35 protein-coding genes, 1 tRNA gene and 2 pseudogenes are annotated in these 42,037 nt (G+C 63.5%); 14 read left to right on the top strand and 24 right to left on the bottom strand.

Annotated elements, in window-relative coordinates:
• Positions 1–153: 153 nt before the first annotated feature.
• The 5 genes from FJ980_RS15030 to FJ980_RS15050 form a co-directional block, all read right to left on the bottom strand.
• Positions 154–933 carry an SDR family oxidoreductase gene (locus tag FJ980_RS15030; RefSeq protein WP_140543913.1) on the bottom strand — a complete coding sequence of 260 codons (780 nt, stop codon included), beginning with the start codon at positions 931–933 and terminating at the stop codon, positions 154–156.
• Positions 926–1,816, bottom strand: a complete 891-nt coding sequence (locus FJ980_RS15035) for an aldose 1-epimerase (protein ID WP_140543915.1) — start codon at positions 1,814–1,816, stop codon at positions 926–928. The genes FJ980_RS15030 and FJ980_RS15035 overlap by 8 nt, the downstream gene beginning before the upstream one ends.
• A gap of 13 nt (positions 1,817–1,829) precedes the next feature.
• Positions 1,830–2,780, bottom strand: a complete 951-nt coding sequence (gene araH, locus FJ980_RS15040) for an L-arabinose ABC transporter permease AraH (protein ID WP_140543917.1) — start codon at positions 2,778–2,780, stop codon at positions 1,830–1,832.
• A gap of 9 nt (positions 2,781–2,789) precedes the next feature.
• Positions 2,790–4,301: an L-arabinose ABC transporter ATP-binding protein AraG gene (araG, locus tag FJ980_RS15045; protein ID WP_140543919.1), complete on the bottom strand. Its 1,512-nt coding sequence runs from the start codon at positions 4,299–4,301 to the stop codon at positions 2,790–2,792.
• Positions 4,302–4,385: 84 nt separating this feature from the next.
• Positions 4,386–5,375 carry an arabinose ABC transporter substrate-binding protein gene (locus FJ980_RS15050; RefSeq protein WP_140543921.1) on the bottom strand — a complete coding sequence of 330 codons (990 nt, stop codon included), beginning with the start codon at positions 5,373–5,375 and terminating at the stop codon, positions 4,386–4,388.
• A gap of 253 nt (positions 5,376–5,628) precedes the next feature.
• Between FJ980_RS15050 and FJ980_RS15055 the strand changes: the two genes are divergently transcribed.
• Positions 5,629–6,318 carry a FadR/GntR family transcriptional regulator gene (locus FJ980_RS15055; RefSeq protein ID WP_246673313.1) on the top strand — a complete coding sequence of 230 codons (690 nt, stop codon included), beginning with the start codon at positions 5,629–5,631 and terminating at the stop codon, positions 6,316–6,318.
• A 10-nt stretch (positions 6,319–6,328) separates the two neighbouring features.
• Positions 6,329–7,477: a galactonate dehydratase gene (gene dgoD / locus FJ980_RS15060; protein WP_140543925.1), complete on the top strand. Its 1,149-nt coding sequence runs from the start codon at positions 6,329–6,331 to the stop codon at positions 7,475–7,477.
• A 114-nt stretch (positions 7,478–7,591) separates the two neighbouring features.
• On the opposite strand, the gene selD is transcribed toward dgoD, so the two are convergent.
• Complete coding sequence (selD, locus tag FJ980_RS15065) at positions 7,592–8,641, bottom strand: selenide, water dikinase SelD (RefSeq protein ID WP_140543977.1); 1,050 nt, start codon at positions 8,639–8,641, stop codon at positions 7,592–7,594.
• A 214-nt stretch (positions 8,642–8,855) separates the two neighbouring features.
• Here selD and fdnG point away from each other — a divergent pair, with 214 nt between their 5' ends.
• The 9 genes and pseudogenes from fdnG (at position 8,856) to FJ980_RS15105 (ending at position 19,462) form a co-directional block, all read left to right on the top strand.
• Entirely contained in the window at positions 8,856–11,942 is a 3,087-nt protein-coding gene (fdnG, locus tag FJ980_RS15070; RefSeq protein ID WP_140543927.1) for a formate dehydrogenase-N subunit alpha, read from the top strand.
• 12 nt (positions 11,943–11,954) lie between these two features.
• A complete protein-coding gene (gene fdxH, locus FJ980_RS15075; RefSeq protein WP_140543929.1) occupies positions 11,955–12,905 on the top strand; it encodes a formate dehydrogenase subunit beta in 951 nt (316 codons plus the stop codon).
• Positions 12,892–13,596, top strand: a complete 705-nt coding sequence (locus FJ980_RS15080; protein ID WP_140543931.1) for a formate dehydrogenase subunit gamma — start codon at positions 12,892–12,894, stop codon at positions 13,594–13,596. Before fdxH ends, FJ980_RS15080 begins: the two co-directional genes overlap by 14 nt.
• 102 nt (positions 13,597–13,698) lie before the next feature.
• Positions 13,699–14,616, top strand: a complete 918-nt coding sequence (fdhE, locus tag FJ980_RS15085) for a formate dehydrogenase accessory protein FdhE (RefSeq protein WP_140543979.1) — start codon at positions 13,699–13,701, stop codon at positions 14,614–14,616.
• Between the two features lie 7 nt (positions 14,617–14,623).
• A complete protein-coding gene (gene selA / locus FJ980_RS15090) occupies positions 14,624–16,045 on the top strand; it encodes an L-seryl-tRNA(Sec) selenium transferase (protein WP_140543933.1) in 1,422 nt (473 codons plus the stop codon).
• Positions 16,032–16,820, top strand: a complete 789-nt coding sequence (locus tag FJ980_RS15095; protein ID WP_181181212.1) for a tetratricopeptide repeat protein — start codon at positions 16,032–16,034, stop codon at positions 16,818–16,820. The genes selA and FJ980_RS15095 overlap by 14 nt, the downstream gene beginning before the upstream one ends.
• Positions 16,817–18,643: pseudogene (selB, locus tag FJ980_RS15100) on the top strand (selenocysteine-specific translation elongation factor); the annotation flags it as partial. The gene FJ980_RS15095 and the pseudogene selB, both read left to right, overlap by 4 nt.
• A gap of 126 nt (positions 18,644–18,769) precedes the next feature.
• Positions 18,770–18,865 (top strand) — tRNA-Sec (locus FJ980_RS34690).
• Between the two features lie 297 nt (positions 18,866–19,162).
• Positions 19,163–19,462 carry a hypothetical protein gene (locus FJ980_RS15105; RefSeq protein WP_140543937.1) on the top strand — a complete coding sequence of 100 codons (300 nt, stop codon included), beginning with the start codon at positions 19,163–19,165 and terminating at the stop codon, positions 19,460–19,462.
• A 659-nt stretch (positions 19,463–20,121) separates the two neighbouring features.
• Here FJ980_RS15105 and FJ980_RS15110 read toward each other — a convergent pair.
• From FJ980_RS15110 to FJ980_RS15195, 18 genes are all read right to left on the bottom strand, one after another.
• Positions 20,122–20,934: an NAD(P)-dependent oxidoreductase gene (locus FJ980_RS15110; protein WP_140543939.1), complete on the bottom strand. Its 813-nt coding sequence runs from the start codon at positions 20,932–20,934 to the stop codon at positions 20,122–20,124.
• 3 nt (positions 20,935–20,937) lie between these two features.
• Complete coding sequence (locus FJ980_RS15115; protein WP_140543941.1) at positions 20,938–22,140, bottom strand: pyridoxal phosphate-dependent aminotransferase; 1,203 nt, start codon at positions 22,138–22,140, stop codon at positions 20,938–20,940.
• On the bottom strand, positions 22,140–23,756 hold the full coding sequence (locus FJ980_RS15120) for a hydantoinase B/oxoprolinase family protein (protein ID WP_140543943.1): 1,617 nt from the start codon (positions 23,754–23,756) through the stop codon (positions 22,140–22,142). Before FJ980_RS15120 ends, FJ980_RS15115 begins: the two co-directional genes overlap by 1 nt.
• Positions 23,753–25,849, bottom strand: a complete 2,097-nt coding sequence (locus FJ980_RS15125) for a hydantoinase/oxoprolinase family protein (RefSeq protein ID WP_140543945.1) — start codon at positions 25,847–25,849, stop codon at positions 23,753–23,755. Before FJ980_RS15125 ends, FJ980_RS15120 begins: the two co-directional genes overlap by 4 nt.
• A complete protein-coding gene (locus FJ980_RS15130; RefSeq protein WP_140543947.1) occupies positions 25,846–27,516 on the bottom strand; it encodes a thiamine pyrophosphate-binding protein in 1,671 nt (556 codons plus the stop codon). Before FJ980_RS15130 ends, FJ980_RS15125 begins: the two co-directional genes overlap by 4 nt.
• 109 nt (positions 27,517–27,625) lie before the next feature.
• Positions 27,626–29,032 (bottom strand): FAD-binding oxidoreductase, encoded by a 1,407-nt coding sequence (locus tag FJ980_RS15135; protein ID WP_140543949.1) that lies wholly within the window; start codon positions 29,030–29,032, stop codon positions 27,626–27,628.
• A 57-nt stretch (positions 29,033–29,089) separates the two neighbouring features.
• Positions 29,090–29,854 carry an amino acid ABC transporter ATP-binding protein gene (locus FJ980_RS15140; protein WP_140543951.1) on the bottom strand — a complete coding sequence of 255 codons (765 nt, stop codon included), beginning with the start codon at positions 29,852–29,854 and terminating at the stop codon, positions 29,090–29,092.
• 10 nt (positions 29,855–29,864) lie between these two features.
• Positions 29,865–30,944 carry an ABC transporter permease subunit gene (locus FJ980_RS15145; protein ID WP_140543953.1) on the bottom strand — a complete coding sequence of 360 codons (1,080 nt, stop codon included), beginning with the start codon at positions 30,942–30,944 and terminating at the stop codon, positions 29,865–29,867.
• Positions 30,945–30,949: 5 nt separating this feature from the next.
• Positions 30,950–32,113 (bottom strand): ABC transporter permease subunit, encoded by a 1,164-nt coding sequence (locus FJ980_RS15150; RefSeq protein ID WP_140543955.1) that lies wholly within the window; start codon positions 32,111–32,113, stop codon positions 30,950–30,952.
• 84 nt (positions 32,114–32,197) lie between these two features.
• Positions 32,198–33,232: an amino acid ABC transporter substrate-binding protein gene (locus FJ980_RS15155; protein WP_140543957.1), complete on the bottom strand. Its 1,035-nt coding sequence runs from the start codon at positions 33,230–33,232 to the stop codon at positions 32,198–32,200.
• A gap of 88 nt (positions 33,233–33,320) precedes the next feature.
• Positions 33,321–34,268: a LysR substrate-binding domain-containing protein gene (locus FJ980_RS15160; RefSeq protein WP_140543959.1), complete on the bottom strand. Its 948-nt coding sequence runs from the start codon at positions 34,266–34,268 to the stop codon at positions 33,321–33,323.
• Between the two features lie 72 nt (positions 34,269–34,340).
• Complete coding sequence (locus FJ980_RS15165) at positions 34,341–35,090, bottom strand: SDR family oxidoreductase (RefSeq protein WP_140543961.1); 750 nt, start codon at positions 35,088–35,090, stop codon at positions 34,341–34,343.
• Positions 35,091–35,100: 10 nt separating this feature from the next.
• Entirely contained in the window at positions 35,101–35,811 is a 711-nt protein-coding gene (locus FJ980_RS15170; RefSeq protein WP_140543963.1) for an SDR family oxidoreductase, read from the bottom strand.
• A 279-nt stretch (positions 35,812–36,090) separates the two neighbouring features.
• Positions 36,091–36,879: a FadR/GntR family transcriptional regulator gene (locus tag FJ980_RS15175; protein ID WP_181181214.1), complete on the bottom strand. Its 789-nt coding sequence runs from the start codon at positions 36,877–36,879 to the stop codon at positions 36,091–36,093.
• A 56-nt stretch (positions 36,880–36,935) separates the two neighbouring features.
• A complete protein-coding gene (locus FJ980_RS15180) occupies positions 36,936–37,283 on the bottom strand; it encodes a RidA family protein (protein WP_140543967.1) in 348 nt (115 codons plus the stop codon).
• A gap of 10 nt (positions 37,284–37,293) precedes the next feature.
• Positions 37,294–38,100 carry an SDR family oxidoreductase gene (locus tag FJ980_RS15185; protein ID WP_140543969.1) on the bottom strand — a complete coding sequence of 269 codons (807 nt, stop codon included), beginning with the start codon at positions 38,098–38,100 and terminating at the stop codon, positions 37,294–37,296.
• Complete coding sequence (locus FJ980_RS15190) at positions 38,093–38,905, bottom strand: shikimate dehydrogenase (RefSeq protein ID WP_140543971.1); 813 nt, start codon at positions 38,903–38,905, stop codon at positions 38,093–38,095. The genes FJ980_RS15185 and FJ980_RS15190 overlap by 8 nt, the downstream gene beginning before the upstream one ends.
• Before the next feature lie 4 nt (positions 38,906–38,909).
• Positions 38,910–39,893 (bottom strand): 2-hydroxy-3-oxopropionate reductase, encoded by a 984-nt coding sequence (locus tag FJ980_RS15195; protein ID WP_348640655.1) that lies wholly within the window; start codon positions 39,891–39,893, stop codon positions 38,910–38,912.
• Between the two features lie 17 nt (positions 39,894–39,910).
• On the opposite strand from FJ980_RS15195, the gene FJ980_RS15200 reads away from it, so the two are divergent.
• From FJ980_RS15200 to FJ980_RS15210, 3 genes and pseudogenes are all read left to right on the top strand, one after another.
• Positions 39,911–40,675 (top strand): aldolase/citrate lyase family protein, encoded by a 765-nt coding sequence (locus tag FJ980_RS15200; protein ID WP_140543973.1) that lies wholly within the window; start codon positions 39,911–39,913, stop codon positions 40,673–40,675.
• Between the two features lie 14 nt (positions 40,676–40,689).
• Entirely contained in the window at positions 40,690–41,907 is a 1,218-nt protein-coding gene (locus FJ980_RS15205; protein ID WP_140543975.1) for an FAD-dependent oxidoreductase, read from the top strand.
• A 55-nt stretch (positions 41,908–41,962) separates the two neighbouring features.
• Positions 41,963–42,037: pseudogene (locus FJ980_RS15210) on the top strand (electron transfer flavoprotein subunit beta/FixA family protein); the annotation flags it as partial.

Below are 42,037 nucleotides of genomic sequence, written 5' to 3' on the forward strand. Positions count from 1 at the left end.
GCGAAGCCTTCGCCAAATCGAGCCTGAAAAACTTCGGCGACAGCCGGGCAATCGGCGCAAAGCTCGGCTTCAGCGTGAAGTGGTGAGCGGAGTGTGGTGATGAATACGGCCCGTATCCTCGCATAAGTGGGGCTGGCTGGCCGCCGGCCAGCCTTACACCGCGTGTTGAAGCTGGCTGAGCCCGCCATCGACGACAAGGCATGCGGCATTCATGAAGGGGCATTCGTCGGAAATCATAAACACCGCCGCAAGGGCGATTTCGCGGACCGACGCGATGCCACCGCCGGGATGCAACGCCATTGTTTTGGCCCGTGCTGCGGCCGGATCGGGAAAGCTGTTCCAGTAGTCGATCACCTTTCGCGTCTCCACATAGCCAGGCGCCAGTGCATTCACCCTTATACCGCGAGCGGCGTATTCGAGAGCCAGCGATCTCGTTAGGCCGAGCAGCGCATGTTTGGCGACCGGGTAGGGGAAGGTGTGCGGGATGATCGTGAAGCTGTGGGTCGAAGCGATGTTGAGGATGGTGCCGCCACCGTTTTCAATCATTCCCGGAAGTGCCGCCTTGCTGCAGTTCCAGGCACCTTTGACATTGACATCGAAATTGCGGTTCCACTCTTCTTCGGTCGCCTCCAGCGGTGTTGAAAACACGTTCATTCCTGCATTGTTGATCAGCGCGTTGATAGGGCCGATTTCCCTGTCGGCCCTCGTGACGGCATCGGCGATAGCGGCCCCGTCACTGACATCCGCGGTGGTATGTCCGATATGACCTTGCGGCGCGGACAGGCCGGCGACGGTCCGGTCGAGCAGGTCCCCATCGCGGTCGACCAAGAACAGCCTTGCCCCTTCGGCAAGGCACGCCTCGGCTATGGCCAGTCCGATGCCTTGCGCGGCGCCCGTCAGGAAGATGCGTTTGCCGAACAGCCGATCAACCATGGTTGTTACTCCAGTCGAAGACAGTCATTGCGAATTCCGCGCTGAAAATGCCGCCGGGAGCAAGCATTACAAGTCCCATTGGGTCGGTCTCCAAATGCTTCAGCGCATTAGGGGCGTGGCTCATCGGCTCCAGACAGAAGAAGCTGCGGTCGCTGTCCGGCGCATAGAGCATGTAGCGGCGGAGTGCTGGGCTGGCTTCGATTTCAAGTCCCAGCCTTTGTTCCGGCCAAGCGATCCGCGCCTGTCCGCTCCAGCCTTCGAAACAATTGTTCAGCCAACGGTCGGGCAGTCGGCGCGGCGTTGAGAAATCGACATCGTCCGCCAGCGCAACCCGCTCCGCCGGCAGATGCCCTGCGCGTTCGGTCCACCAGTCGCTGGCAGGCGCGAAAAGGGTGGTCAGCGGCGTTCGTGGAAAGAAGGGATGAAAGCCGAGGCCGAAGGGAAGGGCGATTTCGCCGGTGTTGGTGACCGAGATCTGGAGCGCTAGGCGCGCGCACGAAAGGCTGAACGACTGTCGCGCGTGATAAGCATGGGGCGAACCGAAACCCTCCGGCTTGTCAAAGCACAGCTCGACATGATCGGCTCGGCGCTCGGTCACCTTCCAGGCATCGAGCCATCCATCTCCATGGATGAATAGAGGATCGGGCGCATTGGGCGCCAATCGGAACGTTCGGCCGCCGCAGGAGAAAGCGTTGCCTTCAACGCGATTGCCGATCGGCACCAAAGGAAAGCAGGCGCAATCCGCAACGTCGAATTCGGCCTCGCCTTTGTAGGGACGCAGGAATGGCACCCCTTCGGCCGTATGCCCGTCGACGACAGCGCCTCCCTGCGGGCTGATCCGGACGCTCAACCGATCGTTCTCGATGAGTATCCAGGGTGACATGCGATCGCCCGGCTCAGCGCCTTCCGAATGCCGACGAGCGGAGATTGTCGAGCAGCACCGCGAGCAACAGGATCACTCCGCGCACGATGTATTGGTAGAAAGCCGCGATGTTGAGTAGGTTCATCACGTTCTCGGCGATACCCATGATCAGCACGCCAACGATGACGCCCGACATGGCGGCGCGACCGCCGGCCAGCGAGACGCCGCCGAGGACGCAAGCCGAGATAACGGAGAGCTCCAAGCCAACCGCCGCGTTGGGCTGGCCTGAGGTGATGCGTGAGGCCAAAAGGATGCCCGCGATACCGCAGACGAAGCCTTGCAGCGCGAAGATCCAGATGCGCGTCCTGTCGACATTGACGCCGGCCAGCCGCGAGGCTTCCGGATTGCCGCCGATGGCCAGTGTATTCTTGCCGAAGACGGTTCGGTTGAGCACGAAGCCGAAGATCCCGAACAGTATGGCCAGCACCCAGATCGGCGTCGGTATGCCGAGCAGTTTCGACAGTGCCAGCTGGTAGAAATCCGGGCTGTTGATGCCAACGGCGCGGCCGTCGGACGAAATCAACGCGAGGCCGCGCACGATCTGCATTGTGGCCAGCGTCGTGATCAGCGCGTTGATGCGGAATTTGGCGATGACGACGCCGTTGATGAAGCCGACAAAGGTGCCGCAGGCGATTGCAGCGAGAAGCCCGAGCAGGATCGAGCCCGACGCGTTCGATGCCATCACCGCGACCATGCCGGCAAAGGCGACGATGGAGCCGACCGACAGGTCGAAGTCGCGCGCCGCGAGGCAGAACATCATCGTGCAGGCGACGATGCCGACGGTGACCACGGACTGAAGCAGGCCAAGCATGTTGCGGTCGGTGAGGAAGTTCGGCACGAGCAGCGACACCAGCGCGAAGGCGACGATGAAGATGACGACGAGGCCTTGTTCGCCGAGCAGGATCTTCTTCAGTCGACTGGTCATTAGAAGTCCTCAGGATGCGATCGCGTCGGGGGTTTTCTTGTCGGGGAGCGCCGCGGCCAGGATCGCCTTTTCGGCGAATTGGTCGCGCGCGAGCTCGGCGCTGATGCGCCCGCCGCACATCACCAGGATGCGGTCGCAAATGCCCATCACTTCCGGCAGCTCGGAGGAGACGATGACGATCGCCATGCCCTCCTCGGCCAGTTGGTAGAGCAGCTCGTAGATCTCCGATTTGGCGCCGATATCGATGCCGCGCGTCGGCTCGTCGACGATCAGCACGCGTATGTCCTGTTCGGACAGCCAGCGGCCGAGGATGACCTTCTGCTGGTTGCCGCCGGACAAGTTGACGATATCCTGCTTGCGCGACGGCGTGCGCACCTTGAGCTTCTTGATGAAGGTTTCGGCCGTCGTGATCTCGCTCGTCCGGTTCAGGACGCCGAAGCGCGTGTGATGGCGCCTGGACGAGATGTTGATGTTCTCCTCGATCGAGCGGCCCTGGATGATGCCGTCATGCTTGCGGTCCTCCGAGCATAGCACGATGCCGGCCCTGATCGCGTCATGCGGGCTGGCGGCGGCAACCGTCTTGCCGTCGACCATGATCGTGCCGCCCGAACGCGGATCGGCGCCGAAAACAAGCCGCATCAGTTCGGATCGGCCGGCGCCGATGAGGCCGAAGAAGCCGACGATCTCGCCGGCGCGGGCTTCGAAGCTTGCCGGCGTCCGCAGCCTGGTGCCGCTCAGGCCATCGACCTTCAGCCGGATCCCGCCGGTCTTGCGCGGACGAAAACCCCAGATGTCGGAAATCTCGCGGCCGACCATTTCGGCCACGATCTGGTCGCGTGTCATACCCCTGAGCGTAGCGTGGTGTGCCGCGAGCCTGCCGTCGCGCAACACGGTCAGGCTGTCGCAGAGCCGGAACACTTCATCGAGCCGGTGCGACACATAGATGATCACCTTGCCTTCGCCACGCAGCCGGTCGATCAGGGCGAACAGGATTTCGCTTTCACGTGACGACAAGGAAGAGGTTGGCTCGTCCAGCGCGATGACGCGCGCATCAAGCATGATCGCCTTGGCGATCTCGACCATCTGGCGTTCGCCGATCGACAGCGTCTTGACCTTGCGGCGCATGTCGATGTCGATGCCGGCCGATTTCAGCTTGGCGCCGACATCGTCGAGCATCCTGCCGCGCGCGATGACGCCGGCGCTGGCGGGAAAGCGCCCGAGGCTGAGATTCTCGGCGACGGTGAGTTCCGGAACAAGCTGCAGTTCCTGATGGATGACGATGACGCCATTGTCGAAGGCGTCGCGGGTCGAGGTATAAGCCTGGACCTTGCCGTCGATGGTTATTTCGCCGGTATCGGCATGCTGGTCGCCGGACAGGATCTTGATCAGAGTTGATTTGCCAGCGCCGTTCTCGCCCATCAGCCCGTGCACGGCGCCTCTTTCGACGCCGAACGTCACGTCGGACAAAGCCGTGACGCCCGGGTAGGTCTTGGTGATGTTCGAGAATTCGAGAAATGACACGGGCCCCGATCCTTCTGCGCACCCTTGCCGAGTCATGTCAAACAGGCGGCGGCATCAAGCCGCCGCCTGTTTGTACAGGGAGGATTATTCGATGCCGAGCTCCTTGCGCACCTTCTGGTAGTCGTCGCGCTTTGCCAGCGCGCCGGAGGTCAGCGTAAGCTTCGCCGGCTCCTTGTTGTTGGCGATCCAATCATACATGTCGAGCGCGGTCTCGTAGCCGTGGCGCTTGGGCGAGATGATCACCGTGCCGACGAAGCCGGTGGCGGCGGGCTTCTTGAATTCGTTGATCGCCGATTCCGCGCCGCCGATGCCGACGCCGATCATGCCGTCGGCGGGAATGCCGACACTTTCGGAAGCGCGAACGGCGCCCAGCACGGCCTCGTCGTTGAGGCCGAAGGCAATCCACTTCTTGATGTCGGCATGGGCATTGAGCACCACAGTCGCGGCGTTGAGGGCCGCTTCCGTGTCGGTCTTGGCTTGCGGGGCGTCGAAGATGTTCTGGGTCTTGAAGCCGGCGGCTTTCAGCACCGAAATCGCGCCTTCAACACGGTCGACGGCTGTCGGCAGCTGATCGTATGAAACGCGGATCGCGCCGACCTCGTCCATCTTCCAGCCGCGCGCCTTCATCTCGTCGACGATGGCCTGACCAACCGCCTCGCCGATCTTGGTGGCCGAAATGCCCATATGCGGCACGTCTTCCAGCGGCTTGCCGTCGGCGCCGACGAGGCGGTCGTCCACCGTCATCAGCTTGAGATTGTTGGCGGCGGCCTTGGCGACGATGCCTGGGCCGAGTTTCACGTCCGGCGTGCAGACGACGAAGCCCTGAGCGCCCTGTGCACCGAGATTGTCGATCGCCGACATCAGCTTCTCGCCGTCTTCGGCGCCGATCTTGACGAGGGTGAAACCCTTTTCCTTGGCGGCCTGGTCGGCGAATTTCCATTCGTCCTGGAACCACGGCTCCTCCGGCTGTTTGACGATGAAGCCGATCTTGGTGTCCTGAGCATAGGCAGCGATGGTCGTGACGGACAGCACGGCAAGCGCGCCCGCGACGAGCGCGGTCTTCAAAAGTCGCATGATTACCTCCCAGCGATGGCCGGGCGCTTGAGCCCGGGTGCTGGAGTTTCTAGTTGTTTTTATCATACTCGTCAATTGATCTGGTATGATAATTAAGATACATGCTCTGACCAGGGATCGCTGGTGCAATTGACCCGCATCCGGTAAGGCCGGTTGTGCGAAACCGACAGGTTCGCCGCCTTGGAGGAGGGCTGAGGTGACCGAAACTTCGAAGAAGGCACAAGGCGAGACCGCTACCCGCCGGCCGCGCGTGATGCCCGATGTAACGAAGGCGCTCGCCTCGGACATTTTTTCCGGACGCTATCCGGCAGGCTCCTCCCTGCCGACCGAAAATGATCTCGGCATCGAATACGGCGTCAGCCGCACCGTCATCCGCGAGGCTCTCAAAGTGCTGGCCGCCAAGGGACTGGTGCTGTCGCGGCCACGCATCGGCACGGTCGTATGTGAACAGGACAACTGGAACATTATCGATCCGCAGGTGCTGGCCTGGCACGCGCCGCATGCGCTCGACGACAAGCTATTCGACGCCATCCTAGAAACGCGCCGCGCCATCGAACCATTGGTTGCCGAACTCGCCGCCACGCGTGCGACACTGCAGGAAGTTGCCGACCTCGAAGCGGCATGGCGCGGCATGGCCGGCGCAGGCGAGGACCTCGCCGCCTTCTCGCGCAGCGACATTGCCTTCCACCAGATCGTCTATGCCGCAAGCCACAACCCGATCTTTCGGCAGATCGGCAATCTGATCGACACTGGGCTGAAGTTCTCGCTGGAAGCCTCAGCGACGATCTCGCTGGAAAGGCGCATGGAAGCGGTGGCGGCGCACCGCGAGGTGGTGGAGGCGCTGCGCATGCGCGATGCCACCGCGGCGAGGGGCGCGGCGACCAATATCCTCGATCTTGCGGCGCGCGATCTGCTCAGCGCCAAAAAACTCAAGAACAACTGAGACGGATCGCATGAAGATCACCTCGCTCACCACCTACATCGTGCCGCCACGCTGGCTGTTCCTCAAGATCGAGACCGATGCCGGCGTCACCGGCTGGGGCGAGCCCGTCATCGAAGGCCGGGCGCTGACCGTCGAGGCGGCGGTCAAGGAATTCGCCGACTACCTCATCGGCAAGGATCCTCGCCTGATTGAGGATCACTGGACGGTGATGCATCGCGGCGGCTTCTACCGCGGCGGGCCGATCCTGATGAGCGCCATCGCCGGCATCGATCAGGCGCTGTGGGACATCAAGGGCAAGGCGCTCGGCGTACCCGTGCACGAACTGCTCGGCGGCAAACTGCGCGACACGATCAAGGTCTATTCCTGGGTCGGCGGCGACCGGCCGGCGGAAGTCGCGGCGGGCGCCAGGGAAGTGGTGGCACGCGGCTTCCACGCGCTCAAGATGAACGGCACCGAGGAACTGCAGATCGTCGACAGCCACGACAAGATCGACGCCGTGGTCGAGCGCGTTGCCATGGTGCGCGAGGCGGTCGGGCCGAATATCGGCATCGCCGTCGATTTCCACGGCCGCGTGCACCGGCCGATGGCGCGTATCCTGGTCAAGGAGCTGGAGCCATACCGGCTGATGTTCATTGAAGAGCCGGTGCTTAGCGAAAACCGCGAGGCGCTGAAGGAGATCGCCGCGCTCGGCTCGACGCCGGTCGCACTCGGCGAACGGCTCTACAGCCGCTGGGACTTCAAATCCGTATTCGAGGAAGGCGTCGTCGACATCATCCAGCCCGATCTGTCGCATGCCGGTGGCATCACCGAATGCCGCAAGATCGCGGCGATGGCGGAAGCCTATGACGTGGCGGTGGCGCCGCATTGTCCGCTGGGGCCCATCGCGCTGGCCGCGTGCCTGCAGCTCGACGCCGTGAGCTACAATTGCTTCATCCAGGAGCAGAGCCTGGGCATCCACTACAACGCCGGCAACGACCTGCTCGACTATGCCGCCAACAAGGACGCCTTCCGCTATGAGGACGGCTATGTCGCCATTCCCGACGGCCCGGGCCTGGGCGTCGTCATCGACGAGGACTATGTCAAGGAGCGCGCCAGGGAAGGCCACAGCTGGCGCAACCCGATCTGGCGCCACAAAGACGGCTCCTTCGCCGAGTGGTGAACGGCACGGTCGCCGGCCAGCTTGACCCAGTGTCGCCTAACCGCGCCCCAGGTTCCCGCTGGTTTTCCCCAGCGTTCGACGATGACGACAGCGACAGCAGGAGATGCCGGTCGCTCAGTCCTCGATCACTAGGGCCGGTTGGCCGCGCTTGACATATCCGATCATCGCTGCCGACGGATAGCCGCTAGCGACAATTCTCTCGACCAATGCACCGGCACGGTCAGGATCGCAGGCTATCAGCAGCCCGCCTGAAGTCTGCGGATCGGTGAGAAGATGGCGCCGCCACTCCGGCATATCCGACGGCAGGAGCACTGCATCACCATAGCTCGACCAGTTGCGCCGCGATGCGCCGGTGACGAAACCTCGCTCCGCGAGCGCTGCCGCTTCTTCAAAGACGGGAACGTCGTGGTCGCAAATGACGAGCGCGCAGTCGGAGCCGCGCGCCATCTCAAGGGCATGCCCGATCAAGCCGAACCCGGTCACATCAGTGATCGCATGCACGCTTACGTCCTCGGCGAGCTCCGCTCCAATCCGGTTGAGAAGGGTCGTCGAGGCGATCATCTCTTCGTAGCAGCCGGGCGGCAACGCCTGCCTTTTGATGGCCGCGGAATAAATCCCAACGCCGAGTCCCTTTGTCACGATCAGGGCGTCTCCCGCCTTGGCCCCCGAATTGCGTCGGATGTCCGTCGGCCGGCAGGTGCCGATTACGGCAAGCCCGTAGATCGGTTCCGGCGAGTCGATCGAATGGCCGCCGGCGATGGGTATCCCGGCTGTGGCGCAAATGTCGTGGCCGCCCTTCAAGATTTCCCGGATGATGTCCGTCGGCAGTTTCTCGATTGGCATTCCAAGGATGACCAGGGCCATAATTGGCCGCCCGCCCATTGCATAGACGTCAGAAAGTGCATTGGTCGCCGCAATCCGGCCGAAGTCGTACGGATCGTCCACCATCGGCATGAAGAAATCGGTGGTTGCAATCACGCAGGTCGTGTCGTCGATCTGCCAGACCGCGGCATCGTCTCCAGTTTCGGTACCGACAAGGAGCTGCCTGAAGGGGCTGGGAACCGGCTGTTCGGCAAGAAGCTGCTGAAGGACGGAGGGCGCCAGCTTGCACCCGCAGCCACCGCCATGAGCAAGGCTGGTCAGGCGCGGAGGTGCTTCGGTGATATCGCCCCGCGACGCGGGAGCCGTTTCCAACACCACGCCTTACTGTAGGGTCACGTTCCAAAAAACGTCAATCGCATTTTTCCTGCGCGAAGCATTTGCCGACGCTGATCTGCGCTCTAAGTTTTTGACATTACGCCAATTTGGCTCAAAATGGCGTGCATGTCCCTTGGTTCTGGATGCTCGTATGGGCATGGAATTCGGGAGGAAAACCCAGATGAATGTTGAACTTTCACGGCGCGCGTTCCTGCAGACGGCGGGCGCGGGTCTCGCCGGCACGACATTGGGAGCTTTCGGCTTTGCCGACATCGAGGCCGCGCATGCGGCGGCGATACGGTCCTTCAAGCTCGCCAACACGACCGAGACGCGCAACACTTGCCCGTACTGTTCGGTGGCCTGCGGCATCATACTGTATTCGAAAGGCGATCTTAGAAAGGGCGAACAGGCCGACATCACCCATATCGAAGGCGATACCGACCACCCGACCAATCGCGGCACCTTGTGCCCCAAGGGATCGGCCCTGCTCGGCTTCGTGAAATCTCCAACCCGGCTGCGGCATCCGATGATCCGCAAGCCCGGGTCCGACAAGTTCGAGCCTATAGGCTGGGAAGACGCGCTCGACCGCATCGCCCGCCTGATGAAAGACGATCGCGACAAGAACTTCGTCGCGAAGAACAATGACGGCGTGACGGTCAACCGGTGGCTCACCACAGGCTTCCTCGCCGCCTCGGCTTCGACCAATGAAACCGCGTTCGCGACCTACAAGGTAGTCCGCAGCACGGGCATACTGGCGTTCGACAACCAGGCACGTGTCTGACACGGCCCGACGGTGGCGAGTCTCGCCCCAACATTCGGCCGTGGCGCGATGACCAATTCCTGGACCGACATCAGGAACACGGATCTTGTTGTGATCATGGGCGGCAATGCCGCGGAAGCGCATCCCTGCGGCTTCAAATGGGTCACCGAAGCGAAGGCAAACCGCGGCGCCAAGCTCATCGTCATCGATCCGCGCTTCACGCGGTCAGCCTCGGTTTCCGACCTCTATGCGCCGATTCGCCAGGGGACGGACATCGCCTTCCTGCTCGGCCTGATCAACCACTGCATCCAGAACGACAAGGTGCAATGGGATTATGTGAAGGCCTTCACCAACGCGTCCTATGTCGTCAAGCAGGGTTTCACATTTCAGGACGGCCTCTTCTCCGGCTATGACGAGGCGAAGCGCGACTACGACAAGTCTACCTGGGACTACGACATCGGCCCCGATGGCTTCGCCGTTGTCGACGAAACCCTGGGCAATCCCCGTTGCGTCTGGAACCTGCTCAAGAACCACGTCGCGGTCTATACGCCGGAGATGGTCGAACGCATCTGCGGCACGCCGAAGGAGAGATTCCTGAAGGTGGCCAAGATGGTTGCCGAAACGTCCGCGCCGAACAAGGCGATGACGTCGATGTATGCGCTCGGCTGGACGCAGCACTCGAAGGGCTCGCAAAACATCCGTGCCATGGCGATGCTGCAGCTTGTGCTCGGCAATATCGGCATTCGCGGCGGCGGCATGAACGCGCTGCGCGGCCATTCCAACATCCAGGGGCTGACCGATCTCGGACTGATGTCGAACCTGCTGCCGGGTTATCTCACGGTGCCGACGCAGAAGGAGCCGGACCTCGCGACCTACATGTCGACGCGCGGCTTCAAGCCGCTGCGGCCGAACCAGATGAGCTACTGGCAGAACTACAAGAAGTTCTTCGTCAGCTTCCAAAAGTCGATGTGGGGCGATGCGGCAACGCCGCAGAACGACTTCGCCTATGACTATCTGCCGAAGCTAGACGTGCCGGGCTACGACCTGCTGCGTGCTTTCGAGCTGATGCACCAGGGCAAGATGAACGGCTATTTCTGCCAGGGCTTCAACCCGCTGCAGGCGGCTCCAAACAAGAAGAAGGTGATCGAGTCGCTCTCGAAGCTCAAATTCCTCGTCATCATGGATCCGTTGGACACCGAGACGGGACGGTTCTGGGAAAACCACGGCCCGTACAACGATGTCGATCCGACGAAGATTCAGACCGAGGTCTACCAGCTGCCCTCGACCTGCTTCGCCGAGGACGACGGCTCGCTGGTCAATTCAGGGCGCTGGCTGCAATGGCATTGGGCCGGCGGCACGCCCCCCGGGGAGGCCAAGCGCGACACGTGGATCATGGCGCAGCTCTATCTGCGCCTGAAGGAGCTCTACACCAAGGAAGGCGGCGCTTTCCCCGATCCGATCGTCAAGCTCACCTGGCCTTATGCCGATCCCGGCGATCCGAAGGCCGAAGAGCTTGCCCAGGAGATCAACGGCAGGGCGCTCGCCAAGGTGACCGACACGGCTGATCCGACGAAAGTACTGGCCGAGGCCGGCAAGCTGCTGCCTGCCTTTGCCGCGCTGCGCGACGACGGCTCGACCGCCTGCGGCTGCTGGATCTATTCCGGCTGCTTCAACGAGAACGGCAACAACATGGCAAGGCGGGATACGAGTGATCCCGACGATGCCGGCTTCTATTCGAAATGGGCGTTCTCATGGCCCGCCAACCGCCGCATCCTCTACAACAGGGCGTCGGCGGACCTCACCGGAAAACCTTGGGATCCGAGCCGCAAAGTGATCGAATGGGATGGCCAGAAGTGGTCGGGGTACGACGTGCCCGACATTCTGCCCACTGCCAAGCCCGATCAGGTCGGCCCGTTCATCATGAACCCGGAAGGCGTCTCGCGCCTCTTTACCCGAACCATGATGCGCGACGGACCATTCCCGGCGCATTACGAGCCGTTCGAGTCGCCGATCGTCAATCCGGTGGCGCCCAAAGTCCGCGGCAATCCCGCCGCGCGGGTGTTCCAAGGCGATATGGCCCAGTTCGCCGAAGCGGCCTCGCCTGAGTTCCCCTATGCGGCAACCTCCTACCGGCTGACCGAGCATTTCCACTTCTGGACCAAGCACGTCATCGTCAATGCGGTGATGCAGCCGGAGTTCTTCGTGGAGATTTCGGAACAGCTGGCGGCCGAGAAAGGCATCACCAAGGGCGGCTGGGTGCGCGTCTGGTCGAAGCGCGGTTCGGTTGTGGCGAAGGCCATGGTCACCAAGCGGATCAGGCCGCTCACCTGCGACGGCAAGACCATTCACATCGTCGGCATACCGCTGCACTGGGGCTTCACGGGAGCGGCGAAGAAAGGCTTCGGCCCGAACATGCTCACACCCTTTGTCGGCGACGCCAATATCGAGACGCCCGAGTACAAGGCGTTCCTGGTCAATATCGAGCCCGCAACGGGCCCGGTGGCATAGGAGGAGCGAGCGATGTTTCCTCCCATTCCCAACCCTTCGACGACGCAAACGGCCCCGCGTCTCTCCGAGAAGGACCTCATCCGCCGCTCGGCGTCGACCGTGCCTGCCCCGGAAAAGCAGCTGACGGAAGTCGCCAAGCTTATCGATGTCTCGAAATGCATCGGCTGCAAGGCCTGCCAGACGGCCTGCATCGAGTGGAACGACACGCATCCGGAGGTCGGCGTCTTCGCCGGCGCTTTCGAGAATCCGCCCGACCTGACGCCGGACATGTTCACGCTGATGCGCTACAGCGAATGGGACAACCCGGAGACCAACGAGCTCGAATGGCTGATCCGCAAGGACGGCTGCATGCACTGCGCCGATCCCGGTTGTCTCAAGGCCTGTCCGGCGCCGGGCGCGATCGTGCAATATTCGAACGGCATCGTCGATTTCGTCCACGAGAACTGCATCGGCTGCGGCTACTGCATCAAGGGCTGTCCGTTCAACATCCCGCGCATCTCCAAGCTCGACCACACGGCCTACAAATGCACGCTTTGCTCCGACCGGGTGGCGGTCGGTCAGGGTCCGGCCTGCGCCAAGGCCTGCCCGACCCAGGCGATCGTGTTCGGTACGAAGGAGGAGATGAAACAGCATGCCGACGGCCGCATCAAGGACTTGAAGTCGCGCGGCTTCGTCAATGCCGGCCTCTATGATCCGCCGGGCGTCGGCGGGACACATGTGATGTATGTGCTGCATCATGCCGACAAGCCGGAGATCTATAGCGGCCTGCCCAAGGATCCGAAGATCAGTCCATTGGTCGAGGCTTGGAAAGGTGTGACCAAATATGCGGGCCTCACGGTCTTGGGCGTGGCGGCCGGCGTCGGCTTGCTCCACCATTTGATCATGGGACCGAACACGGTAACCGAGGCGGATGAGGAGCACGCCGAACAGCTGACGGAGGGCGACAGCCATGGCCGGCGATGACCTTAAGCCGAACGAACAGGTCCATCCCGGCAAGCCGGTGATCGTGGACCGCTACACGGTGGGGGCACGGATCAACCACTGGATCACGGCGGCGAGCCTGGTCCTGCTCGCCCTGTCCGGCCTTGCGATGTTCCACCCGAGCCTGTTCTTCCTGTCCGGCCTCTTCGGCGGGGGCCAGTTCACGCGCTTCATCCATCCCTGGATCGGCGTTGTGCTCTTCTTCAGCTTCCTTGGACTTTTCCTTCGATTCTGGAAGGCCAATCTGTGGAGACGCGAGGACGGGACGTGGCTCGGCCGTTTCCGCGACGTGCTGGCCAACCACGAGGACAATGTTCCCGAGGTCGGCAAATACAATGCCGGCCAAAAACTCGTCTTCTGGTCAATGTCGGTGCTGATTGTGATCCTCATCTCCAGTGGACTGGTGGCATGGGATCAGTATTTCTCCCAGTATACGACAATCGATCAGAAGCGCGTGGCCATACTTGTCCACTCCATAGCGGCGGTGGCGATCATCGGCGTCTGGATCGTCCATTTCTATTCGGCCATCTGGGTGCGCGGTACCATTCCGGCCATGACGCGTGGGCGGGTGACCGGCGGCTGGGCCTGGCGGCATCACCGCAAATGGCTGCGGGAGCTCGTCACCAAATCGAGCAAGGAAACGGGATCGTCGGGATCCAAGCCCGCCGAATAGAGCGGGTGCTGGTCGGATGACTTTCCCGCCCTAGTTTTTGTGTTTGCACATGATTTTTGCCGGTCAGGCAACCACGTGACCCGTGCGGTTCGTGAGGCTCGAATGCCAAGACAGATCATTCCGGCCGGTTCCGACCCCACCGCCATAGGCGAGGTCTCCGCCCCTCCCTTTGCCTGCCTTCCAGAGCCTGCAAGTCTGTTTTCTCGTCGTGCGCAGCGGTGGAACGCACTGGCTGCAGGCCATGAGCTGCGTCCCTATCTTTGCTTTCTTGCCGCTCTCGCCGATGTGCAGCACTGCATCCAGGAGGACCTGGCGGAGCCAGCGATGCCCGATGGCGCAGCGCGCGAGCGCGCGAGCAGTTTTGGAATGCCGCCGCTCGACCGCAACAGCCTCGCTCTCGACATGGCCGCAGAGACGCTCGACCGCCTGGTGGCCGAGGCATTGGAGATCGAGAAGCCAGGCGCCGCGGCCGATGCGCTGGACCGTTTGAGGCAGGCCACTCCGGCGAAGCGCGTCGGCATGGTGCGCAATGTGCTCGCCGGTGCGATGCCGATGGAGGCGCTCGCCGAGCACGTCTACGTCGCGGCCGCGCTGCAGGTTCACTTCGCCCGTCTCGCCGCCCGACTGGACGCCCATGCGCTGGTGCCGGTGGGCGAAGGCGCATGCCCCGCCTGCGGATCCCCTCCGGCATCCTCGATCATTGTCGGCTGGCAGGGGGCCCATGGGTCGCGCTTCTGCGCATGCTCGCTGTGCGGCACGTTGTGGAACTATGTGCGCATCAAATGCACGTTATGCGGCTCAACCAAGGGCATCGGCTACCAGGAGATCGAGGGCGGACCGGGCACGGTGAAGGCGGAGACCTGCGATTCCTGCGGCTGCTATGTGAAGATCCTGCATCAGCACAAGGATCCCGATCTCGACCCGATCGCCGACGACGTGGCGACCCTTGGCCTCGACATGCTCGTGCGCGAAACCGGCTATCGCCGCGGATCGTTCAACCCGTTCCTGATCGGCTACTGAGGGCGCGATGTCCGGTCTGCCCGCAACTCGCCTGTGCGATCTCCCTTCAGTCGATCGAGTGCTGAAGACGCCACTCGCGGCTGCGGCGGTCGAGCGCTTCGGGCAGCAGTCGACGACGCGCGCCATCCGCGATGCGCTCGAAGAAGCGCGGGCGGCGTGCCGCAACGGGGTCGCGGTGCCTGATCCGCGCGACCTCGCTGTCGACGCGCTTGTCCGGCTCAAGACCGCCGAGCACCCGTCGTTGCGCCCGGTTTTCAACCTCACCGGCACTGTGCTGCACACCAATCTCGGCCGCGCGCTGATTGCGGGCGAAGCCGCCGAGGCGATGCGCGCTGTCATGCACGAGGCAGTGGCGCTCGAATTCGACACCGGGACGGGCAGACGCGGCGAACGTGACGATCATCTGCGCACGCTGATATGCGAGCTCACGGGGGCGGAGGACGCGACCATCGTCAACAACAACGCGGCTGCGGTCCTGCTCGTCCTCAACACGCTCTCGCTCGGCCGCGAGGCGATCGTGTCGCGTGGCGAGCTGATCGAGATCGGCGGCGCTTTCCGCATGCCGGACATCATGGTCCGCGCGGGCGCGAAGCTCGTTGAGGTCGGGACCACCAACCGTACGCATCCCCGGGACTATCAATCCGCCATCGGTTCGGCGACCGGGCTGGTGTTCAAGGTGCATACGTCCAACTATCGGATCGAGGGGTTCACGGCGGAGGTCCCGGCGCGCGAGCTTTCTGCAATCGCCAGGAAGCGCGGCGTGCCTCTCGTCCACGACCTCGGCTCGGGCACGCTCATCGATCTCACCCAATATGGCCTCAGGTACGAGCCGACCGTGGGCGAGGCGATCGCGGACGGCGCCGATCTCGTCACCTTCTCGGGCGACAAGCTGCTCGGAGGGCCGCAGGCAGGTTTCATCGTCGGCAGGAAGGATCTTGTTGCCGAGGTCAACCGAAACCCGATGAAGAGGGCGCTTCGCGTCGACAAGCTCCGGCTGGCCGCGCTGGAGGCGACGCTGAAGCTCTATCGCAACCCGGATCGCCTGGCCGAGCGTTTGCCGACTCTGAGGCTGCTCGCGCGCCTCGCCGTCGATATTGTCGCGCAGGCCCAGCGTCTGGCTCCCCTGCTTTCCCATGCGTTGGGCCGTCAATTTTCAGTGCAAGTGATGGAGTGCCGCAGCCAGGTCGGATCGGGCGCAATGCCGCTCGATACCTTGCCGAGCGCCGGGCTTGCCCTCAGCCCCCATTCAGGAAGCGGTCAGGCTCTGGAAATTCTTGCAGCCGCGTTGCGGGCGCTGCCTGTTCCGGTGATCGGGCGGGTCGAAAAGCGGGCGCTCGTGCTTGATCTACGTTGCCTTGAAGACGAAGCCGGGTTTGTGGCCAATCTCGCGAACTTCACTCTGGGAGGAGATGGTGGTGCGGTGGCTTGATCATCTCCCGCGCAAGCCCGCCCGGACACCTGTGGCCGACCAGCTGGCGGCCGCCCTCGACGCCGCCAGACGGGGCGACTATGCCACAGCTCTCTGCATTTGGGAGCCGCTCGCGCGGTCCGGATCGGCTCGCGCCCAAAACAATATCGGCGCCTGCTTCGCCGAGGGGCTCGGCGTCGAGCGTGACCGCAGTCTTGCCGTCCGCTGGCTGGCGCTCGCCGCCGAAGCCGGCGATCCGGTCGGGCAGCGGAACCTCGCCTCGCTCTGTTTCCGTGGTGAAGGCGTCGAGCAGAACTACCGCCGCGCGGCCGAGCTCTATCGGGCAGCGGCCGAGCAGGGCGACGGACCGGCGCAGGACATGCTGAGCTGGATGCTGCTCGAGGGTGAGGTGATCGAGCCCGACATTGCCGAGGCGCGGCGCTGGGCGATGGCCGCGGCTCGGCGAGGGATCGCATCGGCAATGACCCGCGTCGGCATGCTCTATCACGATGCGCTCGGCGTGCCGCGCGATCCTGCGGAAGCGGTCCACTGGTGGCGCAAGGCGGCATTGCGCGGCGACGCGGACGGTCAGGCCATGCTCGGCGCCGCCTGCCATCTCGGGGCCGGCGTTTGCGCCGACGCTGTCGAAGCCTATGCCTGGCTGCTGCGTGCGCAGGCAGGCGGCAGTGTTCTCGCAGGCCGGTACCTGGACGCGGCGCGCGCCGCGCTGACCGCCGACGATATCGCCGAGGCCGAGCGCCGCGCTGCGCTGCCGTCCGAGGAGCCCGCGCCATGATCGTCGGCACGGCGGGGCATGTCGACCACGGCAAGACGACGCTGGTGCAAGCACTGACCGGCGTCGACACGGACCGGCTCCAGGAAGAGAAGGCGCGCGGCATGACAATCGATCTCGGCTTCGCCTATCTTCCGACGCCGAGCGGGGACGTCATCGGGTTCATAGACGTCCCCGGTCATGAGCGCTTCGTGCACACCATGGTCGCCGGCGCCAGCGGCATCGATTTCGTGCTGTTGGTCGTGGCAGTCGACGACGGCGTCATGCCGCAGACGCGTGAACATCTGGCGATCGTCGATCTGCTTGGCGTCAGGCGCGGGCTGGTCGTGCTCTCGAAATGCGATCTGGCCGACCCGACACGACGCGCAGCCGTTGCCGCTGACGTCGGCGTCGCCCTTGCCGGCACCGCCTTGGAAGAGGCTGAGGTCATCCCGGCCTCCACCGTTACCGGTGAAGGCATCGATGACCTTCGACGCCTGCTGTCCGAAGAGGCTTCGCGCTTCGCCAGGCGCTCAGCCGCGGGCCGCTTTCGATTGGCGGTCGACCGCTGCTTCACCCTCAATGGCATCGGTACTGTCGCGACCGGCACCGTCCTCTCAGGTTGCGTTGATGTCGGCGACAGCGTGGTGACAAGCCCGCCAGGGCTTGCCGCGCGCATTCGCTCGATCCACGCTCAGGACCGCGTGGCGGAGCGCGGCCGAGCCGGAGACCGCTGCGCGCTCTGTCTGACAGGCGACGGCGTCAGCAAGGAGGCGATCCGCCGCGGAGATGTGATCCTCGATCCCGCGCTTCACGCGCCGGCAGATAGGATCGACGCCGAGTTGCGCCTGCTGCCCCGCGAGCCAAGGCCGATCGGGCAGTGGTTCCCGGTGCGGCTCCATCACGCCGCGGCCGAGGTCGGGGCGAGAATCGTGCTCCTCGGCGACGAGCCTATAGCGCCGGGCGGCACGGCCAAGGTCCAGATCGTTTTGGAGAGCCCGATCGCCGCTGCGGCCGGCGACGCCTATGTGATGCGAGACACCTCCGCCCAGCGAACCATAGGCGGCGGGCGCTTCATCGACCTCAGGGCCCCGAGCCGGAAACGCCGTTCACCGGATCGGCTGGCCATGCTCGAAGCACTCGCCATCGCGGCTCCGGAAAAGGCCGTCGCTGCGCTGCTCGACACGCCGCCCCGCTATCTGAACCTCGCAGCCTTCGCACGCGATCGGACGCTCGGCGCCGGCGAGATCGCCAGCCTGATCGATCGTCTTGGCCTTGTCACGATTCCCGTCGGGGAGACGCAGTTCGTGGTCTCGTCGATGCGTTGGGCCAGGTTCAAGCGCGACCTGAGCGCAACCCTGGAAACTTTCCATGCCGACAACCCGGATATGCCGGGCATCGGAATGGAAAAGCTGCGACTTCAGCTTGATCCCTGCCTTCCTGAGCCGGCCTTCGCTGCTGCAATGCGAAGCCTCGTCCGCGCCGGGCAGATTGAACTGTACGGCGCCTGGATACGGCTTCCGGGTCATGAAGTCCGTCTGGCGCCCAGGGAGGAGGCCCTCTGGCGTGAGATCGAGCCGCTGATAGCCGGCTCGGAGCGATTCCATCCCCCAAGAGTGCGAGACATCGCAGAGGAGCTAGCCAGGCCGGAAGCCGAAATCCGCAAGCTTCTGAAGCTTACTGGACGGATCGGCACGGTGCATGAGGTTGCGCATGATCACTTCTTCCTTCGCTCGGCGTTGGCCGAGATCGTCGAGATTGTCTGCAAACTGGCGGCCGAGCATGACGGGCAGTTCAGCGCCGCACAGTTTCGAGATCGTGCGGGCAGCGGCCGCAAGGTCGCCGTTCACATCCTCGAATTTCTCGACCGGCATGGCGTCACCTTGCGGCGTGGTGACCTGCGGCGCGTCAACGGGCAGCGGCTGGACCTGTTTCGCCACCAGGATGACAAAGCGCCAAAGGCAGAAGATTCTGGAGGAGCATCGTCCCCGGTGGGGCGTCCGGACTTCAAATCCGGGAAGGGCCGCGAGCCGGTCCTTGGTGGGTTCGACTCCCACTCTCTTCCGCCATCCTCCTAGAGCGTTTCACCGTTTCACGGAAACGGCGAAACACTCTATCTCTTTGTTTTTGCGCAATTCCGGACGGAAAACCGTGTCACACTTTTCCTGGAATTGCTCTAGAGTCTGATCCTGAAAATCTATCGGACCTCCCGAGGAGATGAAGCGATGCCAGCATCCTTTCTGCTCGAACTGACAACTTCGGCCGAAGCCGCCAAAGCTGCGGAGACGAGTTTCAGACGCGAGGCCGCAAGGCAGATCGCAGCGCTAGAGCAAGAGCGCGCATTCGCCTTCAGGCGGCTTAACCTGATGCAGCTACTCGGCGATGCAATAGCCCCGGCGGAAAGTGAGGATATCGCCGTGGCGAGCGCCTTTGCCGCCTTGCGCACGCGCCTCGGCTGGAATGCAGACAGCGAGGCGCGCTCGGAGGTGATCTCGCATTTTGGCCCGGTTGCGCTGGCAATGTTCCGGGATTCGAGCGGGGACCAATCCGCCAACACTCATGCCGCCCTTGCGGATTTCGAGCACTGGTATTCCGAAACCCGGGGCTCACCGTTCTGGACCCTGTTCGACCAGCAGATGCCGGACACGCCTGTCGTCGATTTTTGAAGAACGCAAATCCACGGAAACCGACGGCTGCCTTCGAGGCGCATGCCAATAGGCATGTTCGGCCCACGTCCTCAATTGAGCACTGTCGGCGATCTCTTCGTCATCCTGCCGGAGCTCGAAAAGGCAATCCAACAATAGCGCACATTCCGCGGTGTCCTGATCTGCTATTCCCGATAGTGCGCGCGGTGGCGCGACGGCGTCTTTGATACCGTCAATTTCCCACGCGCGCGCGGTAGCCGGAACAATACGGAACGATATGGGAAGATATCTTGTTTTGGCCCATGAAAAGAACAATGAAATCAGCGTCATTTCCACATCCTCCGGGCCCACCAAAACCTCCGCATAAGCCATGTTATCGCTGGATTTTTTGATAGTTGCCCACAGTATGGACTCGAACCCCCTTCGTTTGAAGAACCTCGAAGCGTTTTTACGCATTTCAAGGAAATCGAATCGAGCCAGGCATCGCGTGTGCTGAACTTGAGCGACCGTTGTCGCGTTTCGGCGGAATCGGCGCGCTTCTGATACTCAGTCCACGGACAATTGCTTTGGGTTCGGGCCAGGTATGCTGGCATCAGTCTGAGAGATTTCGCGCATGCGAAGCGTTGTGTGATTCCAGTTGGCGTGATTAAGCCACATGTTACTCCCGCTGTCGTAAATCGTCATATTGGCGTATCGTCCGGATGCCCAAGCTCGCAGAACCAGCCGCCAAGATATCTTACGGATGGCCTGGTCGGATCGGGAACCGGCGTCTTCGCCTCGACGGCGGCGCGGAATGGCTCGGCGCTGTCCTGTGGGATAAATCCCAGATGGTTCGCGCCGCTGTTGTCGACCATCTTCAGCTTGTTGTCGGAAATGCCGTAAGAGATGGTGTGGCCGACGCGCGGCGCGGTCAGCGATGCCTCCACCAGGCGCACGCAATCGGCGAAGGAGAGGTACGACCATAGCATGCGGCGGTCCGCCGGTTCCGGGAAGGACGAAAAGATGCGCAGGCACGCCGTCTCGATGCCGAACTTGTCCCAGTACAGCCGGCTGAGGCTTTCGACGAAATTCTTCGACACACCATAGAGGCTGTCGGGACGCACCGGCGCGTCGACGCCGATATGCGCCTCGACCTCGTGGTAGCCGATGGCATGCACCGACGAGGCGTAGATGACGCGCTTCACGCCATGTTTCCGGGCGCCTTCATAGATGTGGTAGGAGCCGCGGATGCTGGAATCGAGGATGGTCTGCCACTCGCATTCGAGCGGCGCGCCGCCGAAATGCACGATCGCGTCGCAATCCTTGGTGGCGGCGATCGTCGCTTCCATGTCGGCGAGGTCGAAGACCGCTTCTTCCTCGTGAGGCGCAAGATCACCGAAGGAGTGGCGCCCCGCCAATCGGATCTTTTTTGCCAGCGGCACCAGCCCCTTGCGCAGCTCCGATCCGAGCCGGCCGGCGGCGCCGGTGATCAGGATACGTTCGTAATGCGGCATCGTTTACTCCACTTGCGCGACGGCGATATTGATCCGCGAGATCGCCTCGGCCAGCACCTCTTCGCTGGTCGCGGTCGAGATGCGGAAATAGGGTGACAGTCCGTAGGCGACGCCGGGCACCGACGCCACCCGGCCCTCGTTCAGCAGGTAATTCGCAACCGCCGTATCATCTTCCAGCACGATACCTTTTGGGGTCTTGCGGCCGATCAGGCTGGCGCAGCCGATATAGGCATAGAAGGCGCCTTCCGGTGGCGAGAGCGTCAGCCCGTTGATCTTGCGTATCCCGTCGACCACCAGATCGCGGCGCGCCTCGAAGGCCTGCCGGAAGCGCGCGACCTCATCCTGCGGGCCATTGAGCGCGGCGACAGTGGCTGCTTGCGCGATCGAACAAACGGACGTGCAGGACTGGCTCTGGATCGTCGACATCGCCTTGACGAGTGGCGTAGGGCCGGCGGCGTAGCCGACACGCCAACCGGTCATCGCGTAGGACTTCGACACGCCGTTGACGATCAGCGTGCGGTCTCTGATCTCGGGGCAGGCCTTGCCGAAGGAGACGAATTTGCGCCCGTCGAACAGGATGTGCTCGTAGATCTCGTCGGAGAGGACGAGCACTTGCGGATACTTGGCCAGCACCGCGCCCAGTGCCGCGAGATCGGACCCGGAATAGACCGCGCCGGATGGATTACCCGGCATGTTGAGGAAGAGCCATTTCGTCCTCGGCGTGATTGCCTTTTCCAAGAGCGCTGGCGTCAGCCGGAAACCGGTGGTCTCCGGGCATTCGACGACGACCGGCGTGCCGCCGAGCAGCTTCACCATCTCCGGATAAGAGACAAAGTAGGGCGCCGGCAGGATCGCCTCGTCGCCCGTCTCCAGCGTTGCCATCAGCGCGTTGAAGATGATCTGCTTGGCGCCGTTGGCAACGACGATGTCATCGGCCGTATAGTCCAGCCCATTTTCGCGGCGGAATTTTCCCGCTACCGCCTCGCGCACCTCAACCGTGCCGGCAGCGGCTGTGTAGAGCGTCTGGCCGGCCTTGGCGGCGAAATGAGCGGCATCGACGATGTGATGCGGTGTCGGAAAGTCGGGCTCGCCCAGGCCGAGATCGATCACGTCCACGCCCCTGGCGCGTAGCGCCTTGGCGGCCTGCGAAGCGGCCATCGAGGCCGAAGGCTTCACCACCGAAAGGCGCGAGGCAATATAGCTCATCAGTCGTTCTCCGTGATGTAACCCTTGGACCGATCATTGGCTCGCGCGGCCGCACGGCGTTTGGCCGGATCGCCATAGCCGCCGCCGCCTGGCAGTTCGAGGATCAGCCGGCGTCCCGCCGGCACATGCTGCCAGCCCTTGGGCCGCATCTTCGTGCCGTCGTCGAGCTTGACCACGCCCGCAACGCCAGACTTCCCGCCATTGCGGCCGTGGGCCGGATGGTTGACGCGGTCGAACATGGCCGAGAAGTCGAATTCGTGGCCGTCGGTCGCTGCGATCTCGATGATCTGTCCGAGGCCGCCGCGGAATTCGCCGTCGCCGCCGGAATTAGGGCGCAGCTCCTTGCGCCAGATGACGATCGGGCCAGTATGTTCCGTCGCTTCGATCGGCATCGTGTGCACGCCGGACGGAAAGGCCGTCGCCGACAAGCCGTCGAGCTCGGGGCGGGCGCCCATGCCGCCGGAATTGAACATAAGCACTTCGGCGCGGCGACCGGATGTGCCGGAAACAGGGCGCGCCGAAATATGGATGTTCCAGAGTGCGCCGGCGCCTTCCGCAAGGATTTTTCCGGGTAACGCCTTCGAGAAGGCGCCGAGCACCAGATCGGGAACCATGTGGCCGAAAATATGCCTGAGCGCCACCGGCGCCGGCCGCACCGCGTTCAGGATGTTGACCGGTGAGGATACGGTGAAGAAGGCGAGCGAGGCGGCATTGTTGGGAATGTCGGGCGCCACCATGCATTTCAGCGCATAGCAGGCATAGGCCTTGCTGTAGATAATCGGGCAGTTGATGCCCCAGCGGCTCATCGGATCTGTGCCGGTGAAATCGACTTCGACATGGTCGTCGCGGACCGAGACCGTGGCTGCGAGCTTGACCGGCTCGTCATAACCGTCTGTCACCAGCTCGTTCGACCAGCTTCCCTTCGGTAGCGCCTCGATGCGCTCGAGCATCGCGTCGCGGGTGCGCGAGAAGATGAAGTCGCCGAGTCCGTCGAGGGAGGTGAGGCCGATCTCCTTCATCATGTCGACGAGGCGGCGATGGCCGACCTCGTTGCAGGCTGCAAGCGAATAGAAATCGCCGACGACCTGGTTGGGCTCGCGGACATTGGCACGCAGGATGCGGACCAAGTCGAGGTTAACCTTGCCCTTCTCGGCAAACTTCATGATCGGGATCTGGATGCCTTCCTCATAGACCGACTTGCCGTCGGCGCCGAAGCCGCGGCCACCGACATCGACGACGTGCGCCGTGCAGGCGAAGAAGGCGACGAGCTTGCCATTGAGGAAGGACGGCGAGACCATGGTGATGTCGTGTAGGTGGCCTGTGCCCAGCCAGGGGTCGTTGGTGACATAGGTGTCACCCTCGAACATGTTCTGGCGCGGGATCTCGTTCATGAAATGCAGCACGGCTTCGGCCACAGTGTTGACGTGGCCGGGCGTGCCGGTCACCGCCTGCGCCAGCATCTGGCCGCGCGGATCGAACACGCCGGCCGACAGGTCGCCGGATTCGCGCACCGAGGTCGAGAAGGCGGTGCGCAAAAGCGTGAGCGCCTGCTCCTCGACCACCGAGATCAACCGGTTCCACATGACCTGCATGCGGATTTCGCCAATGTCGCTCATGCCTGGCTGCCTTTGCGGATCAGGAGGATCGCGCCGTCGCTCTGGATGACGGCGTCGAAGCTGGTGGTGACAACAGTCGATGTCTCGCGCTCGACGATGACGGCAGGCCCCGCGACCCAGTCGCCGGCGCAGAGCGTGTCTCGCTCGACGATGCCGTAGCTGCGCGGCGCGCCGCTGACCGGGTCGAAGACTTCGCGCGTCGTTGTCGGTTCACTCGATTTCTTGCCGGCGGTGAGCTCGTGCCTGACGACGGCGGGACGAACATCCGTCGCCTTGACCGACCAGGTGACGATCTCGATCTCGAGGCCGTCGAGCCCTTCGATGGCCCGGCCGAAGAAGCGCTGGTAGTTCTCCTCGAACAGCTCCTTGAGCTTGGCGACGGCATCGTCGCCGAACGGCTCGTCCGCCAGCGGCACGGGGATTTCCCAGCCCTGACCGGCATAGCGCATGAAGGCGGTGATCTCGCAGACGATCCTGCCGCTGGCGCCGGTGCGCACAAACCCCTCGGCTGAGGCTTTGAGATCGGCGAGCAGGGCATTCACTTCCCTTGACTTGAAGCGCGAAAGGCGCGTCAGTTTCGAGGCCAGCGCCTCGTAGCCGAACGGCGCCTTGAGGAAGCCGATCGCCGATCCAACGCCGGCGCCGCGCGGCACGATGCACCGATCGATGCCGAGCTTTTCGCAAAGCCTTGCCGCATGCAGAGGCGCTGCGCCGCCAAAGGCAATCATCAGATTGTCGGAAATATTCTTGCCGTTCTCGACGGCGTGTACGCGGGCGGCATTCGCCATGTTCTCGTCCACGACCTCGCAGATGCCAAAGGCCGTCGACATCGCATCGAGCGACAGGCGCTCGCCGACATCGCGCAGGATCGCCTGCTCGGACGCAGACGTGTCGAGCCTGATCGCGCCGCCGGCGAAATTGTCGGGATCGAGCTTGCCAAGCACCAAGTCGGCGTCGGTGATCGCCGGGCGCTTACCGCCGCGGCCATAGCAGGCCGGACCCGGCTCCGAGCCGGCGCTTTCCGGCCCGGTCTGGATGCGGCCCATAGCGTCCACCCAGGCGATCGAGCCGCCGCCGGCGCCGATCTCGATCATCTCGATCACCGGAATGGAGATCGGCATGCCCGAGCCCTTGGAGAAGCGATAGGTGCGGGCCACCTCGAAGGTCCGCGCCGTGCGCGGCGCAAAATCCTCGATCAAGCAGATCTTGGCGGTGGTTCCGCCCATGTCATAGGAGACGACCTTCTCCAGGCCGAAGCGCCGAGCGATGTCGGCGGCAAAAATGGCGCCGCCCGCGGGACCGGACTCGACCAGCCGGACAGGGAATTCAGAAGCGGTTTCCACCGAGATCAGGCCGCCGCCGGAATGAATCATGAAGACCGGGCACTCGGCGCCCATGTCCTTCAGCCGCGTCTGCAGGCGAGCGAGGTAGTCGGCCATCTGCGGCCGCACGTAGGCGTTGGCGCAGACGGTGTTGAAGCGCTCGAACTCGCGCATCTGCGGCGAGACCTCGGCGCTGATCGAGATCGGGATGGTGAGCTTGCGAGCGAGGATCTCGCGAGCGCGGCGCTCGTGGTCGGGGTTGGCGTAAGCGTGGATGAAGCCGATCGCCACCGAGCCGAAATTGCTGGCAGCGATCCGATCGGCGATCCCTTCGAGCGCCGCCTCGTCGAGCGGCTGCAGCTCTTGCCCCTCGGCGCCGATGCGGCCCTTGACCGTGAAACGGTCCTCGCGCGGGATCAGGGGCATCGGCAGTTGCAGGTTCAAGTCATACTGCTCAAAGCGGTTCTCCGTCCGCATCTCGATCACGTCGCGAAAACCTTCCGTCGTGACCAGTGCGGTCCTGGCGCCGCGCCGCTCGATCAGCGCATTGGTGGCGAGCGTCGTGCCGTGGATGATGATACCTATCTCGGCTGCCGAAATTCCGGCATCGCGGACGACGACGTCGATGCCGTCGAGGATCGCCTGCTCGGGCGCCGAGTAATTGGTCAGCACCTTGGTCGAAAACATCGTTCCCCTGACATCGAGGGCGATGTCGGTGAAGGTGCCACCGATGTCCGCGCCGAGGCGGATGTCGTCTGATCTGGAGGTCATGCCGTGGCCTTCTGCGAAGCGAGTGCTGCGTCGCGCATCTGGGAAAGGGTCTGCCGGGGCGTGAGCGCTTCGGGCGAGATGGCGATGTCGAGAACGGCGCCAGTCGCAGACTGCTGGGCCCGCCGGAACGCCGCCGCGAAATGCCCAGTGCTTTCGACGCGCTCGGCGTGAAAACCATAGGCCCTTGCCAGCGCCACGAAGTCCGGGTTTTCCAGCGAGGTGCCGGAGACGCGGGCCGGATAGTTGCGTTCCTGATGCGCGCGGATCGTGCCGTATATGCCGTTGTTGATGATGAGCACGATCGGCTGCGCGCCGGCCTGCATAGCCGTGCCGAGCTCCTGGCAGTTCATCTGAAAGTCACCATCGCCGGCAAAGCATACGACGGTGCGCTGCGGAAACGCGACTTTCGCGGCGATGGCTGCAGGCAGGCCATAGCCCATGGCGCCGGATTGCGGGGCAAGCAGCCGCGCGTCCGGCCCGAACTTGAAGAACTTGTTCGGCCACACCGTGAAATTGCCGGCGCCGTTGGTGAGGATGACGTCGGCCGGCAAGGTCTCGCGCAACCAAGCGCTCACCGCGACCATGTCGACCGGACCGGGCTGCACGGGCGCGGTGAAGGTCCCCTCATAGGCCTTGCGGGCCGCCGCGCGCCAGTCGGCCCAGCCGCCCTTGACCGGTGTCAGCGCCATGGCGAAGGCGTTCGGGCCGGCGTGGATGCCGATGGTGGGCACGTAGATCTTGCCGATCTCGCGGTCGGAGCCGTGGACATGGATCAGCTTCTGGCGTGGCACGGGCACGGAGAGCAATGTATATCCGTCCGTTGTCATCTCGCCGAAACGCACATTGACAGCCAGGATCACGTCGGCATCGCGGATCAGACTTTTCACATGCGCCACCATGCCGACGCCGGCTTCGCCGACGAAGACAGGCGAGTGGTTGTCGAACTGATCCTGGTAGCGGAAAGCCGCCACGACGGGGATGTCGGAAGCCTCGGCGAAGGCCTGGAGCGCGGCACGCCCGTCCGTCGTCCAATTGGCGCCGCCCATGAGCAGGACTGGCTTTTCGGCAACGGCAAGCAGTTTCAGCGCGGCGCCAACCGCATCCTGCGCCGGCGCGGCCTCGAAAATCGCCGCCGGGCCGCTGAGCGGCGCGGCTTCGGTCATGATGGTCAGCATGTCTTCCGGTAACGCGACCACGACGGGGCCTGGCCGTCCGGTCAGGGCGGTGGTCCAGGCCCGCGCCACGATCTCGGGCAGGCGCGCGACATCGTCGATCTCGACCGCCCATTTCGCGACGGTTCCGTAGACGGCCCGGTAGTCGATCTCCTGGAAGGACTCGCGGCCCTTCATGTCGGTGCCGACCTGGCCGACGAACAGGATCATCGGCGAGGAGTCCTGCATTGCCGTATGCACGCCGATGCTGGCATTGGTCACGCCGGGGCCGCGCGTCACGAAGCAGATGCCCGGCGCGCCGGTCAGCTTGCCGTAGGCCGAGGCCATGAACGCCGCGCCGCCTTCATTGCGGCAAAGCACATAGTCCAGCTTGCCCTTGGTATCGTGCAGCGCGTCGAGAACGGCGAGATAGCTTTCGCCGGGCACGCCAAAGCTCTTGGTCGCGCCCAAGGCGATCAGGCACTCGACAAGAAGGCAACCGCCATTGCGGACCATCGGCTTCCTCACGATTGGCGGCAAGCAGAACCTGCCTTTTCAGATTCATACCTGCACTGCGGCAGGCGGGGACGGAATCAAGAAATACGGTTCATTCGAAAGTTCTTCTTTATAGTGGCGAGCGCACCAGAACGCCGGGGTTCATCGTGCCCTGCGGATCGAATGCATCCTTCAGCCGCGCCATGAGCTCACGCTCAACCGGACCCCTGTTGCGGTCGGCCATAGCGATCTTGGCGCGGCCTAATCCATGCTCGGCAGCGAAGCTGCCGCCCATTTCCGTGGCAATCCCCGATAGCGCGTCGCCGAACTGTCCGGCCTTGCCGTCGAAATCGGCTCGGCCTTCCGGCGGCGACAGATTGTAGTGGATGTTGCCGTCGCCGAGATGGCCGAACGGGTTGATCCGCACGCCGGGGAGAATGTCGCTGCAGATCGCAGCGCCTTCCTCAATGAAACGGGCGATCGCGCCGGGAGGCACCGAGATGTCGTGCTTCAGTTGCGCGCCTTCCAGCCTTTGCCCTTCCGGCTGCTCCTCGCGCAGCCGCCAGAACTGCGCTCGGTGCACGCCCGATGTCGCCAGCGCGCCGTCCAGGACAAGGCCTTGATCCACGCCCCGTTCCAGCGCGGAAGTCAGGATGTCGTCCAGCGGGACGCGGGGCGATCCCGATGCCAGCTCAACGAGCAGATAGACGTCGCCACGCCTATCCAGCTGCCAGGCGAGATCGGGCAGATGCTTGAGCGCCAGTTGCAACCCGAGATCGCAGAAAAACTCGAGACCGGTCAGGAATTCGCCCGCCTCGCCGCGCAGGAAGGCGCCGAACGAAACGGCGGCGGCAAAGTCGGGCATGACCAGAAGGGCACTCGCCTGCTGCCGGGGCGTTGGGTATAGCCGCAGCACCGCGCGCGTCACGATGCCAAGCGTTCCTTCCGCGCCGCAGTAAAGCTTGCGCAATTGATAGCCCGCATTGTCCTTCTGCACCGCGCGCAGCCCGTCCCACACCACGCCATCCGGGGTCACGACTTCGAGGCCGAGCACGAGGTCCTGCATCATGCCGTAGCGAAAAGCCTGGCTGCCGCCGGCATTGGTTCCAATCAGGCCGCCGATCCTGGCGCTGCCCTCGGCGCCGAGATGCATCGGGAACATCAGCCCGTGCGGCTCCAGCGACTCGTGCAGCGCGGCGAGCACGACGCCGGCCTCGACGATGATCGATCCGCTCTCCGGATCCGGTTTGCCGATCGCCGCCATGCGTGAGAGCGAGACGATCACCGCATTCGACTGCTCGGCCACGGCACCACCGCAAAGACCGGTATTGCCGCCTTGCGGCACCACCGCCAGCCCTGCCTCCCGGCATGCGGTGACGACCGCGGCCACTTCAGTGGTCGTGGCGGGCCTGGCGACGCCCAAAGGCGCGATGCCATAGCGATCGAGCCAGTCGCGCTGGTAAGGCTCGGCATCGCTGCCCGAAAGCCAGCCTTTCGGTCCCAGAATCTCGTGCAACGTGGTTGCGGGATCAGTCATTGAAAACCAGAAGGTGCGTGGCTGCTTTCAGAACGTTGCAATCTTCCCAAATGCCGTTCAATGACCCAGCACCTGCGACAAGAACTGCCGTGTACGCTCGTTTTGCGAAGCGGTGAAGAATTCCTCCGGCGGCGCCTGTTCGACGATCTCGCCGCCATCCATGAAGATCACCCGGTCGGCGACCCGGCGCGCGAAACCCATCTCGTGCGTGACGCAAATCATCGTCATGCCCTCGGAGGCAAGCGTGACCATGACGTCCAGCACCTCGGAGATCATTTCGGGATCGAGCGCCGAGGTCGGCTCGTCGAACAGCATGATCTGGGGCTGCATGCAAAGGGCGCGCGCGATCGCGACCCGCTGCTGCTGGCCGCCGGACAGTTGGCCGGGAAACTTCATAGCCTGCTCGGGGATGCGGACCTTTTCCAGATAGCGCCGGGCAGTTGCCTCAGCCTCGGCGCGCGGCTGGTTGCGCACCAGCGTCGGCGCGATCATGCAGTTCTCCAGCACCGTCATGTGCGGAAACAGGTTGAAGTGCTGGAACACCATGCCGACCTCGCGCCTGATCCCGTCGATGTTGCCGATATCGTCGTTGAGCTCGGTGCCGAGCACGGTGATGCGGCCGCCATTGTGCTGCTCGAGGCGGTTGATGCAGCGGATCATGGTGGATTTGCCGGAGCCCGAGGGACCGCAGATGACGATCCTCTCGCCACGCTCGACGGACAAGTTCACTTTCCGCAAGGCGTGAAATGTCCCGTAGTATTTGTCGAGGTTTTCGATGCGGACGGCAGGTCCACTCGCCTTGGTCGAATTGCTTGAGATCACGTGCGCCTCCCTAACGTTCGCCAACCGCCATGCGGCGCTCGAGGAAGGCGCCGTAGCGGGACAGGCTGAAGACGAAGACGAAATAGATGAAGGCGATGAAGGCATAGACCTCGACATAGGCGAAGCGCCATTCGCCGGTGCCATAGGCGGCGTTGCCGGAGGCCAGGATCTCGAAGAAGCCGACGATGACCACCAGCGAGGTCTCCTTGAACGAGATGACGAACTGGTTGATCGTGGCCGGCAGCGCGTTGCGCATGGCCTGCGGCAGAAGGATGCGGCCGATGCGCTGCCAGTAGCTCATGCCGAGCGCCATGGCGGCTTCTTCCTGCCCGGCCGGGACGCCCTGCATGCCGCCTCTGACGATCTCGGCCTGATAGGCGGAGAAGAACAAGGCGGAACCCAGGATCACCCGGTAGAGCTTGTCGCCCGCCAGCCACTGCGGCAAGGCGAAGGGCAGGACGATGGCGAAGGTGAACAGGATCGAGATCAGCGGCAACGACCGGACCCCGTCGATGATGAGACCGGTGGTCCTGGATATCCATGGCAGCTCGGAGCGGCGCAGCAGCGCCAGGCAGACCGCCAGCGGGAAGCCGATCAGACAGGTGGTCACGAAAATGAAGAGGGTGAGCGCCAGCCCGCCCCAGGCTTCCTCGCCGACATAGGAAAGGCCGAGCACGCCGCCTTTCATCAGCACGTAGTACGACGCTGCTCCTGCTCCCCACACCAGCGCGATCCGGCGTCCGGTCCAGAAGGCCGGGATACAGCTCAGCACCGTCATCACCACCACGGTCAGGCAGGCGAGCGCGGAGCGCCATTGCTCCTCGAAGGGATAGAGGCCGAACAGGATGATCCGCCACCGGGCAGCGATGACCGACCAGCAGGCTCCTGCCGCCGCCTGGCACGCCTCTGGCCCGCCACTCGTGGTGAAGACGGCAGAAAAGACTGCCCAGTTGAGCAGTTTCCAGACGATAGAGACCATGATCGCCAAGGAGATCAGCGACAGCAGCGCCTGGAGCGGGGTCGCGAAAAAGCGGCGCTTCAGGTCTTCGAGCCTGCCCGGGGCAGGGGGGGCGACAATGACCATCTCCATCTCTGTCATCCCCTCAGTTGATTGCCCTTGAGGGCAATGGCCTTGTTGATGCGGTTGAAGACGGCGGCGAGGCTGAGATTGATGGCGAGGAAGCCTCCCATCAGGATGCCGATCACTTCCAGGGTCTGGCCGGAATGATTGATGGTCAACGCCACGATCATGAAGAAGTCGGTGAAGCCGACGGCAATGCCCATGGTCGTGGCCTTCATCAGCCAGACATACTGGTTGGCAAGGATCGGCAGCATGGCCCGCAACGCCAGCGGCAGACGCACCAGCGTGAAGACGCGCCATGGGCTCAAACCGAGCGAGCGTGCAGCTTCCATCTGGCCCTTGCCGACAGATTTGAAGCCGCCGCGCACGATTTCTGCGATGTAGGAGCCGCCATAGATCGCGATCGCGATAGCCAAGGCGGAGAATTCCGGCGGAACGCGCAGGCCGCCCCTCAGGTTGAGGCCTTGCAGGGCCGGGAAATCGAGCAGCGGTGCGTCAGGCAGGCGTCCTACCACCAAAATGATGGCCGCGCAGGCCAGCGCCGCAGCAGCACCGGCAAGCTGAATGGTGGCACGCTGGCCGAACGGCTGGCTGAGCCGTGACGTCCTGCCCAGCCAGACCGGCAGCGCGATGGCGGCGATCACGGCCGATGTGGCCAGCGCCATTGCCACCCCGCCGACATTCGGCGCCGGCACGTAGAGGCCGCGGCTGGTCAGCAGAAGGCCCCAGGCTTCGTGCGCCGCGCGCGGCGTCGGCAGGTGCGTGATCAAAGCGTACCAGAAGAAGACCTGGAGGATCAGCGGGATGTTGCGGAAGATGTCGACATAGGTGCGGCCGAGCAATTGCGCCAGTTCGTTGGCCGAGGTCCGCGCCAGGCCGACGATCGTCCCGACGAGCGTTGCCAGGATCAGCCCGGTGCAGCCCAGGAACAGCGTGTTGATGATGCCGATGAGGAAGAACCACCAATAGGGATCGTTGGCCGTGGCCGGCAGCAACGAGAAGTTCACGTCCCAGCCCGTCGACTTGTAGAGGAAATCGAATCCCGAGGTGATCCCCTGCTCCGCGAGATTCCGCCGCGCGATGATGATGCCTGCGAGCACCAGGGCCGCAAGCGAACCGACATAGACGACCTGCAACAGCGTGTTGCGGACCTTCTGATTTCTCAGCAGGCTGACCATTGACCAATCCTTCTCGAATTGCCGCCGGCTCCGCCCGGCCGAAGCCAGGCGGGAGCCTTGAGCGGTAACACCGTCAGACGTGGATCAGTCGATCACCAGCGGGAATAGGACGCCGCCATTGTTCCAGAGGTTGGTTAGCTCGCGATCCATCTTGTAGGGCGAGTCCTTGCCTAGGTCGCGATCGAAGATCTCGCCGTAATTGCCGACCTTCTTGATCACGTTGTAGGCCCAATCGTCCGAGAGTCCGAGGCCCTTGCCCATGCCGGGCGTCACGCCAAGGAACTTCGCCACCTGCGGCGAGGTCGGCTTGGCCTTGATCTCGTCGACGTTCTTGGAGGTGATGCCTTCCTGCTCGGCGAAGATCAGTGTGCTCAGCGTCCAGTTGGCGATATCGATCCAATTGTCGTCGCCCTGGCGCATGATCATGACTTCCGGCTCTACCGCGAGCACGTCGGGCAGGATGACATGGTCTTCGACCTTGCTCTTGGCGATGCGGGCGATGGCCAATGTCGGACCCCACTGCGCATAAAGATCGCAACGGCCGGAGAAGTAGGCCTGCTCCAACTCTTCCGTCTTTTCGATCAGCACCGGCTCGAGCTTGATGCCGAGCTTCTGGGCGTAGGCGGCGACCTGCTGTTCCTGCGAGGTGCCGGCGGGAATGCAGATCGTGCCGCCATTGGCATCCTTGAGCGACTTCAGGTTGAGCTCCTTGTGCGCCATCACCTTGGTGGTGCCGAGGTAGTAGGATGTCGAGAATTGCAGGCCGAGCTCGGTGTCGCGGCTGAGTGTGCCGCCCGAGGCCTTGATGATGATGTCGACATCGCCCGACTGAAGCGAGGGCCAGCGCTGCGCCCAGCTGATCGGCACGACCTTCAGCTTCGCCGGATCGCCGAACACGGCGGTCGCCACCGCCTTGCAGAGGTCGACGTCCATGCCCTTCCAGTTGCCCTTGTCGTCCACCTCGGCGAAGCCGAGATAGGAGCCGTCATGGCCAGTGCAGTTGAGCACGCCGCGGGCCTTCACGGTCTCCAGCGTCTTGCCGCCGGCGGCTTCAGCCGGCGCCGCCAGATGAACGAGGCCCAGGGCCATGGCGGCGGCCCCCCATTTGATCATTTTCATAGTTGTTGTCTCCACTGTTGAGGTTGTTCCGTTTCTTGTTGTTGGAGCCCCGCAAGATGCCTTCGGGACTCGGTGTCGAAGCCGCCTCTCAGTCGGAAAGCGGGGTCGGTTTCGGCAAGGAGAGTTTCAGATCGCTCCGCCAATCCTCCTGGGCCAGCCATCGATGGAGCGCTGCCACCGCCTTCACGCGCAGATGCCCACGCGGGACGACGAGATAGAAACCAGGCACTTCCTCCGGCTTCATATCGGCAATGGCGTCGCGGCCGATCGGCGCCACCAGCGCGCCGGAGCGGAAATCTTCCTCGGCATCGATCACGGAAACCAGGCCGACGCCGATGCCTTGCAGGGTCGCCCGACGCATGGTCGCGGCATCGTCGAAGCTGATGCTGCGGTCTCCATCCGTCAGCTCGACTCCAAGGTGCCGCAGAATATCCGGCCACAGGCGCTTCGACTTGACGGTGTCGAGCAGCGTGAACTTCGTCAGATCGTGCGCCGACTTGATCTTTTCGCCGAGGGCCGGCGTGCAGCAAATGATCTTCGGATCCGGCACCAAGAGCGTCGTCTCATAGTCCGGCCAGTTGCCGTAACCCCACTGCACTGTCATATCGATGTCGTCGCGTCCGAAATCTGGCAGGTCGACCATCGTCGTCAGGCGAAGATCCGCGACCGGCAGGATCTCGCGAAACAGCGAAAGTCGCGGCAGCAGATAATGGGTGGCGAAGTAGGGGCTCGCATTGAGGTTGATGCGGTCCCGATAATTCGATTTGGTGACGCGGCGAACGCCTTCGGAAAACTCGTCAAAGCCTGCCTTGACGTAATGCGACAGAAGGATCGCCGACTCGGTCAATTCGATCGACCGGCCTTTGCGTTCGAAGAGCGTCACCTGAAGCGTGTCTTCGAGAAGCTTGATCTGCTGCCCGACCGCTTGCGGCGTGACCAGCAATTCGTCGGCTGCCTGCCTAAAACTCTTGTGCTGCGCGACGGCGTGGAAAACGCGCAGCGCATTGAGCGATGGGAGGCGAAGCTTGCCGGTCATGGGAATTCCGCCTCCTTTCGTTCGAGACTCCGTCGATCATGCACTGCTGAATGTCAGCCGAAGGCAGTCGCCTCAGGCGTAGATGTAACCACCTGAGACAATGACGTTTTCGCCGGTCATGTAGGTATTCTTGGGTCCGCCGGTCATGAGTACCCACTCGGCGATTTCCGTCGGCTCGGCGCCGCGGCCGAGAGGGCTTGCCTTAGCCAGCTCCTCGAGGAAACCGAGCGCCTTTGCCTTCTCCGTGGCCATGCCGGCGGGTGCGACGGAATTCACCAGGACGCCGTCCTTGGCGACGTGATGGGCAAAGGAGCGCGTCAGGCTGACGACGGCTGCCTTCGTCGCTGCATAATGGGCGTTCTGCGGATGCGCCTTGAAGGCATCGACCGAGGTGAGGTTCACAATCCGCCCGCGCACATGGTTCTTCGGCTCTTGCGCCTGCATGTGGCGAACCGCGGCCACCATCATGTGATAGGTGCCCTTGATGTTGATGCCGTTGGAGGCGTCCCAGTCGGCGTCGGTGATTTCGAGCAGCGGACGGCGCGGATAGATGGCGGCGCAATTGATCAGCGTGTCGATGCGCCCGAGCTTCGAAACGATGGCGTCGAAAGCGGCATGGCACTGCGGGCCGACCTGGATGTCGCAAGTCGCCGCTGCGGTCGGCAGGCTCTTGGCCTTTGCCGGATCGAGGGCGCTCTGCGCTGCTTCCTGGTTGATGTCGATGATGCCGATCTTGGCCGCCCCGGCCTCGACAGCCATTTTGGCCAGGAGCGCGCCGAGGCCTGCGCCGCCGCCAACGATCAGAACGGAAAGGTCTTTCATCCTGTTTCCCTTACTTGGTGCCGCTCGGCGAGGTTGGCCAGGTGGGCATGATGTCAAAACGGGTAACGTCGGCCCATGCGGGGAGCGCGAGAACCGCGATCACCATCTTGGCCACGTCATCCGGCTGCACCACTTTGCTGGCGTACATGGCCTCGCGCGCCTTTGCGTCGAGGATGTCTTCATAGAGCTGCGTCTCGACACGGCCGGCGACGATCTCGGTAACGCGTATTCCGAACTGGGAGAGGTCGGCGCGCAGCGCGGCGGCGAAACCGGAGATCGCCGCCTTGGTGGCTGAATAGACGGCGATGTTGGAGAACGGCGCGTGGCCCGCAACGGAGCCGGTGAACAATATGTGCCCCGACTGACGCTCGCGCATATGCGGCACGACAAGGCGAGTGAGCATGATCGCCGCGCTGAGGTTCACCTCGAGCGTGGTGTCGATGTCGGCGATGTTCATATCGGCGAAATTGCCGAGCGGCGGCATGATGCCGGCATTGTTGATCAAGACGTCGACGGTGAGATCGGCCAGCACCGATTCCAGCGCCTCGCGGTCGGTGACGTCGACGGCGATCGGCACGATGCCCGGACGCTCGGCCTGTAGCTCCTTGAGCGCGGCCTGGCTGCGGCCGACGGCATAGACGTCGTAGCCGGCGTCGCTCAGCGCAATTGCCATCGCCCGCCCTATGCCGCTCGTCGCTCCTGTTATGAAGGCTGTCGTCACCTGGGCTTCCCCGATTGCTTGGATTTCAGTTTGCGGCCTGGGCCGATGCCGCGAAACCAAGAAAAGCAGCAAAAAGGAAAGATAAACTTTCGAACGCCTTTCGGCGGCTGGAATATTCCGGCGCGCCTATGCGGCGACAAACGCTGCTATCCCAAGGAAAACAATGTCCTCAACCCGCGAAGGCGAATTTCCGATCGCCAGCTGAGAAAAAACATGGCTTTCGTAAACAACCGGCCGCCTGCGCGGCGACAGAGGCGAACGACGTCGAAGTCGGCGAACCTACCCGGCGGTCGGCAAAGGCTTTTTCAGCTTGGTGAAAAGCGAGGCTGCCGCAGCCTTCTGCTCGGCCTCGGTTGCCTCGACGCCCGAGGCTTTGGCAAGGGCGCGCACACGTCCCAAACTGTTCTGCAGATGCTTGCGCATAGCCTGTCGGGCTTTGCCTCCATCCTGCCTTTCGATGGCATCGACGATGGCTTTGTGCTCGCTGTGGATGCGCGCGTAGTAGCTGTCCTTGAGGGCAGGCTCGACGACATAACCGAGCTGGAATCTCGGCACGATCATCGGCCCGAGATAGGCAAGGAAGCCGTGGATGAATTCGTTGCGCGCCGCCTTGGCGATCGCGAGGTGGAAGTCGTAATCGTAGTGGATCTGGACCGCGGCGGGATCGGCCTGCTGCGCGTCGATGTCATCCATCATCGCGCGGATGCTGCTTGCTTCCTTGTCGGTGCGGCGTTCCGCGCAGAGCCCGGCGGATTCCACATCGACGCTCAGTCTGAGTTCAAGCAAGGCTATGGTTTCCGGCAGGGTCCTGAGCGCCTCCTCCGGGATCGAGAAATTGCGCGGGGTCGGCGTCTCGCTGACGAACATGCCGCGGCCCTGCTGCGGCACCACCATGCCTTCGGAGCGCAGTCGCGCCACCGCTTCACGCACGACGGTGCGGCTGACATCGTATTCGGCGCAAAGCTCCGCCTCGGTCGGCAGCTGCGCGCCGGGCTGCAACTGACCGGAGCGGATCTTTTCGGCCAAGCTCTCCGCCACCAGGGTGGAAAGCGGCTTGCGTTTCGTCATTGAGGTCCTTCCGTTCAAGTTCAGATTCGGGATGATGCCCGAACCGGCAAGACCATTCAAACCGCGGCTGTCACAATCAGCTCGACTAGCATGCCGGGCTTGGCCATGCGGCCCTCGCCGGAGGAGCGGGCCGGCGCGTGCTCCTTCGGCATCCAGGCATCCCAGACCGTGTTGACCTCGTCGAAATCGCGCACGTCGTCCAGCCACATTTGCACGTGAAGGATGCGGGTCTTGTCGGTGCCGGCCGTGGCGAGCAAGGCATCGATCTTGCCGAGCACCTCGCGCATCTGGTCGGACGCGGATTGACCCGGTTTGGCGACTTGGCCGGTCAGGTAAAGCGTGCCGTTGTGGATGACGCCGTGATGAACGCGGGTGTCGAAGTCGAAGCGCTGGATGTCGGTCACGGGTTCTCTCTCAGATAGCCGGCGTCCGCCGGATGGGATTGCCTTGCAGATACTGCGCGTAGGGCGCCTGGACGAGCCAGCCGGCGTCGATGGGCAGGGTCACGCCGGTTATCGAGGCGGCGCGGTCGGAGCACAGGAACAGCGCGGCCTCGGCAACGTCGCGCGGCTCGACGAAGCGGCGGAGCGCCGTGGTCGCCTGGATGGCTTCGGGGTTGCGCTCGCCCTTGGCGATCTTTGCTTTCAGCCCGTCCGACAGCGTGTAACCCGGAGCCACGGCATTGACGCGAACCCCGTGCGGGCCGAGCTCGGCGGCCAGCATCTGGGTGAGGGCCAGCACCGCATGCTTTCCCGGCGTGTAGGCCGGCAGCGATAGCGGCGCGAAAGAGGCAAGCGAGCCGACATTGAGGATCGCCCCGCGCCCGGCCGCCGACATCAGCCGGCCGAACACCTGGCAGCCGAGTAGGGTGCCGCGATAGTTGATGCGCCACATCTTTTCGTCTTCGTCGAGATCCTGGTCGAGCACATGCTTGCCGCTCTGCAGGATGCCGGCGCAGTTGACGACGACATGAGGTGTACCGAAGGTGTCGCCGACGGCTTGCGCCAGCGCCTCGACGGAAGCCGGATCGGCGACATCGGTCTGCACGAAGAGGGCGCGCGGCGCGCCTATGCTCGCGCAGGCGCTCGCCGTTTCCTTGCCACGGACGCTGTCGCGGCCGGCGACGACCACCTGATAGCCGTCCGCGGCAAAGCGCTCGGCGATCGCACGGCCGATGCCGGACGTGCCGCCGATGACGACCGCTGTCGATGCCTCAGCCATTGCCGCGATCCTTCCGCTCGATGTCGAAGAATTCGGACATGGCCTCGACCTGGAAATCCATCATCGGGCGCCCGGGCTGGATGCGACAGCCGATTTCCTTCGCCGCCTTGAGCAGGGCGGTCTCGGCTGGCTCCATGATGATGTCGACCACTGTCATGTTCGGGGTCAGCTTGGTCACGTCCATCGGCAGCGGATCGCTGGCCTTCAGTCCGGAAGGTGTCGCGTTGATCGCCATGTCCATTCCGGATGGATCGGGCTCTCCGACCTCGATCCGGCAGTTGGGAAAAGCCTTGTTGACCAGCGATGCGAGTTTTTGCGCGCGTTCCCTGTCGATGTCGGCCAGGCGGATTTCCGCCGCGCCTTCTTCGGCAAGGCAATAAGTCAGCGAGGCGCCCGCGCCGCCGGCGCCGACCTGGAGGATGCGCTTGCCGGCGATCCGGTGCTCGCCGGCCTTCAGCCCCTCGATGAAGCCGACGCCGTCGAAATTGTCGGCATGCCAGCTGCCATCCGCCTGCCGGCGCACGGAATTCGCGCTCTGCACGCGTGCGGCGCGATCGTGAGCCGTCGCACATTTGTGAAAAACCGCGACCTTGTATGGCACCGAGATAATCACGCCCCGAATGTTCTCGGCCGCCGTGATGCCGGCCCAGAAGGTTTCGAAATCCTCCGGACGGCAGCTCAACGGCACCATCAGGCTGTCGAGGCCCTTCTGCTCGAAGATTTGGTTGAACATGCCGGGACTCTTGGCATGCCCGACTGGATGGGCCAGCATCACGAAGACATCGGCTTCGCCGGTTCCGCGCATCGGTTCATTCCTTTTCATTTGACAGTTCATGATTACTCAAGGTCTCGATCGCCCGGACGAGGGACGAGTGGTCGGCCTCGGCACCTCCCGCTCGCGCCGAACAGGCATTCATCAATTGCTGCGCCATCGCCGTGTTCGGAAGGGAGACGCCAAGCGCATGTGCGCTTTCGAGCGCGAGGTTGAGATCCTTCTGGTGAAGCCCGATGCGAAAGCCCGGCGCGAAGGTGCGGGAAATCATGCGCTCGCCATGCACTTCGAGCACGCGGGAAGAAGCAAAGCCGCCCATCAGCGCGGCGCGAACTTTCGCCGGGTCGCAGCCGGCCTTGCTGGCGAAGACCAGCGCCTCGGCGACCGCCTCGATGTTGAGTGCGACGATGATCTGGTTGGCGATCTTGCAGATCTGCCCAGCGCCATTCTGCTCGCCGATCAGGGTGATGTTCTTGCCCAGCCCCTGGAAGATCGGCAACGCCCGTTCGAAGTCGGCTGCCGGACCGCCGACCATGATGGTGAGGCTCGCCGCATTGGCACCGACCTCGCCGCCGGAGACCGGCGCGTCGAGAAAGCCCGCTCCGACTTCTCGTAGCTTCGCCGCGAATTCAGCCGTGGCGATCGGGCTGATCGAGCTCATGTCGATGACCAGCTTGCCGGCCGAAATTCCTTCCAACACACCGTTCCGCCCGAGCAGCACGCGCTCCACGTCGGGCGTATCCGGCAGCATGGTGATGACGAGCTCGGATATCCGCGCCACCTCGGCGGGGGAGGCTACGACTTTTGCCTTCAAGTCCCTTGGAAGAGGGGAGCGGTTCAGGACCGTGACGACCTCGTGCTCCGCGTCGGCGAGATGCCGCGCCATCGGCGCGCCCATGACGCCAAGTCCGATAAAGCCGATTTTCATGCGCAACTCCCGTTCCGCGTCAGAGCGCCTTGCAGCTCGAGTTCGACGTATGATATAGGACATCATACAAACTTCAATGCACCTTCTTCTCATTGGAGACCGATCGCAAAATGCAGGAGCGCGTCAATTCGCTGAAGGCGGCCGTTCAGGCCGGCCGGGCTCATATCGGCATCTGGTGTTCGCTGGCTTCGGCGCTTACCACCGAGGTGGTCGCGGGCTCCGGGGCGGGCTGGCTGCTGATAGACGGCGAGCACAGCCCGAACGATCTGCGCAGCATCATGGCGCAGCTGCAGGTCGCGGCGGCGTTTCCGTGCGAAGCCGTGGTGCGATTGCCGTCGGATGATGCCAATCTCATGAAGCAGGCATTGGATGTCGGCGCCCGCAGTCTGATGATCCCCAATGTGCGCACGGCCGATCAGGCATGCGCCATCGTCGCAGCCATGACCTATGCGCCAGGCGGCTTCCGCGGCTTTTCCGTCGGCCACCGCGCCAACGCCTTCGGCCGCATCTCCGGCTACCACGCCAATGCGCGCGAGCAGCAATTGCTGGCGGTGCAGATCGAGGACGAATCGGGCGTCGCCAATGCGGGCGAGATCGCCGCTGTCGAGGGCGTCGATGTGCTCTTCGTCGGCCCCGGCGATCTCTCCACCAATATGGGCGCGATGGGTAATCCAGGTGCTGCGCATGTGCAGGAGGCTATCGCTTCGGTGCGCAAGGCCGCGGCCGCCGCTGGCAAGGCCAGCGGCATCCTGGCGCCGGTCAAGGCCGACGCCGACCGCTATGTCGCCGACGGCTTCACCATGATTGCGGTGGGCTCGGATCTCGGTTTGCTGGCGCGGGGCTCGGATGCCCTTGTCGCCTCGTTCGACCAATAGAGCGGAGAACTGCCATGGCGATCCCCCCTTACAAGGCACCTTCGCGCGGCGCCTATGACATCGTCATCGTCGGCGGCGCGGTCATCGGCTCGTCCACGGCCTATTGGTTGAGCCAGGCGCTGGGTAGTCGCGTGTCGATCCTCGTCGTCGAGCGCGATTCGAGCTACCAATTCTCCTCGACCGCGCTCTCCACCAGCGCCATCCGCCAGCAATATTCCAATCCGATCAACGTGAAGATCAGCCAGTTCGGCATCGAGATCATCCGCGGTTTCCAGGAGCGGATGGCGCCGTTCTACACCAATGAGCCCGCGCCTGATCTAGGCTTCAAGGAACATGGATATCTCTATTGCTGCTCGCCCGAGGACGTAGACGCGGCGCGAGAACGGGTCGAGCTGCAGCGCAGCCTCGGCGCCCACACCGTCTTCCTCGAACCGGGCGTGTTGAAGGAACGTTTTCCGTGGCTGAATGTCGAGGACCTCGGCGGCGGTTCTTGGGGTTCGCGCGAAGAAGGCTGGTTCGATTCGATGGGCCTCCTCAACGGCTTCCGCCGCGCGGCGCGCGCGAGCGGGGTCGAATATATCGACAACGCCGTGACGGATTTGGATGTTTCCGAAGGCCGGGTCGTCTCGGCCCGCCTCGCGACCGGCCAGACCGTTTCCTGCGGAACATTGGTCAACGCCGCCGGTCCACGCGCACAGCAGGTCGCAGCCATGGCCGGCCTCTCCATCCCGGTCGCGCCCTACAAGCGCTACAGCTTCGTTTTCGCCAGCGCCAATCCCATCCCCGGGCGGATGCCCAATGTCATTGACCTTTCCGGGACATTCGTGCGTCCGGAAGGCGAACTTTTTCTCACCGGCAACACGCCGCAGGGCGACGGGCCGGCCGACTATGACGACTTCGAGATGCATTTTGAAGAGTTCGACGATTACATCTGGCCGGCGCTCTGGCACCGCATTCCAGCGTTCGACGCGTTGAAATTGCAGACAAGCTGGACCGGCCATTACGAATACAACATGCTCGACCACAACGGCATCGTCGGCTTCCACCCGCAGGTGAACAACTTCATGTTCGCCAACGGCTTCTCCGGCCATGGCCTGCAGCAGTCGCCTGCCGTCGGCCGGGCAGTCTCGGAGCTGATTGTCCACGGGGCTTTTCAGACGCTCGACCTGTCGCCGTTCAGCTACGAGCGCATACCGCGCAATCAACCGTTCCTCGAAGAGGCGGTGATTTGAGCCGTGTCAAACTGAGCCGACCAGCGCTCCCAATTTCATTTTAGGGAAAACGGAAATGAAGATCCTTGTGCCCGTGAAGCGGGTTGTGGACGCCAACGTCAAGGTCCGGGTGAAGGCCGACGGACTGGGC

The organism is Mesorhizobium sp. B1-1-5, from assembly GCF_006443065.1.
GTDB lineage: Bacteria > Pseudomonadota > Alphaproteobacteria > Rhizobiales > Rhizobiaceae > Mesorhizobium.

Excerpts from the sequence above, each read along its gene's own strand:
- FJ980_RS15030 (WP_140543913.1), bottom strand. The coding sequence starts at position 933 with ATGGTTGATCGGCTGTTCGGCAAACGCATCTTCCTGACGGGCGCCGCG.
- FJ980_RS15035 (WP_140543915.1), bottom strand. The coding sequence starts at position 1,816 with ATGTCACCCTGGATACTCATCGAGAACGATCGGTTGAGCGTCCGGATC.
- araH (WP_140543917.1), bottom strand. The coding sequence starts at position 2,780 with ATGACCAGTCGACTGAAGAAGATCCTGCTCGGCGAACAAGGCCTCGTC.
- FJ980_RS15050 (WP_140543921.1), bottom strand. The coding sequence starts at position 5,375 with ATGCGACTTTTGAAGACCGCGCTCGTCGCGGGCGCGCTTGCCGTGCTG.
- FJ980_RS15055 (WP_246673313.1), top strand. The coding sequence starts at position 5,629 with ATGCCCGATGTAACGAAGGCGCTCGCCTCGGACATTTTTTCCGGACGC.
- dgoD (WP_140543925.1), top strand. The coding sequence starts at position 6,329 with ATGAAGATCACCTCGCTCACCACCTACATCGTGCCGCCACGCTGGCTG.
- fdxH (WP_140543929.1), top strand. The coding sequence starts at position 11,955 with ATGTTTCCTCCCATTCCCAACCCTTCGACGACGCAAACGGCCCCGCGT.
- FJ980_RS15080 (WP_140543931.1), top strand. The coding sequence starts at position 12,892 with ATGGCCGGCGATGACCTTAAGCCGAACGAACAGGTCCATCCCGGCAAG.
- fdhE (WP_140543979.1), top strand. The coding sequence starts at position 13,699 with ATGCCAAGACAGATCATTCCGGCCGGTTCCGACCCCACCGCCATAGGC.
- selA (WP_140543933.1), top strand. The coding sequence starts at position 14,624 with ATGTCCGGTCTGCCCGCAACTCGCCTGTGCGATCTCCCTTCAGTCGAT.
- FJ980_RS15105 (WP_140543937.1), top strand. The coding sequence starts at position 19,163 with ATGCAGCTACTCGGCGATGCAATAGCCCCGGCGGAAAGTGAGGATATC.
- FJ980_RS15110 (WP_140543939.1), bottom strand. The coding sequence starts at position 20,934 with ATGCCGCATTACGAACGTATCCTGATCACCGGCGCCGCCGGCCGGCTC.
- FJ980_RS15115 (WP_140543941.1), bottom strand. The coding sequence starts at position 22,140 with ATGAGCTATATTGCCTCGCGCCTTTCGGTGGTGAAGCCTTCGGCCTCG.
- FJ980_RS15120 (WP_140543943.1), bottom strand. The coding sequence starts at position 23,756 with ATGAGCGACATTGGCGAAATCCGCATGCAGGTCATGTGGAACCGGTTG.
- FJ980_RS15125 (WP_140543945.1), bottom strand. The coding sequence starts at position 25,849 with ATGACCTCCAGATCAGACGACATCCGCCTCGGCGCGGACATCGGTGGC.
- FJ980_RS15130 (WP_140543947.1), bottom strand. The coding sequence starts at position 27,516 with ATGGTCCGCAATGGCGGTTGCCTTCTTGTCGAGTGCCTGATCGCCTTG.
- FJ980_RS15135 (WP_140543949.1), bottom strand. The coding sequence starts at position 29,032 with ATGACTGATCCCGCAACCACGTTGCACGAGATTCTGGGACCGAAAGGC.
- FJ980_RS15145 (WP_140543953.1), bottom strand. The coding sequence starts at position 30,944 with ATGGAGATGGTCATTGTCGCCCCCCCTGCCCCGGGCAGGCTCGAAGAC.
- FJ980_RS15150 (WP_140543955.1), bottom strand. The coding sequence starts at position 32,113 with ATGGTCAGCCTGCTGAGAAATCAGAAGGTCCGCAACACGCTGTTGCAG.
- FJ980_RS15155 (WP_140543957.1), bottom strand. The coding sequence starts at position 33,232 with ATGAAAATGATCAAATGGGGGGCCGCCGCCATGGCCCTGGGCCTCGTT.
- FJ980_RS15160 (WP_140543959.1), bottom strand. The coding sequence starts at position 34,268 with ATGACCGGCAAGCTTCGCCTCCCATCGCTCAATGCGCTGCGCGTTTTC.
- FJ980_RS15165 (WP_140543961.1), bottom strand. The coding sequence starts at position 35,090 with ATGAAAGACCTTTCCGTTCTGATCGTTGGCGGCGGCGCAGGCCTCGGC.
- FJ980_RS15175 (WP_181181214.1), bottom strand. The coding sequence starts at position 36,879 with ATGACGAAACGCAAGCCGCTTTCCACCCTGGTGGCGGAGAGCTTGGCC.
- FJ980_RS15185 (WP_140543969.1), bottom strand. The coding sequence starts at position 38,100 with ATGGCTGAGGCATCGACAGCGGTCGTCATCGGCGGCACGTCCGGCATC.
- FJ980_RS15190 (WP_140543971.1), bottom strand. The coding sequence starts at position 38,905 with ATGCGCGGAACCGGCGAAGCCGATGTCTTCGTGATGCTGGCCCATCCA.
- FJ980_RS15195 (WP_348640655.1), bottom strand. The coding sequence starts at position 39,893 with ATGAGAAGAAGGTGCATTGAAGTTTGTATGATGTCCTATATCATACGT.
- FJ980_RS15200 (WP_140543973.1), top strand. The coding sequence starts at position 39,911 with ATGCAGGAGCGCGTCAATTCGCTGAAGGCGGCCGTTCAGGCCGGCCGG.
- FJ980_RS15205 (WP_140543975.1), top strand. The coding sequence starts at position 40,690 with ATGGCGATCCCCCCTTACAAGGCACCTTCGCGCGGCGCCTATGACATC.